Here is a 54855-nt window from a genome sequence, read left to right on the forward strand (position 1 = left end):
ACCAGAACCAACACCAGAACCAACACCAGAACCAACACCAGAACCAACACCAGAACCAACACCAGAACCAACACCAGAACCAACACCAGAACCAACACCAGAACCAACACCAGAACCAACACCAGAACCAACACCAGAAAATTCTACAACTGATCCATTTGATGGAATTAAGGATAATGATATTGCAACATATTCTGATCTATTTGACATCCCGCCACCTGAAAATGACAATGATGCAATCAAACTTGGAAATAAAATACGTGATTGGATAAAAAATGGAAGACCTAACCCTGGAGAATCTAAGAGTAAACAAGATGATGAGACTCAGACTGAAGATGAAGAAGAGATACAAAAACATGATAAAGAAGAAAAATCTAAAAAGAAAAGAGGTCTGTTTGGATTTTTTAAGAAATGAAACTAAAAACAAAAAATTTACTCACATTGGCGGAATTATCTCCAAAGGAATTTTTGGGATTAATTGACAATGCAATTAAACTCAAAAATGAATTAAAAAAAGAAGTAGCAAAACCAATTTTAAAAAATAAAACCTTGACAATGATTTTTCAAAAGCCATCAACTCGAACACGTGTGAGTTTTGAAATTGGAATGTATCAATTAGGAGGATATTCAATAAATCTCTCATCTAATGACATGCAATTATCTCGAGGTGAATCTATAGAAGATACTGCAAAAACTCTTTCTCGATATACGGATTGTATTATGGCACGAGTATATGACCATAAATTATTGGAAAAATTATCTCAGCATGCAAGTGTACCTGTGATAAATGGACTATCTGATTCATATCATCCATGTCAAATTCTTGCTGACTTTATGACAATTAAAGAAAAGAAGGGAAAACTCAAAGGATTAAAAATTGCTTGGATAGGTGATGGGAATAATGTTTGTAATTCTATGATTTACGGTGCTTCCTTATCTGGAATTAGTATGTCTATTGCAACTCCAAAAGGATTTGAACCTGACAAAAATGTTCTAAAGGAAGCAAAAAAATCCACAAAAATTGAATTGACTTCAGATCCTTTCATTGCTGTTAAAAATGCAGATGTTGTTGTCACTGATACATATTCCTCAATTCATAACAATGATCCAAAAAGAATTAAAAAATTTCTTCCAAAGTTTCAAGTTAATTCAAAACTAATGAAAGGTGCAAAGAAAAATGCGATCTTTATGCATTGTCTTCCTGCTAAAAGAGACCAAGAAGTAACATCATCAGTAATTGATGGACCTCAATCTGTAATTTGGGATGAGGCAGAAAACCGTCTTCATTCTCAGAAAGCTTTGCTAGTTGCTCTAATTCACGGTTAACGTATATAAGAGAAGGTTCAAACTCGATTTCTGTAGATGGCCTATTCAACAATATTAAGAAGACTAAGAGAAGAAAAGACCAATTATAAAAAACGTGGAACCATGCTTACTGGTAAGCGCGATTTTATTACTGTAAATATTACTAATGAAAATACCCAAGTCCAAATTCTAACACCTGGAATGACTGGAGATAAAGTCATTTCATTTGCTCATTCTAGATCTTTAATTGATAAAGGATGGAAAGGTTCTAGAAAAAGTATTCCAGCTGCATACCTGACAGGTTATTTGGCAGGAAAAAAAGCAATTGGAAAAGGTGCTAAAGATGCTATCTTGTATACTGGTACTAGAAAATATACTCAAAGAATGGCTGCAGCATTAAAAGGTGTAATTGATGCAGGTGTTAAAGTTCCAGCTTCAGAAGAAACATTTCCTCCAACTGAAAGAATCAACGGCGAACATCTTACTGTTAAAAATGATATTTCAAAAATTAAATCAACAATTGATAGTGAGGTCAAATAGTAATGAGTCAAACTACACAAGCTAAGGGTACTCAGAGACAATCAGGACAACGAGGTAGAGGTCCACCCGTTTATGGAAGTGGTCCACCTGGTGGTGTTAAGGGTGGTAATGATCGTCCTAGAAGACCAAGAAGAGAACCGGAAGAAGAAGTCTGGATCCCAAAAACTATTTTGGGAAAGAAAGTCGCTTCAGGAGAAATCTCATCTCTCGAAGAAATTATTGAATCTGGATTAAGGATTCAAGAATCTGGAATTATTAAAAAACTACTTCCTGATTTGAAGAGTGAAGTAGTAGACGTCGGAATTATTCAAAAAATGACATCCAATGGTCAATCAACTAGATTCAAAGCTATAGTTGCTGCAGGAAATGAAAATGGTTACTTGGGAATTGGTCAAGGCAAATCAAAACAAATGCGAATTGCAATTGAAAAGGCAACAAGTCAGGCATTTCTTAATGTTAATCCAATCAAATTAGGTTGTGGAAGTTGGGAATGTAGATGTGATCAAAAACATTCTATTCCTTTCAAAGTAAGAGGGAAAGGTGGAAGTGTTACTATAGAAATTATTCCTGCTCCTCGTGGATTAGGTTTAGTTGCAGGTGGTAAGATTAAACGATTATTGGAATTAGCTGGTCTTAAAGATGCATGGACTACTGCAAAAGGTTCAACTCCTACAATGAATTCAACTTCAAAAGCAATTCTGGACTGTCTTAGACAGACATTTAGTCAAGGTTGATTGAATATGGCAAATGCATATCTCGTTGTTAGAATTAAAGGTCAGGCTGATTGTCCATATTGGGCAACTCATACCATGAATTTATTAAAATTGGATAAAAAATATCGAGCAACAATTCTTCCAGCCAAAGACAACACTTTGGGAATGCTAAAAAAAGTACAACATTATGTTACATGGATTGAACTTGATTCATCTTTGGCAAAAGAACTAATTGATAAAAAAGCAAGAAAAGGTGGATATCAAAAAATTACTCCTGATGATCTTAAAGAATTGGGTTTTTCAAGTTCTGATGAATTAGGAACTGCATTAGCAGAAGGAAAAGCAACTTTGTCAAAATTAAAACCTCTCAAACCTTGGTTTGCTTTAGCACCTCCAAGATTGGGATTTAAACGAAGTACCAAGAGACTCTATGGACAAAAAGGTGTACTTGGACATAACAAAGAACTTGATGCAATTGTACGGAGAATGATATAGAATGGCAACTAGATTAAGAAAAACTAGACGACTAAGAGGCGGACGACATATGGGATGGGGACAAGTAGGTCAACATCGCGCAAGTGGTCATAAAGGCGGTCTTGGAGTTACTGGTATGATGAAGCATCATTGGAGTACTACATTAAAAGATGAGCCAGAACATTATGGCCATGATTCAACTAAACCACCTCACCCAAATATTACAAAAAAATGGACTAGCATCCGTGATCTTGATGACTTGTTCACAAAATTCGGAAAAGAAGAAGGAGGAAAAAAGATCGTAGACCTTGAAAGCGCAGGATACGAAAAACTCCTTGGTGGCGGAAAAATTGCAAATGCATATTCCGTCAAAGTAAAACAATTTACAGCATCCGCTGAAGAGAAACTAAAATCTGTTGGGGGAGAAGTGTTATCGGATAATGGCTGAAGGTAGTCTTACTACATACATTCGAAAAATTGTTTTCAAAGCAGAACCATATCTTCCTCAAGTTCCAAAACCTAAAAAGAAAATCCCCCTCCAAACTAGACTTCTCTGGTGTGGAGTTGCATTACTTATCTACATGGTTATGGGCCAAACACCATTATTTGGTGCAACTGCACCTCAATTTGATTTTCTAGCATTTGCTAGAGTTATTTTTGCATCCCAACAAGGAACCCTTGTTGAATTAGGGATTGGGCCGATTGTAACAGCTGGTCTCTTGATGCAATTGCTTAGGGGTTCGGACATTTTGAAATTTGACTTTAAAAAACCTGAAGAGAGAGGAATCTTTCAGACTGCAACTAAACTTGTAACGTATGTTGTAATTGTAGCTGAATCCATTGTATATGCAGGTGCAGTATATGGTCCTGGAGTTTCAGAGCCGCACTTTCTGTATGTGATGATAGGGCAGCTAATGGCCGCGTCTGTTATTATCATGTTCTTAGACGAATTAATCCAGAAAGGTTGGGGAATTGGAAGTGGAATTAGTCTGTTTATCATGGCAGGTGTTGCACAACAGATTCTATGGAGCTTGTTTAGTCCGTTACCTGCAGGAGATGGAGGGACAATTGGAATTATTCCTTACATTGGACAATCAATTATGGGTGGTGACTTGTCAAATGTATTTTTCCGCTCAAATCAACTTCCGAGCATCTTTGGGATATTCTTAACAGCTGGAATTTTGCTGATACTTGTGTTTACACAAGGAATGAAAATTGAGATTCCAATAGTATCCACCAAATACAGAGGATTCTCTGCAGTTTATCCTATCAAACTAATGTATGTCTCTAACATTCCTGTCATCTTAGCATCAGCACTGACTGCTAATGCTGTTTTCATCTTCCAAATGCTTTGGGCAAACATGAACCCGCGAAATAATAACTTCTTTATGAATTTTATAGCGCAATTTGATCCTACAAGCCCTTCAACTCCAATTGGTGGTCTAATTTACTACATTACACCTCCAAGAGGATTAGATGTTGCAGCTTTGGATCCAATGCGTGCTGTGGGATATGTTTTGTTTATGGTGGGAATAGTAGTTGTATTTGGTAGATTGTGGGTAGAGCTTGGTGGATTGTCTCCAAAGAGCGCAGCTCAAAATTTGCTTGATGCAGATGTACAAATCCCTGGATTTAGAAGATCAAATGCTCCAGTTGAAGCATTACTAAACAAGTACATTCCCTCTGTCACTATTATTGGCTCAATGATCTTGGGTCTATTAGCAGGTGTTTCAGATGTACTTGGTGTATTTGGTTCTGGAATTGGAATTTTGCTTATGGTTGATATCTTGATTAACTATTATACGCAACTAGTACGAGAACAAGTAGAGGTAGTCATGCCGCGATTGGGTGCATTGCTTGGCAGAAAATAAGAAAATAGTGATGATAGGAATTGCTGGTGTTGGAAAGACCACATTATTGTCAAAAATTGTTGAAATTCTAAAAAACAACAATAAAAGTGTCAAGGTGATTAGCTATGGTACATTGATGTTTGATGTTGCCAAAGAAAATGGATTGCAAGATAGGGATGAACTACGAAAATTACCAGTGTCTGAACAACAAAGTCTTCAAAAAATTGTTGCTGAAAAAATTGCTTCTCAAAATGAACAAATTGTAATTATTGATACTCATGCATTTATCAATTCTCCTGAAGGCTATTATCCTGGATTACCAGAACATGTTTTGAAAATTCTCAAGCCATCAAACTTTATTTCTGTTTCGGCAAAGCCTGAAGAAATTTACAACAGACGAATGAAAGATGATACTCGAAATAGAGATAAAATTACTATAGAAAATATCAAAAAAGAATTAGATGTTCAATCTGGAATGATTTCTGCATGTGCTGTAATTACTGGCTCTCCAGTCAAGCATATTCTAAATGGTGAGGGAAAGATTGATGAAGCAGCTGCTAAACTAATAAAATCAATAGGACTGTAAAAAATGGATTTTAACTTTATTCTACTCTTTATTGATTCAATTTCTCTTCAATTTGATTTTCTTGGTGGAGAATCAAGACATCTTGGAAGCGATGATCCTATTGTACAAGGGTTAATACTCTCAATGTTTGCAGTATCTGGATTTGGAATTATTCTTAATGTGTTTAATGCAGCAGTTAGAAAAAAGATGGTTGATCAGACCAAACTGAAAAGAATTATGAAAGAAACAAGAGCTTGGCAAAAAGAAAGAATGGCTGCAATGAGATCAAAAGACCAGGCAAAAATTAACGAGTTGAGCAAAAAATCATCTTACATGAACAAAATGTCCATGGAGATGATGCAGATGAATATGAGACCTATGATGATTACCTTTGTTCCTTTGATTTTGATATTTTATCTAGTATTGCCGCAATTATTCTCATACACTGTTGCATTATCTCCTATTCCTCTAAATGTAATTCCTGGTGATTTCTTCCAATTAACATGCACTGCAGAACAAGCAGCTAATTTAGAAGATATTTGTCCTAAAGAAAATGCACTATATCTCTGGGCGTGGTATTTTCTATCATCCATTGCATTTAGTGGCATTATTATGAAACTAACTAAAACATCAATGGATCTCAGTTGAAAAAATCCATTGTAATTTCTGGCCCTCCAGCAGTAGGAAAAACCACTGTTGCCAAAGGTCTAGCAGAAGAATTTCACTTACAATATCTTAGTGGTGGAGATGTTCTAAAAGAGATGGCAAAAGAGCAAGGATTTGATTCCGATGGAGATGATTGGTGGGATACTGAAGATGGTATGAAATTTCTAAAGCAGAGAGAAGAGAACTCTGAATTTGATAAAAAATTAGATGATAAACTCATTGCATTGTTTAATCAAGGTGGGATGGTAATCACCAGTTATACTCTACCTTGGCTAGTAGATAATGGAATTAAAATTTGGTTGCAGGGTTCACATGCAAGCAGTACAAAGAGAATGCAAACACGTGATAACATGAGCTCTGAGGAAGCTTATGAAATTACAAAAAAACGATTTGATAGAAACAAAGCACTCTACAAGAAACTATACAATTTTAATTTTGGTGATGATACATCTGTTTTTGATTTAATAATTAACACTGATCATCTCACTGCCCAACAAGTCATAGATGTAACAAAAGAAACTGTAAGGAAATTGCAATGACTCTAAAACAATTAGAAAATTTAATTGAAATTGATCAAGATATAACTGATGATGTATACGGTACCTATTATGATAAAAGAACTATAGAGCAACTACTAAACTATGGAATTATCATTTTAGACAAACCTCCTGGTCCTACAAGTCATGAAGCAGTTGCATGGGCAAAACGAATTTTAAAATTACCTAAAATTGGACACAGTGGAACACTTGATCCTCAAGTATCTGGAGTTTTACCATTGGGATTGGGTGAGGCAACAAAAGCACTTGGTGTTTTATTATTTGGACCAAAGGAATACCATGCCCTGGGAAGGGTTCATTCTCTTCCATCAAAAGAAAAACTACATGAAGTAATTGATATGTTTAGAGGTGAGATTTTCCAAAAACCTCCACAACGCTCAGCAGTAGTTAGACAAACTAGGAGCAGAATTATCTATGAATTGGAAGTATTGGAGCAAAAAGAAAGACTGCTCTTAATGAGAGTGTTATGTGAGGCTGGAACATACATTCGAAAATTATACTATGATATTGGAGAAATTTTGGGGCCTGGTGCTACCATGATTGAGCTAAGGCGAACCAGAGTTGATCAATTTTATGAAACAGACGGATTAGTTACTTTGCATGAATTGGCAGATGCATATGCTCTCTGGGAGGAGAAAAAAGATGACACAAAACTCATGAAGATGATAAAACCTGTTGAATATGCACTAAGTGAATTAAAATCAGTTGTAATTCGTGATTCTGCAATTGATGCAATGTGTCATGGTGCACAACTTGCCATTCCTGGAATACTCAAGATATCTCCTAATCTGAAAAAGGGTGATTTTGTTGCAGTTTATACTCAGAAAGGAGAAGCAGTGGCACTTGCAGAAGCTACAATGACTGAAGAAGAGATACGAGATGCAACAAAGGGATATGCATTTGAAACTAGACGAATCATTATGGCTCCTAACACATATCCAAAAAAATGGAGAAGCAAGCCAACTCCAAAGGATTAAAAAATCATGGTAATCTTTTAGAAGAAATTGTTAGCAAAAAGTTTAGTAGTTTTTATTACAATCGGTGTTATTTCAGGACTTGGACTAGGTGTTTATTTGATTGATTTGAAAAATACTAGTCAACTTGAATTCGTTGATGGTCCGTCAATTTCAGTAGTTACTGAAAAGACTGATTTTAAGCGGGGAGAAGAAATCATAATTAGAATAGTTAATTCTGGTACAACTCCTTTGATATTTTCTGATTCATCCTATGGATTGAGAATTACTGGTCTGTCTGGAATCTTAATGTATTCTCCATGGGTTTCTGCAGAAGAAATAAATCCAATTTTGGAACCACGTAGTGAAATAGAATTTTCATGGAATCAAATAAAAAACGATGGCGATTCAGTTCTTGAAGGTCTATACAAAATATCTGCAAAAGGTATGGATTCTCAAGGAAACAAAATTGAGAAATCAACTACTGTGACAATCTGGAAGTAATTTTGAATTTTTCAAAGTACATAATATATAATCAAATTTGTTCAATTCATTTGTCGCAAGACTTGTGCCGGGGTCGCCTAGCCTGGTAGGGCGCGCGCCTGGAAATAATTAACCATAAAGCGCGTTCTCGCAAGGGAACGGGAGTTCAAATCTCCCTCCCGGCGCCATAATTTCTGATAATCTATCGACATGTTGTTTTTAAGGATTTGAAGTTCTTGTATTGTTGATATGTTACTATGCATGAGTGAACCTCCTCGTTTTTGAATGCATGTCTAATTTTAAAAGGCCTAATGTGAAAAGTTTTTTTATATTATTTAGTATTTTCTGAAAATCAAATTTTTAATTTTCCAGATTCTAGACCCTCTTTAATAATTATAATTAATTCTTCAACTGTGCATTCTCTTAATGACTTGGGCAAAGAATCGATTTCAAATGATTCTAACTTATGCAATTTTTTTCTAACAAGCATTTTTACAATGCCTGGAACATCCTTTTCTATTTTTAAACCTAGATGATTTAAGATTTCATCAGTTTCTTTTTGATTCATTATTTAATTCCTTTTTGGTAAAAATGGAATTAATGCTCTCACAAACTCCATAATGTTTTTTGTTTGAATGTAAACTGTTCCTGGACCTATGATTTCTATAACAAGTGCTTCTCCACCAAACAAAGTGTTCTTGAAATTGCCATGTTTTGTTACTCTGTAATCTGCAGTGACACTTAGTGCAACAAGTTGATAGTTATCTAAAATCATTTTTTCTCCTGGTTCAAGTTTTTTCTTTATAATTCCACCCCATCCGTTGACAAATATTTTTCCTGTTCCTATTGTCCTTAACATGAAAAGATTACTTCCAAAGATTCCTTTAGTAAATCCCTGCCACTGTGTATCTAGTGTTAAATCAGTAGTTGAACCAACAAAGGCCCCTGACTGAACAATAAATTCTTCATTAACTTCAAGTACTTCTATATCTCCTAGCATATTTCCTGTAATTCCTAACTTACAATTGTCTTCTTGTGCGATGAACTCATTTACAAAAAAAGATTCTCCACCTAATGCTGCAGCTTTGAATGATTTGAAGAATCCTCCTTTCCTCATCCGTGTTTCAGTCAGGATGTTGCCCTTGATGAAAACCATTGCTGCAGCTTCAGCTGTAATTTTCTCCCCTCTGTTTAATGTAAATTCAATTAGTCCCATTGGGTTTTTTACTATTTCATATTCCATGATAAATCCCTCTTTTAGAAATTTATAAAATGATCAATGATTTTTCCAAAAAACCCTATTGATTAACTTATTTATCAAATTAAATACTCTAAAATAGCATGCCACAAATCAGCGGGCATTAACATATAATTCACAATCCAACCTATACCATGCAAATAATACAATACAAATTTGATAAATCAAGCCAATCCCTAATTGATAGTGAGGCCAAAAACCCTCTCTTAGTTACCGCAGCCGACATGATTGGATTGTCTTGGATCTTCAAAGACCAAGACGTACTTGAGGAATTCAATTAGAATACTTGATCAATAAGAACGGAAATAATCATGAATGTTGTAGTTCAATCATAGTGTTTCAGAACTTGATGTTTGATTAACAACTGTTCAAAAACGAACAATACATGATATCCAACTATTTTCTGTTGTGTTATCTGATGGAAAAATAATCTATACATCAGTAATAATGTTGGAAATGTAATGAGTTGCAGTATTTTTCAAATTTTTAACCAATTCCTTAATATTTCATAAAAAATCACTCTTCATTTGAGTGCACATATGAATACAATCACTACAAATGATAAGGAATATTCAGGATATGGAGAATTTTCAATCTCTGATAAATTAGAATTAAGATTACCTAGAACTGAAATTTATATTGAAAAAAAGCCTGATAATCGATTTTCATATTACAGAAAAAATTCTCAAAATCAAGAAATTAGAAAATCAATTCCAAAATCAAATGGAAATATCAAAATTGAGATGTGTCCAATTCTCCCTCTTAATCTTCCTGCAAAAAAAACTAATGACTTGATTTTTCTTCGATTGGCAGAATCCATTTTTGTAGAAAAACACTCCACGATAAACTTTCTAATTCAATTTCCGATAGAAATTGGAATATACATAATCAATCAAAGTGATGGAACAAAAGATCTCTTTGATTGTTTCACGTGTGAGCCTATGCACTCAAGATTTGCCTTGTATGGTACGCCTGAAAAGGGAAATCTTTGCATGTACTCCAAAGTAAAACTATTAGAAAAAGATGAATTCTATCCATATACATTTGCCAAAATGAGGGTGTTTATTACTAATGAACTAAATTCTGGAATTTTAATAGGGAAATTAGTTTTTCCTATTACTGATTTTAACATCTATTATTTGAATGGCTCTTCTGAGGTTCATATTGATGATGTAACTGGAAATGTAAAACACATCTCAGGAGAAGATGTAATTGATATATCTAGAAATGAATTTGACAAAAAAAATGGTGATTGGAAGCTTGTTTCGTATTCTTCTAAAGAAAAAGTCAACTTTGTAATGGATAGGGGGTTTGACTAATGGCTTTTGAAATTCTAGATATGCAACTTATGGAAGGAGTTACAGTTTGGAGTTTGTTAATTACTGGACTTTTAATGGTGGTTGGAGTAATTGTTGCAAGAATAATCCGAATGATCTTTAACAAAAAATTTGCACCAAGTATGCCTATTCACACAGTAAAAACACTCAACAAATTAATCTACTATGGAATTATCATCGCATTTCTTTTAGCTGCCACTGCAAGTCAAGGAATTGATTTAGGTGGTTTGGTAGTAGGTGCTGGATTTATGGGAATTGTAATTGGATTTGCAGCCCAATCTGTAGTATCTAACATGATCTCAGGTGTCTTTTTACTAATTGAAAAACCCGTTAGACAAGGAGATAATGTTGAAATTGTTGATTCAGGTGTAACTGGAAAATTAATTGATATTAGTACATTCTCATCAAAGATACAACAATTTGATGGAACAGTAGTTAGAATTCCAAATGAAAAGATGTTTACATCAAATCTCCGCTCCTTTATACTCTCTGAGGTTAGAAGAAGTGATGTTTCAGTAGGAATTGGATATGGAGAGGACATTGATAAGGCAATCAAAGTTATTAAAACTGCAATAGAGAACAACGTTGAATTTGCTTTAATGGAGCCAGCTCCTCAATTTTGGATTTCAGAACTTGCAGATAACAGTGTAAATATCTTGGTTAGAGTTTGGCATCCACGTGATGATTTAATTGAAGTCGTACCAAATTTACTCAAAGTAATTAAAAATGCCCTAGATGCTGAAGGTATTGAAATCCCATTCCCTCAAAGAGTTGTATGGCAAGGAAAAGCTGAAAATAATGCATGACTTTGAACAAAGAAATTACATCTAGATCGATACTAATTTCAACTTACATCTTAATGCCCTAGAGCAATAATTTGCATTATTGGATTGTAAAAAAGGATTTGTTCACAATTTTGCCTATTTTTTAATCTTAGATAAGAGAAAATGCATCAATTGTGGAATGGATGAACCTATCTGACTGAAATTTTTTCAATAATGTCTGAAAATTTCCATGGTCCACACTGTGCATCTGACTCATCATATTCTAAAAACCCTAATTCTCTTAGGTGATTGACAATGTGGGCTGAAAATGGTAATGCTCCAGTAGCTCCTGGAGAATTGTAATTTAGAATGTGAAAAGAGTTTTCACTATCCATTAATATTACATCTGGAACAAATTTTCCATTTTCATCAATTACTGAGGATCTAATGCCTGCAGTTCCTTTTTCGGTAATCTTATCTGCATTAATTTTTGGCAAAAATCTTTTTACCCTGTCAATCATTACAGACTTTGACATTGAAGACTGTATTTCACTGAATGCTAATTCCTGAAATTGCTTATCAAATATTGCTTTTCTTGCGCCAGAGCCTAACATCTCTAACATTTTTGGAATAAACTCCTTGATGTTTTCTACTTTATTGTATCCATATGGACTAAAAACAGGAACTGCATTAGGTCCAATCTCGCATTTACCATCAACTCGAATAATCCAATGAGGGTCCAAAAATGGATAGTCTTGATATTCGGGAACTGAATATACGCTTGTTTTAGTTAAGTGGTGATATTCTTGTGGTGCTTTCCAGTACTCTCCTCTAAAATGAACATCTGTTAATTTTTGTGCAACATTCAAAGTATGAGCAATATCCATTGCTTCTCCTCCTGCTGCATTAATCAAAAAATTTGAATTTATTTTATGTTCATCATTTAATATAATTGTCCACTTGTCCTTTTCTTTTTTAATTTTGGTTACTTTGTTATCTAAAAGAAATTTAATTCCATTCTCTTTACTATCTTTCATTACTGCTTTGGTGTATTCTGAATAATCTGCAGAGCCATCTCTGTGAACATTTAGTGCTGCCTCGCATTTTATTTCTGGTTCTATTTTTTTTAACTCTTCTTTGCTTAACAATTCAATGTCTTTCTCTTCTAATCCATTTTGTTTTCCCCATTTGAGATATTTTTCAAGAACTTTGATTCCTTTACTATCAAGTGCCACTTCTAAAACTCCATCCTTTTTAAATGGCAATTTTTGTAATTTTGCATATTCTTCCCACATACCATATCCATGAAAAGCAGCTTTTGCAAACAATTTCTTCTTCTCAGGATTGTATAGGTAAGGTGCATGGATTTTTCCAGTATTTCTTCCACTGGTATGAAACGCAACATTATGTGCTTGCTCGATTACTGCAATCTTTTTTGATTTATTTAGAAATGATAGGAAATATGAAATAGATGTCCCAAGTATTCCTCCACCAATAATTACAATATCGAAATTATGAGTCATTTGTTATACTTGACTTTGGTTGATATTAAATTGAATATGTAACAATCAAGATTAATATCTAATGTGACTTGAATTTCTGTAATGCTGCCTGATCAGTGCTCTGTAATGGAAGATGGTAAACAATGTGTTAATCCTCCAGAGTTTATAGTTTCAATTGTAGCAGACAAGGATGAATATATGGTAGGTGTTACTTGTGAAAAACATAAGCAAATAGTCTCAGGAAAAATTGGTATTCTTCAAAATGAGGGAAAAATTCATGAAGGAAAAATCAGTTTTTCACCTGTAAAAGCAGTTGGAACTGATTGTATTCATGGTGATGCTGATGATTTTGTCCAAATAGACATGAATAGATCTAAAAATTGAAATAATTTTGTATTTACTACTAGTTATTGCTTTTAGAATTGTTATCTGATCTAGTAAAAATTCCTGATATTTTGTTTATTGTCAAAAATCAGGGAGCGACAAGTGAGGTCAGAAGTCCTCTTAGTATTAAACAGAAAGAAAAATGGATTACTATTGGAGATAATGATGGACCTGCACACATGCATGTTGATACTGAATTAATAAGATCTGCAGAGTTTGTCGAAGAAGAAAAACCAGAACGCACTAGCTTTAGTGTACGATTTTTCAATGAAAAAAATGAAAGGGTTTTAGCTGCATTTTTTACAAAAATGTATGATGAGAATAAAACTCTAATTTCACAAAGAAAAAATATTTACGATAAATTGAATGAAAAATTTTCTTCTGCAATTAAATTTTAAAAAAAACCTTGTCTGAAAAAGACAAGGAGAAAAAATGTTATTGTTGTAATTCTTTCTTCTTCTTTTCTTTTTCAGATTGTACTTTAGCTAATTCTAATTCTTCATTTGTATGTTTGAATTTTTTCAATCTAATTTTAGATTATGATTTAGATATAAAAACTGCACATTTTTTGTGGCACCAAGTTATGCGTGAAAATCAATATCCTACCGAATAGATCGGTTTTTTCCCCTTTATTCCTAAATTTAGATTTCTTACAGTAATTTCTGCCATTTTTGCTCTTGTCTCTTTAGTGGAGCTGCCAATATGAGGTGCAAGAATAACATTGTCTAATTTCACTAGTGGGTGATTCTTTCCAATTGGTTCAGATTCAAACACATCTATTCCAGCTCCTGCAATAATTTTTTTCTTCAAGGCAGTAACCAAATCTTTCTCATTGATTACTTTACCTCTTGATGTGTTGATTATGAATGATAATTTTTTCATTTTTTTAAAAATTCTCAGATTGAACATCTGCTCAGTTTCAGGAGTATGTGGAACATGAATTGAAATAATGTCGCTTTGAGAAATCAACTTTTCAAATGAGACATATTTTACTCCCAAAGATTTTTCTTTTGATTTGGAAATTTTATCTCTGTTATGATAAATTACATTGATCCCAAATGCTTTGGCTCTTTTTGCTAGAGTTGAGCCAATTCTTCCTAATCCTAAAATTCCCAAAGTCTTATCCTGTAAATCAACTCCGACATAATCGTATGCGCCATAAATCTCTCTCCATTTCCCTTTTCTGATTATTCTGTCTCCTTCTGAAACTCTTCTTAGAAGATCAATTAGTAGAGCAAAAGCCAAGTCAGCAGTTGCATCTGTTAACACCTCTGGAGTATATCCTATTCTGATCTTTTTCTTTTTTGCATAAATCCAATCAATATGATCAAAACCTACACTGTATGTACTAATCACTTTTAGATTCTTTGCCAAATCTATGATCTCTCTATTGATTTTGTCATAAGGAAAACAGATCAGTCCCTCAACATCCTTGATTTTAGAACAAAGTTTTGCTTTTGGAATGGGTATTTTACCTGAATGAACTTCAATTTGATATTTTTTCTTTAATTCCTCTAATGCAAATTTATGTAGTCTTCTAGTTAGAAAGACTTTCTTTTTCATCACTCTGAGAATTATCTCAAACCATTTATACGATTTCCTTGTTAAACTAATATGTCTTCTAATGTTAATGAGGAAGAAGAATTTGCTATTTGTGTAGAGTGTGGAAATTCAATTGAAAAATGTGTATGTGTATGTCCTTATTGTGGTGAACGTGATAAATGTGAATGTGCATTGTTTGATGCCGCTACAGGTGGTTAGAGTAATTCTTTGTCCTAATCGAATTCTTGGTGATGATAAACTATGAGTTCTACTGATTTTACATGGTTAATTGGAGGTCCACAAGGAAGTGGTGTAGAATCTGGCGCAAATGTATTCTCAAAAGTTTGTGCAGAAATGGGATATCAAATCTTTGGAAAAAGAGAATTTTACTCAAATATCAAAGGTGAGCATAGTTACTTTGCAGTTAGAGTCTCTGATGAAAAAATCCATTCTAATCTTAATGAAGTTACATTAATGGCCTCCTTTGATGCTGAAACAATATTTCGTCATTTTGATGAGGTCTCATCAAATGGAGGAATTATTTATGATTCTGAACTAGACGATGTTGATACAGATAGAGTACATACATTAGATCTACCATTCAAAGAAAGATTGCATGAATTTCTAGAATCAAAAAACAAACCATTTACTATTGCTGGTGTTCTTGAAATTGCAAAAGAGAAAGGCGTAAAACTTTATCCAGTCTCTTTCAAATCTATTCTTGAAAAACTTTCTGAAGAAACAAACAATCCAAAATTGCGTGGGTTAGTTAGGATGTATAATGTAATTGGTGTATCCTTGTCTTTGGGACTAATTGATATGCCACCTGATTCATTACTCAAATCTATTGATTCTATCTTTTCAAAAAAACCTCTGATTGCAGAGATTAACAAACAGGCAGCAAATTTTTCTTACAAATATGCCACTGAAAAATTTGAAAATTTTGAACATAGTTTACCTGGAATTTCAAAACAACCAAACACAATTTTGGTGCAAGGACATTTTGGAACATCTATTGGAAAAATGGTTTGTGGTTGTAGATTTCAATCGTACTATCCAATTACTCCTGCATCTGATGAAAGTGTCTATTTGGAATCAAATGAAATCCTGCAAGTTCAAAATGAAAGACCAGGTTCTACAATAGTGATTCAAACAGAGGATGAAATTTCTGCAATCGGTATGATGATTGGCGCTGCATTGACTGGCGTTCGTTCATCAACTTCTACTTCTGGTCCTGGGTTTGCATTAATGGCTGAGGCATTAGGTTGGGCAGGAATTAATGAAGTTCCTGTTGTTATTACATTGTATCAAAGGAGTGGTCCTTCTACTGGCCTTCCAACTCGACACGGACAAGACGATTTACTTTTTTCAATATTTGCAGGACATGGAGATTTTCCAAAAATAGTTTATGCTTCAGGTGACATTGAAGAAAGCTTCTATGATACGGGAAGGTGTTTTAATTATGCAGATGTTTATCAAATGCCTGTGATTCACATGATGGACAAATTTCTTTCTAGCTCAGTAGTAACATGCCAAAAATTTGATCCCAACAAAGTATCCATTAATAGGGGAAAATTACTCGATAAAATCGAAGGTGAATACAAGAGATTTGCATTTACTGATGATGGAATTTCTCCACGCTCAAAACTTGGAATGGATAATGGTGTATTTTGGAATACTGGAGATGAATCCGATGAATATGGCCATATTTCTGAAGATCCACAAATCCGAATAAGGATGATGGATAAAAGAATGTCAAAATTAGATCTTGCTTTGGAAAAAATTCCTGATGATGAACAAGCTGTTTCCTTTGGCATTCATGATTATACTATAATTTCATGGGGATCAACTAAGGGTCCTATTATTGATGCTCAAAAAATGCTAAAAAAAGAAGGAATTGACATTGGATTTTTACAAATCAAACTTCTTCATCCATTCCCTGCAGCATATGTGACATCTTTACTAAAAGATGCAAAAACACTCATTGATGTTGAAGCAAATTATTCTGGACAGTTAGGAAAAGTATTCAAGCAAAACATATCAAGAGAAATTGATTACTATATTTTGAAATACACTGGACGTGGCATGACAAGCACTGAAATCTATGATTCTTTGAAAAAAATCATTGAAAACAAAGCTGAAAAGCGGGAGATTCTAAGTCATGGCGCTTAAACTTGCAGATTACAAAACAGATGTTCATAATGATTGGTGTCCTGGATGTGGTGATTTTGGAATTGTCAATGCACTACAAATGGCTCTAGCTGAGATGGGAATTGAGAGAGACAAGGCAACAATTTTTTCAGGAATTGGGTGTTCTGGAAAAACATCCCATTTTATTAACACATATGGTGTTCACACTCTTCATGGAAGAGTCCTTACTTTTGCTCAGGGTGGGAAATTAGCAAATCCTGACATGACTGTAGTTGCAGTTGGAGGTGACGGTGATGGCTTGGGAATTGGAGCTGGTCATTTTGTAGCAGCTGGGAGAAGAAATGTGGATATGACTTACATAATTTTTGACAATGGTGTTTATGGGTTAACCAAAGGTCAGGCCTCACCTACTCTCAAATTAGGTGAGAAAACAAAATCTCTTCCATCCCCAAATACAAATTACAATGTTAATCCAATAGGATTAGCAGTTGCAAGTGGCTTTACATTTGTTGCAAGAGGTTATTCATATGATGTAAGACACCTTAAGGATTTGATAATTAAAGCAGTAAAACACAAGGGCCTTTCATTTCTTGATGTATTACAACCATGTCCTACATATAATGATCTTAACACACGAGATTGGTATGCTGGTGTAGATTTAGCAAAAGAATCCATAGAGAGACATTCTAGAATCTACAAGTTAGAAGATACTCATTTTGAACCCAGGGTTCACTATGATGAGGAGGCCGAAGTCAATGAAAAACTCTCTCAGGCCTTGATAAAATCATTGGAGTGGGGAGACAAAATCCCAATTGGTGTATTTTATCAAAATGAACTTATATCTCCTTATGAAATTCGTCTAAAAGATAAGATTCCAAACTATTTGGAAAATCCACCTGCGTCTCAAATCATTTCTAAAGATGGTTTGCCTACAACAGACGTTTCAGAAATTCTTGATTCTTTAGAAGTTTAGCGTATTACCTAACAAGTTATAGACTAGTTATTTGATTATTCTCCTGTTGAACATAACTGATGCAAATAGAATATTTCGAAAATCCATTATCAAAGGATTCTTTGAGCCTGAACTGGTTAATTTAGATTTTAAAAAATCATCTGTTAAACACCCTACAATAAATTATGATGGTCTTATGCAGTCTGACCTCCTTCACATATTCTTTGATGTTGAGACAGGTTCTGATTATCCTGATGGTGATGAGTGGTTTATTGTTGATATGCTATTTCCTCATGATGTTAAATTACCTGATAATCTGATTGGAACTGATTATTTTACAACTCTATCAGTTGAGGATGGTAAAACTTTCTGGCATCATAGAGAGTTAATCCGTTACAAATATGGCAAATCTAAAAAACTAGACGATGCTCTGGAGTTCTTAGAATCAAAATACAAAGAACTTCATGAATCACTAGAACCACTTCAAAAAGATCTCAAGTAATTTCTTTCCAAGTGTCTCCTCTGAAAGTATATTTCTTATTTTCAGATAAAGCAGTATTTAGTCTCCATCTAACTGATTCTGAATCAAACTTGTAAATTATCTCATTAATGTCTGATGGTAATTTTGTAGGATCTAAGTGATATGGTAATAATTCTAAAACAAAATCCATCTTTTCTATTGCATTATCAAACCATATCTTATCTTCTATATCGATTGTAAAAACAATTTTTGGATTGCCAATAAAGTTGATTTGAATTCTTAGCGCATTTCCAGTTCCTCTTCTCCTCTTCATTTCTTTGAAAACTGATTTTACTTTTTCCCACCTTTTGTAATCAAACCACTGAAAAAATTCTTGATTAAATGCAAGAGGAATATCCATATCTAAAGAACTGACAAAATTCTCATCATTTGCCTCAATTTCGTCTTGAATTATTGTAAAATGAGAATTGAGAAAACCATAGAGAACTTCAATTTCCCAAGGAGAAATTCCGTAATATCGTAATGTTGTTTTCAAATTTTCAGACAATGCATTAAAACTAGCCAAAATTGTAATTAAAGCTTAAATTGCTCGCAAATAGGACTAATTTGACCTTAAAATTAAAATTATGTGGATAGTACAAGTAATGTTAGAAATGAAGAAAGAATTTGTAGTTAGAAGTATTGATTCTGCACCTGATGGGGCACCTTATGTGATTGTCTCATTATCTTCCTTAAAAGATCTAAAGGAAGGAACTCAAACTCCGCAATCCCCTTTTGGAAGTCCAAAAGTTATGGGATTCACAAACATGAATGACATGATGAAGGATCTTAACAAGATGCTTGGTGGCATGGGAGGAATGGGGATGCAAGCAGGTGGTGTAACTCAATTAAAACTTGAAATGCATGAATACAAAGAAATGGGTCTCTCAGTTGGAGACAAAGTGTTCTTGGAATTAAGTAAAGAAGAGTCTCTTGGTGTTTAATCTACCATATCGTGTTGAAATACTTCCAACCATAAAATGCAGCAATCGTACCAATAACAAATAACATTGGTTTCCATGCAAAAACTGGAATGCTTGGAGTAGCTAGTTTTACCTTGTAATTATCTACAATTGCATGAATGTTTTTCTTTATTTTATCATGCCAAATACTATACTCTATTTGATATTTTTTTAGAATTTCTTCTACTTCATAGACAACAGGTGTTCTTTGGGAGAAGAGATGCTGTAGATAATCTCTTGATACTTCTACTTCGGCATGAATTCCTATCAACCCTTTTTTCAAATCAACCATACGAACGTGCATCTCCCATGGTTTTTTTAATTTTAAATTCAAACCATTACCAATCTGTCCTGGTTGTTTGTGTTCAAATTTTACTTTAGTAAATCCTTCACTTGTAAAAATTCTCATCAGTTCTTCAAAACTCTTCTTGACAACAATGTGTAATTGCTCTACTCCTTTATTATCAATGTCAATTCTATGTTTTAATCCGTCAAGAAATGAAACTGTCTTTGGGTATGTTGTCAGATATTCCATTATTCTGTCCACTAAAAAACCTCTATTTAAAGGCGAACCCAAAAATTGTTGTTTCTATGGTGGATTTGATAATCCTCTTACATACACACATTGATCTGGTGCTATTGCCATTTCAGTCGGATTTATTTTTCGGTTAGTAAGTCTTGAATCTGAATTTCTAATAATGGCAATAGGTTTTGATTCTCCACCCTCGCCCATTTTGTGATTTGCAATTGTAGCTAGATTATCCACAACTGCTTGAAATGTCACCTTTAGTGGATTTCCATCCAGATCCTTTTTTGCCCTCATATCTAAAACTGGTTCAATACCTGCACATGCAATTGCAACTCCAGATGTACCAATTCTAGCAGGCATTAATCTACTATCTACCAGAATAATTCCTACATGAATTAACATCTTTAAGAAAACCTTTCTACGTAACTGCTCTGCTATGAGATACGGATTTGTTGGATATAGTATCACTTTGCCTTTTTTTGCATTTGATTTATCTATTCCAGCATTTGGTGCCATGATGTTGTCTGATGAAGTTATAACAAAACCTCCTATTCCTCCAAAAATTTTATCAGATTCTCTAATGATTACTTCTGCAATTTCAGGTTTTAGGAGAAATTTTTTAGAAAGTACATTTCCTTCTGCTGATGGTTTAATTTTATGAAGATCTATTATTCTTCCTTGGGAGTTTGAGATATATTTTGTTGAAATAACTATGACGTCTCCTTCTTGTAATTTTTCATTGTTGTTTTCTAATATCTGTATTAATTCTTCAAAAATATCAAAAATTCCCTCCTTTCTGTTTGCCAAAAGTGGTAAAACAGTTAATTGCACATTTTTTGTTAAATTCTTTTCTTTTTTATTGTTATGAAATCATGGTGATTAAAAGAAATTCTAAATCAGAACATCAAAATCTCTGTGATTTTGGGATTTTTTAAGACCATGGTCTGAACAATTTTTTACTTTATCCTTCTATCCCCATCTGAAAGCTTTTAATCTGTATTACAAGCTTTTTTGATCATGAATATAGTAGAGAAGATTCTAGCAAAGAATTCTGGAAAATCCCAAGTTTTCCCTGATGATGTAATATTTGCTAATGTGGATAAAGTAATGGTTCATGATGTTTCTGGACCTGGAGTAATCAAGGTCTTTGATAAGTTAAAGAAACAAGGAATTTCAGTTGATAAATTATGGGACCCTACTAAAGTTTGGGTGGCTGAAGATCATTTTGTTCCTTCAGCTGAAAAGGTGTCTGCTGAAAATATCGTAAAATTGTCAAACTTTACAAAAAATTATGGAATTGAGAAACATTTCAAATATGGAATGGGTCAATATGGAATTTGCCATACATTATCTCATGAGGAGGCAATGGTTAGACCTGGTGATGTTTATGTTGGCGGTGATTCTCACACAAATACAACAGGTGCCATAGGAGCCTTTGCATGTGGATTAGGTCATACTGATATTGCTTATGTTTTATTAAATGGAAAAATTTGGTTTAAGGTTCCTGAGACTTTTTACTTTAAACTAAATGGAAAACTTCCAGAACATGTAATGGCCAAAGATCTTATTCTAAAAATTATTGGAGATATTGGTACTGATGGTGGTGCATATAGAACAATGCAGTTTGGAGGATCTGGAATTGATGAAATGTCCGTTGAGAGTAGACTGACATTATGTAATATGACTACTGAGGCAGGAGCAAAAAATGGAATTGTCGAACCTGATCAAAAAGTTGTAGACTATCTTACAAGTCGAGGTGCTACAAATCTAAATTTGATAAAGGGTGATGATGATGCAGAGTATGCAAAAATATTTGAATATGAAGGATCTGAAATGGAACCAATTGTTGCCAAACCATTCTCTCCAGAAAATATCTCAATTGTAAGGGAAGCTCCTTCAGTTGAATTAGATAAGGCGTACATTGGTTCTTGTACTGGTGCAAAATACGAAGATTTGGAATCTGTTGCAAAAATACTCAAAGGTAGAAAAGTAAAGATTAGAACTGAAATTTTACCTGCTGCCATTTCCATTTATCAACGTGCAATGGAAAATGGATTGTTGAAAATTTTCTTAGATGCTGGTGTTACCGTTGGCCCACCAACATGTGGTGCATGCTGTGGTGCGCATATGGGGGTGTTGGCAAAAGATGAAATCTGTATTAGTACTACAAATCGTAACTTCCCAGGAAGAATGGGACACGTGGAATCTCAAACATACCTTGCTTCTCCACTAGTTGCCGCAGCTTCAGCAGTTACTGGTAAAATCACTGATCCGAGGGATCTGAAATGAAGGGAAATGTAATAAAATATGCACAGGATAACATCGATACAGATGTAATCATTCCCGGCCAGTATCTTAAAGTTCATGATTATGCAGAACTTGCAACTCATGCAATGGAAGGTCTTGATCCTGATTTTCACTCAAAAGTAAAAGAAGGTGATTTTATTTTATCTGGGAAAAATTTTGGATGTGGTTCTTCACGTGAGCATGCTCCTATTGCATTATCTCATTCTGGTGTAAAGGCAGTACTTGCATTATCCTTTGCAAGAATTTTTTATCGCAATGCAGTAGATGGTGCTTTCTTGTTGCCAATTGAAATAGATGAAGATGCATATCATGGAATTTCAGAAGGTGATGAAATTGACATTGATGTTTCAAAAAATGAAATTAAAAATCTCACCAAAAATCAAACATACAAAATGAAACCCTTTTCTGATATTATTGGAAAGATAATTGCAGCTGGAGGTCTATTCAAATACAAACCAGACCAGGATTAAAATGGGAAAAACTCTTTTTGAAAAAATTTGGGATTCACACACTGTTGTTGAAAATAATAGTGGTCCATCACTAATTTATGTTGACCGACATTTAGTACATGAAGTAACATCTCCTCAAGCTTTTGATGGATTACGAATGAATAATCGTAAAGTTAGAAGACCTGATTTAACTATTGCAACAATGGATCATAACGTTCCAACCAATGACAGATCACTTCCAATATTAGATCAAACATCTGCAATTCAAATTCAGACCTTGGAAAAAAATTGTAATGATTTTGGGATTACTCTATTTGGAATTAATAGTCCAAATCAAGGAATAGTTCATGTTATTGGTCCTCAATTAGGAATTACTCTTCCTGGCAGTACCATTGTTTGTGGTGATAGTCATACTTCCACTCATGGAGCTTTTGGGGCACTTGCATTTGGAATTGGAACAAGTGATGTAGAACATGTTTTGGCATCTCAAACAATTTGGCTTGAAAAGCCAAAACCCTTTGAAATAAGAATTGAAGGAAAAAGAAAGAATCCTCATGCTGTTACTGCAAAAGATATCATTCTATCTATTATCAAAAATATTGGAACTGGAGGCGGCACAGGTACGGTTGTAGAGTATCGTGGTCAGGGAATTACAGATCTTTCAATGGAGCAAAGAATGACTATTTGTAATATGTCAATAGAGGCAGGAGCAAGAGCAGGATTGATTGCCCCTGATGAAAAAACCTTTGAGTATCTTAGAGGTAGAAAATACACTCCAAAAAATTATGAATCTTTAGTTGATTATTGGAGAGATGAGCTAAAAACTGACAATGACGCAAAATTTGAAAAACAATTCATTTTGCATATTGATGATATTGCACCTCAAGTAAGTTGGGGAACAAATCCTGGAATGACATGTGATGTAACTGAATCAATTCCTACTCCTGAAGAATTCTCAAAAGGAGATCCTAATCAACAAAAGGGCGCAGAAAAAGCCCTTGATTATATGGATCTTAAAGCTGGTACTCCTATTGAAGAAATTAAAATCGATAGAGTTTTCATTGGTTCATGTACTAATGCAAGATTAGAGGATCTTATTGAAGCATCCAAAGTAATCAAAGGGCAAAAAATTTCTCCACATGTTAGAGCAATGGTTGTTCCAGGATCACAAATGGTAAAAAAACAAGCTGAAGATATGGGTCTTGATAAAATTTTCATTGATGCAAATTTTGAATGGCGGGAGGCTGGATGCAGCATGTGTCTTGGTATGAATCCTGACATTTTATCTCCTGGTGAACGATGTGCAAGTACATCAAACAGAAATTTTGAGGGACGACAAGGAACTGGAGGTAGGACCCATTTGGTTAGTCCTGTAATGGCAGCTGCTGCGGCAATTCATGGTCATTTTGTAGATGTTAGAAACATGGATTTGAATTAGAATGGATTCTTTTAAAAAAGTAACAAGTATTGTAACTCCACTTGATAAGGTAAATGTTGATACCGATCAAATTGTCCCAAAACAATTCTTAAAACTAGTTCAAAAATCTGGGTTTGGAAAATTTTTGTTTTATAATTGGAGATATGATGAAAATGAAAACCAAAAACCTGATTTTATTTTAAATGATTCAAAATACAATAATTCTAAAATTCTTGTAACTGGTGATAATTTTGGTTGTGGTTCTAGTAGAGAACATGCTGTTTGGGCATTACTTGATTATGGGTTTTCAGTAGTTATTGCCCCTTCTTTTGCAGATATTTTCCTTAGTAATTGCTTCAAAAATGGGGTTTTGCCAATATCCTTAGATGAAAAGATAGTTGAAAGACTCAAACAAGAAACTAATCCCGTTGAGGTTGATCTAGAAAATCAAACCATCAGAACTTCATCTGATGAAATTCATTTTGAGATTGATCCTCACAAGAAAAAAATTCTTCTAGAGGGATTAGATGATATTGCACAAACTTATCAATATGAAGACAAAATAACTGAATTTGAAAAGAATTCTAAAGTCCCATCTGTTTTATGATTTTTCGTACTGTTTTTTCGTTTCTTTCTAAAACCATTGGAGATTCTGCATCAATCCATTCTCTATCTTCAATGTCAAATGCACTGATTTTACCTTCTTTTGATAATTTCTGTAAAATATCAAATGATAAATTGATCTCTTTCTGCTTTGTTTTTTTAATTCTTTTAATTATTTGACTATCTAGCATATAGATTCCTAGACATTCTGATAGTTGCAACTTCATTACTGGTTTTTCTTTGAATTCTTTTACTATGCCATTTTCTACTACTGCAAACCCTGTCTCCTCTCTTCTTTTTGTTCGTGTTGCAATGCATGCCAAACTTTTTTTATCTTTGAATAACTCTTTCATCTTTTTTAGATCAATGGCACATAGGTTATCTACAAACCATAATAGAAATTCTGATTCTCCTTTGAGATTTTTTTCAATGTGGAGAATATCTCCTCCAGTTCCACTTTGTGAATCCTGAACAAATGTAATCCCCTTTTGTTTTTCATAATAGTTTTTAATCTGTCCTCCCAATCCATTAAAATCTGATATTATGATTATCTCTTTTACAAAACTAAATGATTTTAGATATTTTACTATGTAATCTATTACTGGCTTACCATTAATTGGCGACATTGCCTTTGGAAAGAATTCGGTGTATGGTTTGCCTCTGGTCCCCTTGCCGCCTGCTAAAATTACAGCCTTCACAGCCTAACGGTAAGATTTTTGTTTTCTTCTTCGAGCGCCAGGTCCGCCAAATTTCTTTGGCTCTTTTTGTCTGGCATCTCCACTAATCAGATATTTATCAAATTCTGAGATGCGCTTTCTAAGATCTTCTCTAGTTGATTTTGGGAATGGATGATCTTTTGGCTCTTTCTTTGATTTGGTCCATCCAATTAATGCTCTTGAAATTCCTGTTGCAACAGCACTTGCTTGCCCCATAAATCCCCCTCCTCTTACTCTAACTGATATGTCGATTTTATCTCTTAATTCTCCGGTGATTTCCAGTGGTGCTAAAATTACTTCTCTTGCAGTTTCCTGTGGGATCATTTCAACTGGTACATTGTTGATTCTAACTTTGCCTTGTCCTTTTGTGATATAGACATGTGCACTAGATGTTTTTCTAGTTGCAAAATAAATTTCAGTTTTTGGAGTTGTCATTCAGTCCACCCTACTATTCTGCCTAATTCTCCCATTGTTGTATAGTTTGATGGGGATCTTTTAATTTTAGCTTTTTCAAATTGAATCTTTTCAAATGATTTTAATTCTTTTGGGGAACCAATGTATGTTCTAAGTCTTTGATGTGATGATTTTCCTGATGGCTTGCTATCATAAGGTAACATTCCACGAATCATTTTTGCAATGATTGTATCTGGTCTTCTTGGATGTACAGGTCCATGTTTTGGATTAATTACACTGTTGATTTCTAAAAATTCCCTGTACTCTTTAATGTGGTTGCCTCTTGTTCCACTCATCATTATTTTTTCACAGTTTACAACTGAAACTCTATTTCCTTTTATCAATAATTTTGCAACTTGCGATGATAGTCTTCCTGCAATGTGATTAGAACCATCTACTACAATTGGTCTGTCTGTTCTAACAACTGTTTCTTGATCAGCCAAGTAGTACGACTCCTTTTCCTGTTGGGTTTTGTTCAATTAAATCTGAATAGTTGATCAATTTTCCACCATTTTCAATGATTTTGTTAGCTGCTGAATTTGAAATTGAAAATGAGCATAATGTAATTTTGTGAGGGATAATTCCTGTGCCGAGCACTTTTCCTGGAAAGACTACTGTGTCGTTTTCTTTTGTTAGTTGAGCAATTCTCTTCAAATTGATATCTCTTCGTGCAACTGATGGTTTTAATGCATACTCTGCTAGTTTTGCCCAAATTGGGGCATCATTTTTAGTTGATGCCTTTTTTAGATCTCTGGCCATGCGTATAACGACTTGGTTAGTCATGTGAATAATGCGGTTTAAAACCCAAATATAATGTCTATGCTTAGATTATTCTTCTATTTGGCTTATCATTTCTTTGAATTCTGATAATCTGTTACTTACCTCATCTACTCCTGAAATTATAATTTGTTCAGGATTGAGTGCTCCTGTTGATTCTACTGTTAGAATTCTTTCATCTTCTTTATCTGTCTCTGTAAGTACTGATACGTTTGCAGAATTCCATTTTGCGTGTTCCGTTCCTCTTCCTAGTCTAGCATAACATTCAACTTTGATTCTTTGACCTGGTGCTAGTTGTACTATTGGAATTTTATCTGATGTTGGCTTTATTGAATCATCTTCGGAGGATAGTTCATTTGATAGAACACTTCTTGTCACATCTGAATCTCCCGAATCTAACACTAACATTACTTTGCAGTTCGAGCATCCAGTTTCACTTTGACATTCGCATTTTGATGGTTCATTAAATCTTGCCAAATCTGTTTTTAATGGAATTAATCCTAATCTGTGTGCCAACCCCTCATCAGGCAATACTGATGAATTTTCTATAATGTCTACTGTATCAATTGCAAATACTGGAACTCCATTTAGGCAAACTCGTCTAAGTGCATTTGCATACTGTAACGGTACTCCCTTTAGCTTTACAGCTATTTTTTGATTATCTTTGCTAATTACTTCTAAGGATGACAAATCTTGAAGAAAATCTTCAAAGTCCACATAAAAATCTAGCTAGTTTTGGACTTGGTATTATTTCTCCCTTTATCATAAATTCGATTTTTACTATAACCAGGCCTTTTAGCCTTAATGTTTCCTAGTTCATGATCTTATGATTTGTAATATGCTTGGATGTGATGCTGAGGCCTTTACACAAGTTATGTTGTACCACTTTGAGGATGGAAATCAAAAACCCTACTGCAAACAAATTATGAGGTTTTGTGTAATTTATGCTAAACTAATCTCAAGAGATGAAAGTACAATTAGGATTCAGGTGCTAAATTGAGAAAAGTAGAGATTGATGTAAAGGAACAGGACTATCTTGATTTCTTATCAGTTTGTATCGAAGAGAAAATATCAGTTGAGGAGAAACTCAAAAACATAATTAGATATCATCTTATTACTTATCGAAATCGAAGAAAGGCCGAAAACAGTAAACTATTTTCATATGCTAAGGATTGTAATTGATTTGAACATGGTATACTTAGTACAGATAAATAGCAAATCCACATACATCTTTTAGAAATGGCCGATGTTACAGTGGTAAGATACTCCTATGAAGGAGAAAAATTTGAGATTATGGTAAAGCCTGATCCTGCATTGGATTACAAGCTTGGAAAGAAAAAAGATATATCATCTGTTTTGGTTTCAGATGAAATTTACACTGATTCAGGAAAAGGCACAAGACCCTCAAGTGAAAAATTACTAAAAGCATTCAAAACTGAAGATCAGACAGAAATTGCTGAAATCATTCTTCAAAAGGGCGAACTAAATCTTACCACTGATCAAAGACGAAAAATGATAGAAGACAAAAGAAAACAAATTGTAACATTTATTGCAAAAACATACGTTGATCCTAGAACTCATTTACCTCATCCTCCATTAAGAGTGGAGCAAGCAATGAAAGATGCACGAATTTCAATTGATCCACACAAAAGTGTAGATGATCAAGTCAAAGAGATAGTTGAAAAATTACGTTCTATTATTGCTCTAAAATCTGAGAATCTGAATTTGGAAATAATAATTCCTGCACAATATGCATCTCAATCATATGCTGTTTTAAAATCAGTAGGTTCTTTGAAAAAAGAAGAATGGCAAAATAATGGTTCTCTAAAAGCAATACTTGAAATACCCGCTGCAGCAAGGCCAAACGTGATAGACAGATTAGGCTCTATAACTAAAGGCTCTGCCACAGTTGAGGTAATGAAATAATGGATAATAAAAGAAAATACGTAATCCCTGGTGATGTTGTAACCACAGGACCTTTCAGACCTGAGCAAAATGTTATTCTTGAAGGAAACAAGATAATTTCTACAACTATTGGAATTTCTGAAATTTATGATGATTCAGTTAAGGTAATCCCATTAACTGGAAAATATATACCTAAAATCAATGATCTGGTAATTGGTAAAGTAATTTCCCACACCTCTTTGTCTTGGGAATTAGATATCAATTCCTGCTATGTGGGATTTTTGCCAGCACAAGATGTTTTTGGACGAGATTTTTCTGCTCATGCTGATGAGCTTACATCAAAACTAAAATCTGGAGATCTTGTAGCAGCAAGAATTGCAAATTTTGATAGAACAAGAGACCCACTTGTAACAATATCTGATAGAGATTTAGGTAAAATAGACTCTGGAGACTTGGTAAAAATCTCTCCAAGCAAAGTTCCACGTTTAATTGGTAAAAGGGGTACTATGATTCAAACTATAGAAATGGCAACCAATGCTGCAATTACTATTGGCCAAAATGGGTGGGTAGTAGTTGCATGTGAAACGCCCGAGGGATTATTAAAGGCTAAAAAGGCAATCCAAATGGTCGATGAGAAAGCACATGTTGCAAATTTGACTGATCAAGTGAAAGAAATGTTAGAATCAAAAGGTGAATCATAATGGGCGGAAGAGACGCAACAATGGTCCTATTGGACGAGAATGGTATTCGTTGTGACGGAAGAAAAGTTGATGAACCACGACGAATAATGATCAGAGCAGGCGGATTAAAGAATGCTGATGGCTCTGCCTATATTGAATTTGGAGACAATAAAATTTTAGTTGGTGTGTTTGGACCAAGAGATGTTCATCCAAAACACATGTCAAATACTGATACAGGAATTTTAAGAGTAAGATATCACATGGAGCCATTCTCTGTTGGTGAGAGAAAAAATCCTGCTCCCTCCAGAAGAGAAATTGAAATTTCCAAAGTAATCAAAGAAGCATTAGAACCTGCAGTAATGTTAGATAAATTCCCAAGAACTGCAGTTGATGTCTTTATTGAAGTATTACAAGCTGATGGTGGAACAAGATGTGCAGCACTTACAGCAGCCTCTGTTGCACTAGCTGATGCTGGAATCCCAATGAGGGATATGGTTGCAGCAATAGCTGCAGGCAAAGTAGCAGATACTGTAATCCTTGATGTTAATAATGAAGAAGATCAAGCAGGTCAAGCAGATATGCCTATTGGCTATATGCCAAATCTTGAAAAAATTACTCTATTGCAACTAGACGGTGTTTTAACTCCAGAAGAATACAAGAAATGTGTTGAAGTTGGAGTTGAAGGATGTAAGCTAGTTTATGATTTACAAAAGAAAGCACTACAAGAAAAATACTTTGGAAATGGAGGAGGCTAAGAAATGACATCCACTTCTGTTATTGATGAGCTAAAAAAAACACAAATTCTTGAATTACTTGAACAAGGAAAAAGAGTTGATGGGAGATCTCTGGATGAGCCAAGGGAACTTCATGTTGAAATTAATGCCATTCCAAAAGCAAATGGGTCTGCTCGAGTTAGATTGGGTGAGACCGAAGTTATCTGTGGTGTAAAAATTCAACCAGATAGACCATTTCCAGATATGGGTGACAAAGGTATTTTCATTTGTACTGCAGAATTATTGCCTCTTTCACATCCTACTGTTGAAACAGGTCCTCCAGGACCAGATGTAATTGAATTGGCAAGAGTTGTCGATAGAGGAATTAGAGAAAGTCACATGATAGATGTATCACAATTAGTAATAGAGAAAAACAAATCAGTTGTTGGTGTATTTGCAGATAATGTGGTAGTTGATTATGATGGTAATCTCTTTGATGCATGCTCTTATGCTGCAACTGCTGCTTTACTATCTTCAAAATCTCCTAAATGGAATATGGTAGATGATGTTCCAACATTAGTTGAAGGTGAAGAACAACCTGTTCCAATATCCACCATTCCAGTATCTGTTACGATGGGTAAAATTGGAAATCATATTGTAGTTGATCCAAATGGTGATGAATGGGATAGCATGGATTCTAGAGTTACAATTACTACTGATTCTGATGGAAATATCTGTGCCTTGCAAAAGGGTGGAAGTGACGGATTCACACTAGACGAAATTGTCAAATGTGGTGAAACTTCTGTTCGTGTAGGTGCAAAAATAAGAGAAAAATTAAAAGAAGCATCAAAGGCAGGTCAATAAAATGGCAAAAGCAAAAAAATCACTCAAAGGCTTAGGTGCAAGATATGGAATTAAACTTAGAAAACAATATACCAAAATTCACTTACAACTAAAAGAAAAAAGAACTTGTCCTGAATGTGGCTCTAAAACCTTTGGTAGAGATGCTGTGGGAATTTGGTCTTGCAAAAAATGCAGCTTTAAGGTAGCTGGAACTGCATATGACATTAAACTTTAGTGCAAAAATTACAATAGATGCTAAAGAAAAGACTAGAGCAATTTATGATTCTGTAAATACTGATAATGATTTTTATCCAGAAAATCCAGTAAAGACAAAAATTGATTTCAGTGATAAAATTGAAATTTTAGTAGAATCTGAACATTTACCTCATTTGAGAGCAAATCTTAATTCTACTCTTAGGCTAGTTCAAGCAAGCTATGATTCTATTGAATCGGTAAAGATATAATGAAATAAATTTTCTGTGTAAACATGTCATCTCCCCAAATGCCTCCATGGCTTCAAGAACAACTAATAAAACTACAACAATCCCAACAAAATCTTCAATCCATCATGACACAAAAACAACATTTGGAGATGGAAAAAGCTGAAACTCAAAAAGCACTTGAAGAATTAAAAAAAGTTGCAGATGGTGATAATGTATTCAAACAAGCAGGAACTGTTTTGATAAAATCCACAAAACAAGAGTTAATTGATGAATTAGAAGAAAAATTTGAGATGGCAAAAACACGTGGTACTGTTTTAGAGAAACAAGAAATACGTGTCAAAGAAGCTCTAAAGGAACAAGAAACAAAAATTACTGAAATGATGAAGTCCGGAGCACAAAGTCCTCCTACAGAAGATAACCCTAGAAAGTAACTGATTATCTAATTTCAAATAAGATATTAACAATTCTTTACATCTATTATTTGTGAAATTAGAGCATCTTAGAATAGTTGTTGATGAGCGAGAAAAAAAAAGTGGTATTCCTGAACTCTTAAAGTCTGTTGGATTAAACATTGAAATGAAAACACTTCCAATTGGAGACTATATTGTTGCGCCTGAAACCGTAGTTGAGAGAAAAAGCATTCGTGATCTTATGGCCTCTGTTTTTGATGGACGTCTTTTTGATCAATGCTCTAGACTAAAGGAGCATTTTGAAAATCCAATTGTTCTAATGGAAGGAAATGTTGATGAGATTGAAGAAATTACCGATAATCCTCTGATTTTTTATGGTGCAATCTCTACAGTAGTTCTTGATTTTAAAATACCAGTTATTCCTACTCCTAGTGCCACACATACTGCAAAACTACTCGTATCGATGTGTTCTAGAAAAGATTCACCAAAGGGACCTTATCTGAAAAAAATTAAAAAATCTTCAGATCTAGAACGGCAACAACTATCATCTCTTTGCAGTCTGCCTGGAATTGGAGAAAAATTTGCAGTTCGAATGCTTGAAAAATTTGGAACGCCACTAAAGGTTTTCACTGCAACAACTGCAGAACTAGGAAAAGTTGAAGGGTTAGGTGAAGCAAGAGCAAAGAAAATCAAAAAAATGCTTGATACTACTAGTAAACACCTCAAAGAATCAAATCAAACAACATTATCTGATACATGATATGATTAATTAAATTGATAAAAATGGTTTTTCTATGTTAGTAACAGTTGATTGGCTCAAAGAAAACATTGATGATCCTAATCTTGTGTTATTAGACACACGTCCAAAAACAATGTATCTTTATGGCCATATCCCAAAAGCACAATCTCTGTCCATTGAGAATGTTATTCAATTTGATCAATTTGGTTCTAATCTAGTTGCAGAAGATGATAAAATAATTTCATTATTTAGTGGTTTGGGAATTGATAAAACCAAAACTGTAGTGTTGATTGGTGATTCAATGGATCCATCCACTGCAAGAATTGCATGGACTCTGATGTATTTTGGACATGAAAAAACATTCTTACTTGATGTCAATTCTTCTGATTTACAAAAATATGGTTTTGAACTAACAAAACAGAATATTCCTGCAACACCTACTACTTTTAAAATTAAAAAAAATTCAAAACTTCGCGTTGAAGCAGACTTTTTAAAAGATAATTTGAATACTTTTGAAATTTTAGATGCTAGGAGTCCTCAAGAATTTATGGGAGGTCATCTGCCAAATGCAAAACTAATTCCATTTACAGAAGGAATTGGATATGACGGAAAACTTTTTCGTGACAAAGAATCCCTCAAAGAACTGTTCTCTCAAAACAATGTTTCATATGATAAAGAGGTAGTTTGTTACTGTATGCATGGTCATCGTGCCTCCAGCTTATTATTACAATTAAAAATTGCTGGCTTTGAAAATGTAAGACTTTTTGATGGATCATTCGTTGAGTGGGACGGAAAGAGATTTCCCCTTGAGTAATTTTCTTTTTAAAATAGTTCCACACATTGGGCATTCTTTTCCTTTAGAATGATTGGTTCTACACCCTGGGCAGTAATGCACCCATACCCCTACATCTTCAATCCCGTTAGTCATTATTGATGATATTTTTAAGCCTAAATTTCTACCCACATTTGAAATTGCAAAATCATCGCTAATTATCTCACCGCTTGTTTCAATACATAATGCAATTATTGAAATATCTTGTTTTGATAACTGCTGAAAATCTCCAGTATCTTTTGCAGCTTTTATTGCAGCATCGGTGGCTTCTTTGCTTGGTTCTCTGATTTTTAATCTGTTGGTCTCAAGTAAAGTTCCTAAAGCATCCTGATTTTTCTTAATGTGTTTAATTTCATCATATACTAGTGATGTTGTATAGCAATCACTATCTGATCCAAATGGAACTCCTGCATAAAATGCACTGGCATCTAAAATTCTAAAATCCAAGTTTGCTCATCTGTCTTAGTCCTCGTTTCTTCAATCTAACAAAGACTGCTGGTTTATTATATTTTTTAATTATTATCGGTTCTTCAAATCCAGCCGTCTTTACAACTTGTGCATCCATTACAATGTTGCAATCGTGTGAAGAAATGATCTCTATTTTTTCATCTGGAACAACAATTGATTCTAATCTGTATACAGGTGCAACTGGGGTGATGATTAGCACATCTAAACTCTCATGCAATATTGGACCACCAAGCGAAAATGAGTGTCCTGTTGATCCGCTAGGTGTTGCAATAATTACTCCATCCATTTTCTGCTTTACCGTATCATTTTGAAATTTAATCACGATTTCAGCTGTTTTAGTTAAATTTGCTCTGCTAATGTAAATTTCATTTAACGCTGGTGGGAATTCCTTTCCTCCGCAAGTTGCAGTGACCCTTGTTCTCTTGTCTAAGAAAAATTTGCCCTTTTCAATTTGGTTTAAAGCATCATCAATTTCTTCAAATGTTATCTCAGATAGTATGCCTCTGTTTCCACCAACATTTATTGTTAGAATTGGTGTTTCATTTTGGAGATTTCTAAATACTCGAAGTGTAGTACCATCCCCACCTAGTGTGATGACTAGATCCAACTTAATTTTTTTCAAATCTTCTAGCGTCTCCATCTGTTTTGTACCTTCAACTTCAATTGGTGAAATTGTGTACACTGTTGCTTTTTTAGCCAATAATTTTTTTGAAACTTCTCTAGCGGCCTTCTCTGAATCCTTAGATCCTACCTTACTTACCACTGCAACTTTCTGAAGTTTCAAGCAGTTCTTCTGAATCCTATTTACATAAAAATGATATTTTTAATGTGGTTTGGAAAAACAATTAAGTATGAAAGCATATTCGTAAAAAACATGACTTACGCACATCCTGAAGTTCTAGTCGATACAGAATGGGTTTCAAAAAATCCTCCTGATGCAAAAAGAAAGTTAGTTGAAGTAGATTATGATCCTGTAAACGGTTATCAAAAAGGTCACATTAATGGTGCCACATTAATTTGGTGGAAACGCGATATCAATGATCCTGTAACTCGAGATATCATTGGTAAAAAACAGTTTGAAGCATTAATGTCAAAAAATGGAATCACTGCTGACTCTGAAGTAATACTATATGGTGACTTTAACAATTGGTTTGCCGCATTTGTTTTTTGGGTTTTCAAATATTATGGACATGAAAATATCAAAATAATGAATGGTGGTAGAAAAAAATGGGAATTAGAAAATAGAGATTACACCACTGATGAACCACAAGTAACTCCAACAACATATGTTGCACAACCTCCAGATGAGGGACTACGTGCATATCTATTTGATGTTAGTAGAGCATTAGGAAAAGAAGATACAGTTATGGTAGATGTAAGATCTCCTGCAGAATTTTCTGGACAAATTACTGCTCCTCCCGAATATCCTATGGAGCATGCGCAACGTGGTGGACATATTCCCCATGCAAATAACATTCCATGGGCAACTGCTGTTAATGATGCTGATGGAACATTCAAAGCAGTTGAAGAACTAAGACAAAATTATGAACCAAAAGGTGTGACTCCTGACAAAGATGTGATTTGTTATTGTAGGATTGGAGAAAGATCTTCTCATAGTTGGTTTGTTCTAAAATATTTGCTTGGATACCCAAAGGTTCGAAACTATGATGGTTCATGGACTGAATGGGGAAATATGATAGGAAATCCAGTGGAAAAATAAATTGCTATTAGACCTTCCTGTCTTAGAGAAAGGATCTTTTTATTTTGTAAAAGATGGAAAAGATGATCTAATTTTAGAAGACAAAACAAAACGTGGTCTTGAAATCAAAGAAACATCTGCTGATGAGAAACTCAACGTAATGGCAGATAAAGGAATGATTCACGATATGGATGGAATTGGACATTGGGTAGTAATTCGTTGGTATTTTCCAAAATCGTCTTTTGATCTATCTAAAGTGATGGTTCATGCCAAAGCTATGGAAAAAAAGTATACTGAGCTTCGGGAACTTACATGTCCTGACGATGATGACTGATAACCTTTTTAAATAAAATCAATTCATTAAAATCAAATGTCCTTACTTCTAAAAGATCGAGTTTGGTCAATGGAGGCTCCAACAGCTAAACGTGGTGTTTATCCATTACATGGTTTCAAACTTGGACTTTACCGATTACCAATCAAATTAGAAGATCCTGTTGAACTAAAATCTGTTCATGATGGACTCAAAAAGGCATTTGAAATGGACATGTATGCAGATAGAATTTTTGCTACATACCGCTGGAAAGAACAAAACATGGATGATCCTGATGCAAAGGGGTACGAAGAAGTTGAATTGTCAGTTACTGTTGAAATTGTTTCCGGTGAAGTCGTAGATATTATTTATCAAATATTTCCTATTGAGAAATTTGGAGATCCAAATTGGGTTAAAGATTATAGAAAAAAGGCAGATCATTTTGCAAAAATGGTTATTGATACAATACTTCGAAACACTATCTTAGCAGATAAGATGATTTCTTATTTTGTAAAATCTGAGAAAATCTCAGAAGTTGCAGCTATTCAAAAACTTGAAGAATTAACACCACTTGCAAAAATTGTTCTTGGTGCAAAACCAAAACCAGTTGAAGCAAATGAAGATGAGATTGAAGAAGATGATGGAGAAATTGAAATTCCAGATGGTGCAAAACCTGGACCAATTGACGTTGAATTCAAATCAAAAATGAAACCCTCATCACCATATGAAGCACCTGAGCACACAATCAAAACTTGGGGCCGAAGAGGAACTGGCAATGCTATCCTTGGTGTATGGGGAGAATTTGTCTCAGTTGATTATGATATTTGTGTTGCAGATGGTGGATGCATTGAAGCATGTCCTGTTGGTGTGTATGAATGGTTTGACACACCGGGAAATCCCGCATCTGAGAAGAAACCCTTGATGTCTAAAGAGCCTGATTGTATATTTTGTCTTGCATGTGAAGGTGTATGTCCTCCTCAGGCAATCAAGATCTTTGAGCAAAAATAAATTGAAATTTTTGCAAGTATAAATAGCGATTAGTAATTCAGTGAGACTAGGGATATGGCAATCAACCCTTTCACACAACTAGTCTTTGATTTATTCATTTTATCAGCTATAATTATCACAGCATATACTTGCAATTTTTACTATCTTGCATTTCTATCAAGAAAAAGAAAAGATGTTTTATCCCCCACTGATTGGGGAACTCCCTCTATTACAATTCAACTTCCGATATATAATGAAAAATATGTTGCAAAAAGGCTAGTAGACTCTGTTTGTCATCTGGATTATCCTCAAAACAAAATGAGAATTATGGTTTTAGATGATTCAGATGATGATACTGTGGAATTACTTGGAGAAGTAGTTAATGATTACAAGAAAAAAGGGTTTCATATAGAGCATGTACGACGCGGTACAAGAAAAGGGTACAAAGCGGGTGCTCTAAAATATGCAATGCAAAGCACAGATACTGAGCTTGTTGCAATTTTTGATGCTGATTTTATCCCCCCAACTTGGTTTCTGAAAAGAGCAATTCCGCATTTTTCAAAACCCACTATTGGACTTGTGCAATGTAGGTGGGGTCATGTAAATGAAAACTATTCTGCAATTACTCAAGCACAAGCACTATCTCTTGATTTCCACTTTCTTATAGAACAAAAGGCCAAAAGCAACTCTCATTTGTTTATGAATTTTAATGGAACTGCTGGAATTTGGAAGCGTAGTTGTATTGAGGATGCAGGAGGTTGGCACACTGCAACACTTGTAGAAGATTTGGATCTTAGCTATAGAGCACAAATGAAGGGATGGAAGTGTGTCTTTCTGCCTGACATTGTAGTTGATGCTGAATTACCCGTTCAGATGAATGCTGCAAAAAGACAACAGTTTCGTTGGGCTAAAGGCTCAATTCAATGTGCAATCAAATTGCTTACTGATATTGCACTAAAACGTAAAGTTGCAATTGAAGCAAAAATTCAAGCATTTATCCAATTAACTAGACATATAGTATACCCGTTAATGCTAATACAATTTTTGGCATTGCCAATTTTGTTAGCAGGAAACGTTAATCTCTATGTGATTAGTTTTCTTCCAGCACTAACTATTGCAACATATCTTGCAATGGGCCCTGGTGCGTACATTATGATAATCCAAAGTATGTATCACAAATCCTGGAAATCAAAAGCAAAGATTCTTCCTGCGTTGCTAATCTATAATGCTGGAATGTCAGTAAACAATACAGTAGCAGTGTTTGATGCAGTTTTGGGAAAAAAGAACGAATTTCTTAGAACCCCAAAGTATGGTGTATTAAAAACAAAAGATGACTGGAAAGATAATGCATACAATTTACCCTTCTCGCAAGTAACGCTTCTTGAGATTTTTTTTGGTGTTTATGGTATATTGGGTATTTTTATTTCAATTTTTTCAAATAATCCTATATTTGCGCCAATTATTGGTCTTCAAACCATTGGATTTTTCTATATTGCCTACATGAGCCTCTCTCATACACGATTTAAAAGAAATAAATCAAGTAATACTGTACCAAAAACTAAGAAGGAAAAAATGGCACATACTGTTTACAAACTCTCCATGATTGGGATTGTTGCAATAATTATTTTTGGAGGATTTATGGCAATAAATGGATACAATACTGATATCTATCCTCTTGATAGAATTCGTGGCCATCTTGATGGAATAGTTGGTTCTTCGGATCCCACTGCAATCCGTAATCATCTCTTAGCAATTCAAACTGATTTGGCAATAGTCATGGAAAAAGTCCCTGAGGTAACTGATGCTAATGGCGAAATAATATCTAAAAACCCCGTCTGGATATTTGCTACTGAATCTACAAATTTACTTAGAATACAAAATGATGTAAACACAATGATTGCAAGTATTGATAAGATTTCAACTGTGCCAAAGGATAGTTCGGCATATCATACAGGAATGCTTGATCTTAATGATAGAGCCTTGTTGTTGAGAACCAATATTATGGATGCAACTCCATACATGTATGTCAGTGTTGCAAACATTATGTTTGGAACCATTTGGATTGCAGGAATATTGGGAATATTTGCAGCTCTTAAGAGAAAGAAAGAGCAACTAAAACTTGCAGATGAAACTGGTGTTTAAGAAATATTCAAGTCTTTTCTAATTTCATCTACTGCTCTAATGCCGTAGATATCTCGAATTTGCTGAATTCTTACAGCCTCTTTTAGCATGTCTCTGCCAATTGCATTTGTTAATATTGAATATACATCACTAAATCTAATCTCCCACTTGTCTGCACAATCTAATATTTTTCCAACTGCCCATTGTCTTACTTCATGTGGTAAGGGAATTTTTTCGCCTGACTCTATTGAAATTCTATCAAACAAATTAACAATATCTGAAGTCTGGGATGCCATCTTTACTAGATCTTTTGTATCTCCATATTTTGATTCTGCATTCATTCTGATGTTTGATTGATATTCTGATAGTTTTAACAGAGCCATCATCTCTTTTGATGAATCACTTGATGACTTGTTTGTAAAATTCTTGACTGACTGTATCTCTTCAAATAATTTCTCAGATTTTTTATGGAATTCCGCAGTTGATGCATCTTGTCTTTTTAGAACATCTGAAACTGAGGCTATTTTCTGTTCAATACTGTTAGTTTTATCAAAAACATTTGCTTTGAAACTGGAGAAATCCTCTTGAACTGATTTTAGACCCTCCCCAACAAATGCTGTTGAATCGGCTCTTTTAGCCAATGAACCTATCTCAGTTTCAATTTTATCTATTTTTCCTCCTAATTCCTTAATTGATTCTAAACTAAGATTGTCAATGGAATTTGCTTTTGCTGATACTGTTTCAAATTGTTGCTTTAGACCATCAATTACTCCTCCAAGAGAATCCATCTTTGAGGCTTTGGCAGATATTGAATCAATGGTTGCTTTGATTGCCTCAAGCTCTGCATTAAGATTTGATGTGGACATTACTCCTTCTGTGATCTTTTCAAATTCTTGTTTGAGACTTTCAATAATTTGATTTCCTGTATCTAACTGTGCTGTTTTTCCTGAAATATCTTCGATACTGTTTTTTAGTTTCTCCATTTCAGAACCAATTTCTTTAAATGAGTCTGTTTTCCCAGAAACTTTTCTGAGATCATCTCGCACTTCATCTATTCTTTGTGCAATTTTGATTATCATCTGGGAATTGTTCTTTATTGAATTCATACTCTCTTCAACTTTTTCTGATAATTCTTGGGATTTTGATGATTTTTGTAATTCAGAAATTCTGTTGATCTCTTCTTGTAGTTTTGTAGTTTGATCATTGATTTTAGTAACTATGTTGGTTTGGTTTCTTACTTGATTAAGACCTGCATAGAGCTTTTGAGTGTCATCTTCTATTATGTTGATCTGCTTTGATTGTTTTTGAATGTGTTCAAGTGTTGATGCTAAAGTATCAATCATACCTTTCATGGATACGAGAACTTTTTGATTGTCTGAAAAAATTTTAGTCATTACCTTGATTTCTTTTTGTAATGCTTTGTTAGAGTCTGATACTGATGCTACTTTTTTAAGAATGGCTGAGGGGGTTGGTTCTTTCTTTGGAGTTTTAGTTGAAGTTTTTTTCTGAGTTTTTGTAGCCATGTACGTTCAATTATAAAATTGATGATAAAAAAGTTAGGTCTAAAATAAAAAATGTAAAGAGTTACTTGTTTACAACTTCAGGTGCATGAAGTAACTCATGAAAGGTCTTCTCAGCTAATCCATTAGCCGTCTCGATAAACCCTTGTGTACAATATTCACATTGAATCATATAGTACGGTATGGTACCGTACTATTAATACTCAGGTAATTACATCGTTACCAGTTATGCAGTCAGATACCCCAGGTCATATCTCTACATTTTATTCAGTTGACCTAATCATCATTCTACACAAACAATATGTTATCTGGGCATAAAGACGTTAAAGATTATTGAAAATATTGAGCCTGTGTTCTTTAAAATTTCGATTTTAGATTTTATTTTTTAATAATCATTTTTAAAGAAATTTGTTAAACGATAACATGCAAAACATTCCTCTTCAAATAGATTCAGGCAATATTCATAATTCTCTTAACAATACTGTAACTAGTTTAATTGAGCAAATCACTCCTGAGCTTCCTCACACTAGCTTTGTAACTGATTTAGCATTTATCATGATTATTGGTGCAGTAGTGACTCTTGCATTTTTTAAAATAAAACAACCCTTGATTATTGGCTATCTTTTTGCAGGAATGCTGATTGGACCTTTGTCCCCCCTATGGTCATGGATCTTACCCGAAGGCGGCCCTTCTAGTGATGTGTTGGAAGGAGTTGGAATTTTATCTGATATCTCTGCATTGAATCTTTTTTCAGAGATTGGTGTGATACTGCTTCTTTTTGTAATAGGAATTGAATTTCCTTATGCAAAAATTCGAAATATTGGTAGAGTTGCAATAGGTGTTGGAACAATTGGATTGTTTTCCTCATTGGCAGTTATTTTTTATACCGCAGTTGCCCTTGGATTAAATTTTATGGATTCATTATTTATTGCAGCAGCATTATCTATTTCAAGTACTGCAATAATTGTTAAAATTTTAGAAGAGATGGGAAGAATTAGAAAAGAATCTTCCATTCTTGTTTTAGGCATCTTAATTGTTGAAGACGTAATTGCTGTAATTTTGATATCGTCATTACAATCTATTGCTCTAGTTGGAACAGTATCTGTTGAATCCATTGTTGTTGTTGTATTGGTAGCAACAGGTCTAATTGTTGGAACATTTACTATTGGTACCCGTATTATTCCCCCCCTTATTGATAGAGTAGCTGCTGCTGAGCATAGAGAAATTTTACTTTTAAGCGTTCTAGGTGTATGTTTTGGATATGCTCTATTCGCTAACATTGTTGGATTGTCTGTTGCAATTGGTGCATTTTTAGCTGGGGTATTAGTTGCTGAATCAAAATCAGCTGAAGTTGCAAAACTTCTCTCTAGTCCCATTAAAGACATGTTTGTAGCAATTTTTTTCATCTCAGTTGGTGCCTTGATGGATGTATCCCACATTGGAGATTATATTGTAATAGCCATAATTTTGATAGCTGTTGCAACTGGAATGAAATTTGGAGGAAACATGATTGGAAATATAATATTTAGGCAGAAAAGAGTAAAATCTGTTCGCTCTGCATTTGCATTAGCTGCACCCAGAGGCGAATTCTCAATTGTAATTGTAAAAGCTGGTGTGGATATTGGTGCTGTTAGTTCATTCTTGTTCCCATTAATAGGAATTATTTCAATTATTACTGCATTTATCTCTCCATTTTTGATAAAGGCTGGAGATAAAATAGTACCACTAGTGGAAGATAAAAAAAATGTCTGATGAATTAAAGAGATTGCTTGAGCAAGTTCATGATGGCATTACTACTTTTGATTTTGACGGAAAAGAAATTCCATGTATTGTTATTGAAGAAAACAAGTATGATCAAATGCTATCAAAAGTTGCTGGTCAATCACTTGCAATTAATACTGATTTGAACATTTTACAGAATGGGTTGGGAAATGTTTTTGTTGAGATTGTTTTGACATTTTCAACTGGAAATATCGTTGAAAAGTATCTAGTTAATGCAAATAAAGATCTTGAATTTTTTAAAACACTTGCAAATACTTCCATGCTTGCATTGTCTTCTCCAAAATCTCAATATGGCAAAGACAATGTCTTTATGATTCAATTACCTCGTCCAGAAAAAGCAATTGATGCCTTGGAAATAATTCAAAAGGCTTTGATTCCTAAAAATTAATGATAAATGGTGCAGTTACCGGGATTTGAACCCGGGTCACGAACTTGGCAAGCTCGAATATTAACCAAACTGTACTATAACTGCAACAATCCTACAGGCTGAATTTGGATATTAAACTGTTTTTAACTAATTCAAAGAAGATATGATATGGATGAAATTCTTTTTAAAAAAATTGAACAAAAAATTCATGATACCATTTCAAATAAAGATGAGATTGTACAACTGATCAAATTTCTATCTGATATTGATGATTCCAAATCATTTGCCATGGGAATAATTGTTGGGCGATTATACAACTCGTTTTACTATCAAACCAAAAGAATTCTAAATCGAGAACCAACAAAAGAAGAGTTTGAAGAATTTTTAATTTTTATTAAAAATAAGAAACCTGATTTAGAAAATTTATGGTGATTCTTTATTCCAATCAATGACTTTGATTGTTGGAGTCCCTGGTAATTTCACACATGAACTCTTTAGTGCTTTTTTTGCAGCCTCTAGGTGTGCATCACCATTTACATATAATTCCATAATGCATTGTCCTTGTTTTACTCTTGCACCCAAACTGACAGCTTTGCCCCATGATCTTCTCATTCCTTCTGAAACTCTATCTGCACCTGCAGTTGCAATCTGTTTGTTTTCTCTTAGTAGGTTATGTGGGTAAATTCTTAGTCTTGAATAATAGCCTGATTCACCTGTTGTTTGTTCTAGTGTTTTGTTTGCTGCCAATCTGGCTGATTCAATTGCCATGTGTCTAATTTGGATCTTTTCATTTAGAAGTAACTGAACACAATATTGGTAAGTTCCTCTTTTTCCACCTTGAAATTTTGCAATTTTAATTTGGGGTTTACCCTTGATGTACTCTTTTCTTGTAAACACTTGACCTGTTGCAGTTCTGTAATTGGCACCATGCATGATAACCTCAAACCAAAATGCCCATATTTTAACGGTTAGACAAGATTCCTTCGTATTCTCCAATGCTTATATGGAAATCCTTTGATTTTCTCATCAATATGGAAGACACTCCTTTGGTTGTTGGTGAATTGATTTCAGATCAAGTTTGCATATCTGATAAGAACATGATTCATGAATTAGAACAAAAAGGGTATGGTGAAATTGAAAAAGAGAAAATGTACTTGAAACAATTCGAGTCTCTTTACTTACTTTATGCAAATAGACTTAATCTAAAGAAAGGCAAAAAAGAAATTGATTTTGATTCTTTTATGAGTATTTGTCAGAAAACCGATTTTGACATTCTAACAAAATTTCTGATTTATCGTGATTTACGTAATCGTGGATATGTTGTAAAAGATGGATTTGGATTTGGTTCTGATTTTCGTGTCTATGAAAGGGGGCACTTTGGTGAAAAAGGAGCTAAATTTCTAATCTTTGGACTAAATGAGGGCCAACAAGAAAAGATAGGGTTGCTTCAAAAAAAGATTGAAGAGATAACTCAAATGGGTAAAGAACCTATTATTGCAGTTATTGAAAGACGTGGTGAGGTAATCTATTATAAGATTAACCGAATGAACTTCCCTGAAAACAAAGCTCAATTCGAAGAGTCCTTTCAGCTTTAATCTTGCATTATCCATTCTGATGAATATTTTAAAAGATTGTTCTCTTCTGCAAACATAAAATCATAGACTTCAACATACTTTGTCTTGTTTTGCCATAATTCTTCGAAATCTTTCATCTTTCTTTCTACGCGTGAACTATCATTCCAAGATGTAAATACATCTACTGATTCAAAGTCCCTTGTTTGTGTGGAAAATGATTCCCTTGACGTTCCAGTAAAAGCTACTGCTTGATCATACTCATCTCTAAAAATTCCTATTCTTTCTGAGAATGAATTTGCAACTTGCTCGGAATTGGGAATTGCAATCTTTAGTTCTATTTGACCATTATTTACAATGTCTTGAAGTTTTTGTATTTTTGTATTTTTGATAAATGTCCCTTCAAATGACTTTGTGTATTTTTCTGAAAATAGTTTTGTAAATAGATTCAAATCTTCTGTTCTGAATCTATGCCCTGTGATCATTCTTATTTTTGCCTTGCCTACAGCAAAATTGTCAAAAGCCATTGCAATAGTGGCTAGTGTCTGAATCGATAAAAAATCCACACACCTATCATATTCAATGCAGTTACTCAAACAAGGAAAGAAAAATTCTGTAACAATATCATCTCTGTCAGAACGATATTCTTCCTTGAGCTCAATCTCTCTTAATCCCAACAATGACTGTTCTGGATTTTCTTATTTAAAGAAACAATTTTGATTATTTGAAATGTTGAGGTATGACCAACTATCTCTCTTTAAACCTTCTACCTAGTACAAAAGTAAAAGGTCTTAATCGAAAAATTTTTCTTCTGTCATTAACTATTTACGGTTTTAATTCTGACTGCAATAATGCATCAGGGTATGTGTTTTTGAGGTAAAATTACAGTAAATGTTGTAGGGTTGTTTGTTACTTCTATTTTACCACCATGTGCCTCTACAATTTGTTTACAACTAACTAGACCTAAACCAGTACCTGTTTGTTTAGTAGTAAACAAAGGATCAAATATTTTTGAGATTATTTTCTCAGGTATACTAGGTCCAGAATTTTCAAAAGAGATTAGGACATTCTCCATGTCTCGAGTTATTTTGATGTCTATTTTTCCAAAATTGTTCATTGCTTGTATTGCGTTAAGAATAATATTTACAAAAAGAATCCGTATTGATTCAAAATCACAATAAAGAGAAACGTTATTTTGGGATTTATTTACAGATATTTTTTCAGGAATAGATATTCCTGTAAGAGAGGAATCCAAAATTTCAGATATGTTGTTTAAATTAAAATTTAGTTTCTTTGAAGCCACAAATCCCAACACATCATCTATTTGATGTTCAATTCTATTTATTGCAGATTTTATCATATCGAATTTGATAGTTTCTTTTTTTGCTATATCGGGATATTTTGATTTTAAAACATCCACGGATGTTTGTATAATGGTTAAAGGATTTCTAATGTCGTGCGCAAATCGAGAAGAAAGTTCCCCAACCACTTTTAATTTCTCCTCTTTGGTAATTTTATCTGTCTTTATTTCGTCAATTGGAAATATTTTATCGCATTTTGTGTTAAATTTTATATGATGTTTTTCTATAGACTCTATGTTGGGAGCAGAACAAATACAATGCAAGATATCTTCCTTTTCATTAAACATCATTTGATGTACTGTGACCCCAAATTCATCTGCTTCATCTTCTAATCCAATAATTAATTGCTCTTTAGTGTAATCTCCCAATTTGTGCATGTCTAGAAAAATAGGCATCAATCACCAGAGGAAATTGGTATTAAAAATGATATGGGTTTGAAAAAGGCTCAAATAAGCAATTTGTGTATGTGCCCCCAAATACGAGGTACTGCCATAGGGATTTGTTAAATTGGTTAAGCACTCCCCACTTTTGATTATATGTAAAATCATTTTTTTGTGAATTTGTCAAAGTCAAAATTCAATCTTGTTACTAAATGATGGAAAAAGCTCTAACAAAAATTTTCATGGTTGGTTCAAATCTCTAATTCTTTAAATGATTTAATATGAATTTGAAAATTATGTCTTTATCTCCTAAGGAATTCGTACCTATCTTTTTTGATAATACATCTCAAACTTATGACAAGGTAGCATATTGGTCAACATTTGGCAAAGACAACCTTTGGAAAAATGAGATAATAAAAAAAATTCAAAATGCAGATTCCATACTGGACTTAGCGTGTGGAACAGGAATATTAACAAGAAGACTGGCAACCTGTTTTCCTCGAAGTAAGATAGTTGCAGTTGATATAACAAAAAACTATTTGGAAATTGCAGAAAAAAACTCTACATCGTTTTCAAATGTGTCTTTTGTACATCAAGATGCAGAAAAACTTGCACTTGATAAAAAATTTGATTGTATTTGTTCATCATATATACCAAAATACTGCGACCCAGAAATTCTTGTCAAAAACTGTATGAATCACCTAAATCCAGCAGGACAGATAATATTGCATGATTTTACATACCCAAAAAATTATCTTATACAAAAAATATGGAATCTTTACTTTATATTGTTGAATTTTATTGGAATATTTATACCATCTTGGAAAGAGGCATTTTTTAATCTTCCAAAATTAATTAAAACAAGCAACTGGTTTGATTCTTACAAAAAAGAATTTGAGAAAAACAATTTTGATGTTGTATTGCAGAATCTAACTTGGCATACTTCTGCGATTTTAGTTGCAACTAAAACTAATTGTAATTAAATCACAACTTTAACTATAAAGAAACTAATTGTGCTCAAAACAACTCCAACTGTTATTAATTTCAGAATTATTTCCTTTCTTTTTATTGCTTGAATATCCCCATCATTTCGTTTGAGCAATTTGTATTGTCTAGATGTTGTAATAAGAAAGTATGTTACCATTGCTGTTATTGCAGCAATGACTATCGTTTCAATTGAGATAGAATTTGACTGGATAACTGAGCCTGCAAAAACGGGAAGAACCCCCCACGAAAATATTGTAGATGTATTATTGTGAAATCTTCCTCCAAACAACTCTAGATTGTATGCAAAAAGAAAGAATCCTTCAATGATTCCTATTGGAAAAAGCCATGGAGAATCTAAAAATGCAAAATAGATACCAACTGTAAATGCAACACCTAATGCACTTAGTGCAATAGTCCAAATCTTTCTTTTAGGCAAGTCTCCCCATGGTTTTGTCTTGCCTCCAACTGCATCAAGTAAATGAGCGCCAACTCCTAACGCTAAAACGTAAATCAAACAAATAGCTGCAATTCTTTCTAGCTGAAATGGTTCGGAGATTGAGCCTAATGCCGCAAAACAAGTAACAATGCTTGTGTAAGGTAAAAACAAAATTCCAACACTAATTCGAAATCTTCTGGAACCAAATTTTGGTACAAACCATTCTGAAGTCCTATCAACTTGCAATAATCTTATTTGGTCTTTGTAGAATATATGATGTATAGATAACTGATATAATTGATCAAATGGCTTTATGATTTATGAACAAATATCAAGATTTTATCAAAAAAGGAGTGATTGAACCACTAGAAGAAGTTCCATTTCATGGTAAAGCACCAATTAAACGATTCTTGATGTTAGAAAAATCTCTAATTCCTCAATCTGATACCCACATTGCAGTTCACTTTGTTGATGCTTCAAAAGATCTACCAAAATACAGCAAGCCCCACAAACATGACTGCGATGAAATCAATCTAATATTATCTGGGGATTCTGAATTGACATATGAGATTCAGCTAGATGATGAAATCTACAAGGTATCTTCTCCATCTACAATATTTATTCCAAAAGGACTAAGACACAGTGCACAAGCAATTTCAGGAAATGGGATCTTTGTGTGCATTATACTATCAAATGATCATTCCTCTGAATGAAATTATGAACAATAAAGAAAGAAGTGTATTTTGGTATGTCTTACCTCTAATCTTTAGTATTATTGGTGCAGTGGTTGCGTATTTTATTTTAAGAAAAGATGATCCTGACAAAGCAAAAAATTGTCTATGGATTGGAATATGTTTGGTGATATTTTATGTGGGATATTATGTCGTATTCCATGTGATGCTTGAAACATTCGAATTTTCATAAAGATCCAGTCTCGATTAGGAACTTGGTTGATTTATCTATAATCTAATTGGTTAAAATCCTGGTGCTCCCATCGGGATTTGAACCCGAGTCACTGCCTTGAGAGGGCAGTATGCTTAACCGGACTACACTATAGGAGCTTGTTGAAAACCAAATTAAATCTTAATTTAAAGGAAATGTTTTGACTTTGAATGAATTTGTAAAAATTTGTGAGTTGGTTCCTTTAAAGAAAATTCATTCTATCCAAATACATGGATTTCAAAAAATTAATTGCAGAACAAGGATTCTGTGATTTTCCTGTTGGTATTGGAGGCTGTAAAAATTCTGATATTAGTTTTGATGTATGTCCATTTGATGTTTGTGTATTTGATGGAAAAGATGAACCTGAAAAAATAATTCAATATGATGGAAAATATTTGGTTATTCACCATGTATCATTATCTGAAAACAAATCCAAGAACCTTCTAAAATTTGATAAACTCCAGATAATTCAAGATGAATCTTGGGAATTGAGAATGTTGTTATCAAAAATCAATGAAAAACGTTCTTCACTTTTTGCAGATTTTGCAAAGAATTGCCTGATCGAATCCCAATTTTGTTGTCAGAAAACTAGAGAAGCAATTGAATCCTCTAATGCATTTGCACCTTGTTGGCAAAAGTGTGCATCATACTATTTAGCTGATGCAATCTCTGCAATTAATCATTTACAATCAAGACCCTCGCACATGCTGGAATCTCTTAGAAAATTAACTAAAAATAATATCAATGAACACCTCTCTGTTGTTACACAGACAGTTGGAATAGAAAGGGCAACTCCATCTTTGCTTAAGCGCATGCTAAAATCCACCATTGGATTCTCTGATTTGGTTGAAAAAAATGGTCATTCTCAAATTATTCAGTCAAAGCATGATTATTTTATTAAAAATTCTATGCTATCTGATTGCTATTTTTATTTGGGTTACATTAACAAGGAAAATTTTGTTAAAGTAAAAGATACTCTGAATAGAGAGCCTGATCTTATCTATATTCTAAAGATAGCCTTTGATGTGGAGGCTGATTCTAATCTGTTATTGCAACAGGCAAATCTTGTTCAAAAATCATCGAATGAGATACTTGAGATAATTTCAAAAATTTAGCGTTCTTGGATTCTGTACTAACCTTTTAAAACAAGTAATATGCAAGGTTTAACATGGTAGATCAAGCATGTGGATGCGAAGCAGAAAGCGGCGATCCAGATTACTCATGTGATTGTGCTATGCAAGGTCATTGTATATGCAGTGCAGATTGCAAATGCTCAACCGACGTTTGTAAAGAAGCTGTCGGACAATTATAACTCGATAGTTACTTTCAATCTTATTTTTTCTTTTTATGATTAATCTTCTTCTTGTTCAAAGCCCCATGATTTTACTAATTCTTTTTGGAACTTGTCTGATTGTTTTTCATCTAGTGCGAATCCGCAATTTTTGTGGGTTGGAACTACTGTCATTCCATCTAGTTTGAATTCAACTTCAAAGAGGTGAACTTTTGAGCATTCGCACATTTCTGGAATAACTGAGAATTTTCCTCTATATTTGCTTATTTGAATTGAAAACTACTTGTAATTATCTTGTTTTTTGAATTTATGAATAACGTTTAACTATCCGTTTTGCTCATTTTTAATAGATTTGAAAGTAAGTTTATTCTTAATTCCAGTTATTGCAGCATTATTCTTTGGATCTTTGATCATCCCTTCAAGTTATGCACAGTATGAAGGCGGTGGAGTTAACAAAGAAGGAACATGGTATGCTGGTGAAGGTCTTCAACAAGGAGATTATTTTGAATATTCTATGTGTCATGTAGATTACAAAGAATGTGCCAAGTTTGAATTGGATATGTGGATTAAAGGTGACAAACAAGTTGGCTCTGAATCAAAGTGGTTAGCTGAAGTTGTAGTTTATGATGGAAATAAAATAATTAAAGGTGAAATGGAATTAGGAAAAATTGCTCCAGAACCAACTGGGGGTAGTTCTGAACTTGGAATTTACCGAGGTGCATTCAAATCATCCGTTGCTTGGCTGTCTGCTTTTGCAACAGCTGATGGAAGCTCAGGTGGCAAAGGACCAAAAGAATTCTCAGCTCAATCATGGGGTAAAATTGGAAACATTGGTGGCCAACAAGTAGCTCCAAGAGGACTAGAGACAATCACAGTTCCAGCTGGAACTTATGATACTGTCCAAGTAGGGTGGAAGACCGGTGGTGCTACAAGTAAAGTTTGGATTGTAGATGATTTTCCTTTTCCAATAAAAGCAAAAACATACACCCATGTTTCTGAAGGAATCCCTCCAACAGAATATGAGTTTGAACTATTAAAATACCAAAAAAATATACAGTCTAGTCCATTTGCTGGAATAATTTCTACTCAAACTGACATTAAGGCTGGCTGTGAAACAAACTTTGAAAAAGATGTTAGCATAAAGAAACCCACTAAAAACTTCAAGTATCAAATTCATGTATTTTATGGACCTGAAGATCCTGTTGAAGGTTGTGGGATGCAATGGTTAATCAAATTTATCAGTATTTACGATGATACAGAATTTTTGAACCAAGTTCAATTTGATTTCCTTGTAGTTGATAACAATCTGACTCCGCTAAGATCGATTGCACAGGATGAAGGTAGACAGTTTCTTTATTCTCCATCTGGTCAATACATTCTTGATATGGTTGTAAAAGAAAAACCTGGAACTGCTAATTATGTTATCTGGGTTTATGGACTAGCACCTGAAGGAATAGTTCCTTCTACTGCAACCGATTATCTACAAATCCCTGTTTTGATATATGGTGATAAGACTAGTACATCTCAAAATATCCCTACATGGATTAAAAATAATGCAGGATGGTGGGCAGATGGCTCCATTGATGATAACTCCTTTGTTCAAGGAATTCAATTCTTGATTAAAGAGGGAATTGTGAAGATTCCTCCTACCTCTCAAGGTTCATCTTCAACTAATCAAATCCCTGCATGGATTAAGAATACAGCAGGATGGTGGGCAGATGGTATTGTCTCTGATAATGAGTTCGTTCAAGGACTTCAATTCTTAATCAAAGAAGGAATCATGAAGATAGAACAATCTTCTGAAAAGAAAAAATCTAGTGGTTCTGAACCTGAATCCTGGTATTAATTAAACTTCAAAGTTCTACATTCAAATTACTAATCTCGTACTATTCATTATGGTGGTATTTTGGTAAGTCTCTTTAGATATCCTAAACGAAAATTGAAGAAACTACTCAAAGACGGTGAATATGATGAAGCAGTAAAGTTTGGAAAAAGCTTAGAGAAAGAATTCTCTGATGATGCTGATTTTATGTTTATCATGGGAAGTGTTTTCTTTATAGTTGAAGATGCAAAAAAGGCACTACCTTATTTTGAAAAAGCATTTACATTAAATCCAAATGATGTTGAGACCTTAACTCTCAAAACTAATGCCCACTTGGCTTTGGAGCAAAAAGATGAAGCAATTAATTGCTGCAAGAAAATTCTAGTACTTGATCCAAAAAATTCTGAAGCTCAAGATTTGCTAGATAAATTAGAAAGCATTTGATCTATTTTTTCATTTGATAAGCATTCTCTAATAACCAATCACAAAATGCAGTTACATTTTCAGTAAATTCAGTCCAGATGTGAATTGAGTGTGGCAATATGTCTATCTTCCAATTATCTGTAAATACTCTGACTCCTTCTTTATTCTCATACATGTAGGCATCTTCTGTTTTAACATCGCCTAACATCTCTACTGCTTTTTGTTTGATGATTTCTCTATCTATGGGAAATCTTGTTTTTTCATAATCTACAATTAAACTAAGATCTCTTTTTCCATACATATCATACTCTTCAATTCTTCCTTCTTTTGGAAAATTAACAATTAATTTGATGTTGTATTTTTTTCCAACCTCTTTTCCAATCTCAACAATTCTGCTATATCCAAGGGCTGGATTTTTTTTAAGAAGAAACACGATCTGTGCCAGTTCTTTTTTTAACTCTTTTTGCAAATCTCCAACAATTTCAGAAAATAACATGATTTTTCATGAGTAAATTCCTATTATAATCATTAATTTTTCCAAAGGTTGGTTTTTTTAGAACTCTAGGAAATTCTAGTTATGGCAATGCCAATGGACTATGACGGCTTGAGAACGGATGATGCCTCTGAGAGAACAAACAACGTAGATGAATATAAGAGAACTTGCATTGATTTTATCGAAGATATTTCTCACGATTATGAGGCCTGGGTGGATTATTACAAATTGCCTGAAGATGAGGATAAAAGAAGACGAGCTGGTATTCATGCCACCATTACTAGGACAAATGAATGGATTGCCAAAGTTGCACAAACAATCAAGGCAGTTGATGTTGTAATGAATGACGGGATTCAAAAGATGGCAGAATCTACTGCAGGAAAACCTCTTGAGATTGGTGTGTTTGTAAATCACAAGTCTGGTTACACTGAAGGCAAATCCTGTATTATTGATGTCAATGTAAAAGGGCATGGACGAGAAGGAAGAAAAATGAAACTTGGATTTCATTTTAAGGATGATCGATTTCGAATAGAGTCTACATGTGATGCATACTTGGATGAGAAAGATCTTCCAACGCAAGAATTTGAAATGCTTGATATTAATTTAAAACTTCATGCTGAAAAAGCAAAACCCCGAGATGTTATATCATTTACAGTTACACTATGTGAAATTGAAAATGATGTAGAGTTTGATAGAAGAGGAATCTCTACTATAGTTCACATTGTGTGACTATCTAACAATCTCTTCTTCTAAATAACCAATAAACTTTCCAGTATTCTCTAGTTTTATTGAATTGATTCCTTTCAAATTATCCATTTGATTCATCTTTAGGTAATCAGTAGATGCAGTATACAACACATCATCAATATAGAATGTTCTTGCATTACTCATTCCATAGTATCTGTTATCTTCTGCAGAGTGTGTGATTGTTCCTTTGAGACTAAATCCCTCTGAACTATTCAAATCATATACATAGAATCCATTCCAGCGATTGTACTCTGGTGCAATCATCTTTGAACCTGAAACATTCTTCAAACTCTTTGCATCAGAACTAATAGGGATTGATAGGGTTCCTGTTTTTGCATCAAAGAAGAATGCTTTGTGGTTGTATAGTGCTTCAGACTGTGTGGAACTATCACCAATGACTACCTCATCGGCAACCTTGGGGTTTTTGACATCTTTTACATTAAACAAGGCAATCTTGATGCCTAACTGTTGAACTCTGCCTTCGCCAATCTCTTTTGTGTCTCTTCCTACTCCAATGATGTACTCATCATCATATGGGTGTAGGTAGTTTGAAAATCCTGGAATTTTAAGTTCTCCTAGAATCTTTGGCTTGTCAGTTGATAAATCAATTACAAAGAATGGATCTATTTGCTGGAATGTTACCAAGTAAAGTCTGTCTCCAATGAATCTAGCTGAGAATATACTCTCATCTGGGGCAACATCTTCCAAGGCTCCCACTACATTTAATTCCTCATCTAAGACATAGACTGAATTTGCTCTGACCATTCCTTGGTACTGTGTATAGTATTCCGTTGTTGTAGCAACTCTAAATCTGTCTCCTTCTTGATCCATTGAGAATTGGTTTAGTAATCTTCCTGGAACAGAACCTTTTGCAACATATTCTAGTTTGTCTTTGTTAATTGCAATCTTGTGAATAATGGTTTTCGAGTTTTCTTCTTGAATCTTAGTGTCATATTCAATCAGTGCTTCACGTATTTTCTCAAACAACTTCTCTTTTTCTGCTTTATCCATTGTATTGTATGACTCTTGCATTACTTCTGAAATCTTTATCCATTGCTGTGATAAATTCAAAGAATCATCTTTTTGAATATCTGTGATTTTATTCTGGATGTTTTTTGGAAGTAGTGGAACTATGACATCAAAGAATCTGTCCTGTGAAGATTTTTCATAAAATCCAAATGGCATGTTCTGCTGGTATGTCAAGTAAAAATTATCTTCGGAGACATAAACTGAACCTGAGTATCCCATTAGGAATGTCTCAGAACTAATAGTATCTCCAAAAATATCAATTGCTGTCAATGTGTTGAAATTTGAAAACTGCTCTATATTATCAAAGTAAAATGCATCTGGAGTCATTATACGAATAGAATCCTCCATAATTATTGGAAGTCTAGGATACTGGTAATTGATATTGCTGTTAGTAACAAAGTATGCATAATCCCCTATCATTCGGGCATCAGTAAAGTATCCATCAATTGAATAGTCTTTGAGAATGGTTGGATTTTCTTTGTCTGACACATCTACAATTAGGGCATGTGTGACTGGACTGTAGGAGCGTTGTGGCACAAAGTCAAATTGCGGAATAATTTCCTCATCACTTTGTCCGTTATAGAAAATTACTAGTCTATCACCATTTAGGAACATGTTTTCAATGTGCTGTGATTCAATATCTAGAGCAATTTTAAGAATTAATCTTGCTGATTCTGCAGGATATGCATCAATAATTGATAATGTGTTTCTTGATACAATGTAAACATATTTTGCATCATTTTTTAGATAATCCGGCTCATCTACATTTTCAACTTGAACATTTGTTGTTGAATACTCTGTTCCTTCTACTGCTTTTTCTACAGC

General features: G+C 34.0%; 72 protein-coding genes, 3 tRNA genes and 1 pseudogene (1 of these 76 only partly in view). 52 read left to right on the forward strand and 24 right to left on the reverse strand.

All coding sequences use genetic code 11. The annotated features are described in order from the left end of the window. The 13 genes and pseudogenes from K5790_RS00005 to K5790_RS00065 form a co-directional block, all read left to right on the forward strand. Positions 1-415 (forward strand): annotated as a pseudogene (locus K5790_RS00005) (signal recognition particle-docking protein FtsY); the annotation flags it as partial. After that, positions 412-1326, forward strand: coding sequence for an ornithine carbamoyltransferase (gene argF, locus K5790_RS00010; RefSeq protein ID WP_297591670.1), 915 nt, complete (start codon positions 412-414; stop codon positions 1324-1326). The pseudogene K5790_RS00005 and the gene argF, both read left to right, overlap by 4 nt. Positions 1327-1362: 36 nt before the next feature. Further along, complete coding sequence (locus K5790_RS00015) at positions 1363-1845, forward strand: 50S ribosomal protein L18 (protein WP_297591671.1); 483 nt, start codon at positions 1363-1365, stop codon at positions 1843-1845. 2 nt (positions 1846-1847) lie between these two features. Then, on the forward strand, positions 1848-2579 hold the full coding sequence (locus tag K5790_RS00020) for a 30S ribosomal protein S5 (protein ID WP_297591672.1): 732 nt from the start codon (positions 1848-1850) through the stop codon (positions 2577-2579). Between the two features lie 6 nt (positions 2580-2585). After that, the gene (locus tag K5790_RS00025; protein WP_297591673.1) at positions 2586-3053 is read left to right on the forward strand and encodes a 50S ribosomal protein L30; all 468 of its coding nucleotides are present in this window, start codon (positions 2586-2588) and stop codon (positions 3051-3053) included. A gap of 1 nt (position 3054) precedes the next feature. Then, positions 3055-3480, forward strand: coding sequence for an uL15 family ribosomal protein (locus K5790_RS00030; protein WP_297591674.1), 426 nt, complete (start codon positions 3055-3057; stop codon positions 3478-3480). Further along, on the forward strand, positions 3473-4903 hold the full coding sequence (gene secY, locus K5790_RS00035; protein ID WP_297591675.1) for a preprotein translocase subunit SecY: 1431 nt from the start codon (positions 3473-3475) through the stop codon (positions 4901-4903). The genes K5790_RS00030 and secY overlap by 8 nt, the downstream gene beginning before the upstream one ends. Further along, the gene (locus tag K5790_RS00040) at positions 4881-5468 is read left to right on the forward strand and encodes an adenylate kinase (protein ID WP_297591676.1); all 588 of its coding nucleotides are present in this window, start codon (positions 4881-4883) and stop codon (positions 5466-5468) included. Before secY ends, K5790_RS00040 begins: the two co-directional genes overlap by 23 nt. Before the next feature lie 3 nt (positions 5469-5471). After that, positions 5472-6095: an EMC3/TMCO1 family protein gene (locus K5790_RS00045; protein WP_297591677.1), complete on the forward strand. Its 624-nt coding sequence runs from the start codon at positions 5472-5474 to the stop codon at positions 6093-6095. Next, positions 6092-6652: a cytidylate kinase family protein gene (locus K5790_RS00050; RefSeq protein WP_297591678.1), complete on the forward strand. Its 561-nt coding sequence runs from the start codon at positions 6092-6094 to the stop codon at positions 6650-6652. The genes K5790_RS00045 and K5790_RS00050 overlap by 4 nt, the downstream gene beginning before the upstream one ends. After that, positions 6649-7647 carry an RNA-guided pseudouridylation complex pseudouridine synthase subunit Cbf5 gene (locus K5790_RS00055; RefSeq protein ID WP_297591679.1) on the forward strand — a complete coding sequence of 333 codons (999 nt, stop codon included), beginning with the start codon at positions 6649-6651 and terminating at the stop codon, positions 7645-7647. The genes K5790_RS00050 and K5790_RS00055 overlap by 4 nt, the downstream gene beginning before the upstream one ends. Before the next feature lie 27 nt (positions 7648-7674). After that, positions 7675-8127, forward strand: a complete 453-nt coding sequence (locus tag K5790_RS00060) for a hypothetical protein (protein WP_297591680.1) — start codon at positions 7675-7677, stop codon at positions 8125-8127. Between the two features lie 66 nt (positions 8128-8193). Next, positions 8194-8294 (forward strand) — tRNA-Ser (locus K5790_RS00065). A gap of 164 nt (positions 8295-8458) precedes the next feature. Here K5790_RS00065 and K5790_RS00070 read toward each other — a convergent pair. After that, positions 8459-8674: a hypothetical protein gene (locus K5790_RS00070; protein WP_297591681.1), complete on the reverse strand. Its 216-nt coding sequence runs from the start codon at positions 8672-8674 to the stop codon at positions 8459-8461. 3 nt (positions 8675-8677) lie between these two features. Next, positions 8678-9349, reverse strand: coding sequence for a TIGR00266 family protein (locus tag K5790_RS00075; RefSeq protein WP_297591682.1), 672 nt, complete (start codon positions 9347-9349; stop codon positions 8678-8680). Between the two features lie 149 nt (positions 9350-9498). Between K5790_RS00075 and K5790_RS00080 the strand changes: the two genes are divergently transcribed. The 3 genes from K5790_RS00080 (at position 9499) to K5790_RS00090 (ending at position 11507) form a co-directional block, all read left to right on the forward strand. Further along, a complete protein-coding gene (locus tag K5790_RS00080) occupies positions 9499-9645 on the forward strand; it encodes a hypothetical protein (RefSeq protein WP_297591683.1) in 147 nt (48 codons plus the stop codon). A gap of 258 nt (positions 9646-9903) precedes the next feature. Then, positions 9904-10683: a DUF432 domain-containing protein gene (locus K5790_RS00085; RefSeq protein ID WP_297591684.1), complete on the forward strand. Its 780-nt coding sequence runs from the start codon at positions 9904-9906 to the stop codon at positions 10681-10683. Then, entirely contained in the window at positions 10683-11507 is an 825-nt protein-coding gene (locus K5790_RS00090; protein WP_297591685.1) for a mechanosensitive ion channel family protein, read from the forward strand. Before K5790_RS00085 ends, K5790_RS00090 begins: the two co-directional genes overlap by 1 nt. Positions 11508-11674: 167 nt before the next feature. Here the strand turns inward: K5790_RS00090 and K5790_RS00095 are convergent, their stop codons facing one another. After that, complete coding sequence (locus tag K5790_RS00095) at positions 11675-12988, reverse strand: NAD(P)/FAD-dependent oxidoreductase (RefSeq protein ID WP_297591686.1); 1314 nt, start codon at positions 12986-12988, stop codon at positions 11675-11677. Positions 12989-13069: 81 nt separating this feature from the next. On the opposite strand from K5790_RS00095, the gene K5790_RS00100 reads away from it, so the two are divergent. Together K5790_RS00100 and K5790_RS00105 are read left to right on the forward strand one after the other, a co-directional pair. Next, on the forward strand, positions 13070-13351 hold the full coding sequence (locus K5790_RS00100) for a hypothetical protein (RefSeq protein WP_297591687.1): 282 nt from the start codon (positions 13070-13072) through the stop codon (positions 13349-13351). A 26-nt stretch (positions 13352-13377) separates the two neighbouring features. After that, positions 13378-13749 (forward strand): ChuX/HutX family heme-like substrate-binding protein, encoded by a 372-nt coding sequence (locus K5790_RS00105; RefSeq protein ID WP_297591688.1) that lies wholly within the window; start codon positions 13378-13380, stop codon positions 13747-13749. A 196-nt stretch (positions 13750-13945) separates the two neighbouring features. Here the strand turns inward: K5790_RS00105 and K5790_RS00110 are convergent, their stop codons facing one another. Beyond that, complete coding sequence (locus K5790_RS00110; protein WP_297591689.1) at positions 13946-14914, reverse strand: D-glycerate dehydrogenase; 969 nt, start codon at positions 14912-14914, stop codon at positions 13946-13948. Positions 14915-14965: 51 nt separating this feature from the next. Here K5790_RS00110 and K5790_RS00115 point away from each other — a divergent pair, with 51 nt between their 5' ends. Genes K5790_RS00115 through K5790_RS00130 form a run of 4 tightly spaced genes read left to right on the forward strand, consistent with a single transcriptional unit; the run spans position 14966 to position 18498 of the window. Next, positions 14966-15112: a hypothetical protein gene (locus tag K5790_RS00115; protein WP_297591690.1), complete on the forward strand. Its 147-nt coding sequence runs from the start codon at positions 14966-14968 to the stop codon at positions 15110-15112. Between the two features lie 42 nt (positions 15113-15154). Further along, positions 15155-17065, forward strand: a complete 1911-nt coding sequence (locus tag K5790_RS00120) for a 2-oxoacid:ferredoxin oxidoreductase subunit alpha (RefSeq protein ID WP_297591691.1) — start codon at positions 15155-15157, stop codon at positions 17063-17065. Next, complete coding sequence (locus tag K5790_RS00125; protein WP_297591692.1) at positions 17055-18017, forward strand: 2-oxoacid:ferredoxin oxidoreductase subunit beta; 963 nt, start codon at positions 17055-17057, stop codon at positions 18015-18017. The genes K5790_RS00120 and K5790_RS00125 overlap by 11 nt, the downstream gene beginning before the upstream one ends. 46 nt (positions 18018-18063) lie before the next feature. Then, positions 18064-18498 carry a hypothetical protein gene (locus K5790_RS00130; RefSeq protein WP_297591693.1) on the forward strand — a complete coding sequence of 145 codons (435 nt, stop codon included), beginning with the start codon at positions 18064-18066 and terminating at the stop codon, positions 18496-18498. Here K5790_RS00130 and K5790_RS00135 read toward each other — a convergent pair. Next, positions 18491-19024, reverse strand: a complete 534-nt coding sequence (locus K5790_RS00135; protein ID WP_297591694.1) for a hypothetical protein — start codon at positions 19022-19024, stop codon at positions 18491-18493. The genes K5790_RS00130 and K5790_RS00135 overlap by 8 nt on opposite strands. A 106-nt stretch (positions 19025-19130) precedes the next feature. Here K5790_RS00135 and K5790_RS00140 point away from each other — a divergent pair, with 106 nt between their 5' ends. Further along, a complete protein-coding gene (locus tag K5790_RS00140; RefSeq protein WP_367182846.1) occupies positions 19131-19460 on the forward strand; it encodes a hypothetical protein in 330 nt (109 codons plus the stop codon). 1 nt (position 19461) lies between these two features. Here K5790_RS00140 and K5790_RS00145 read toward each other — a convergent pair whose 3' ends face one another. Then, positions 19462-20013: a hypothetical protein gene (locus tag K5790_RS00145; protein ID WP_367182847.1), complete on the reverse strand. Its 552-nt coding sequence runs from the start codon at positions 20011-20013 to the stop codon at positions 19462-19464. Positions 20014-20067: 54 nt separating this feature from the next. Next, positions 20068-20838 (reverse strand): coenzyme F420-0:L-glutamate ligase, encoded by a 771-nt coding sequence (locus tag K5790_RS00150; RefSeq protein ID WP_297591697.1) that lies wholly within the window; start codon positions 20836-20838, stop codon positions 20068-20070. A 186-nt stretch (positions 20839-21024) separates the two neighbouring features. Between K5790_RS00150 and K5790_RS00155 the strand changes: the two genes are divergently transcribed. From K5790_RS00155 to leuD (K5790_RS00170), 4 genes are read left to right on the forward strand one after another with little or no spacing between them, the layout of a single operon-like run. Then, the gene (locus K5790_RS00155; protein ID WP_297591698.1) at positions 21025-22296 is read left to right on the forward strand and encodes a 3-isopropylmalate dehydratase large subunit; all 1272 of its coding nucleotides are present in this window, start codon (positions 21025-21027) and stop codon (positions 22294-22296) included. Next, positions 22293-22784 (forward strand): 3-isopropylmalate dehydratase small subunit, encoded by a 492-nt coding sequence (leuD, locus tag K5790_RS00160; protein ID WP_297591699.1) that lies wholly within the window; start codon positions 22293-22295, stop codon positions 22782-22784. The genes K5790_RS00155 and leuD (K5790_RS00160) overlap by 4 nt, the downstream gene beginning before the upstream one ends. A 1-nt stretch (position 22785) precedes the next feature. Continuing rightward, positions 22786-24201, forward strand: a complete 1416-nt coding sequence (gene leuC, locus K5790_RS00165; protein ID WP_297591700.1) for a 3-isopropylmalate dehydratase large subunit — start codon at positions 22786-22788, stop codon at positions 24199-24201. A gap of 1 nt (position 24202) precedes the next feature. Next, complete coding sequence (gene leuD / locus K5790_RS00170; RefSeq protein ID WP_297591701.1) at positions 24203-24787, forward strand: 3-isopropylmalate dehydratase small subunit; 585 nt, start codon at positions 24203-24205, stop codon at positions 24785-24787. On the opposite strand, the gene K5790_RS00175 is transcribed toward leuD (K5790_RS00170), so the two are convergent. The 5 genes from K5790_RS00175 to K5790_RS00195 are packed head-to-tail and all read right to left on the reverse strand — an operon-like array spanning position 24765 to position 27446. Continuing rightward, on the reverse strand, positions 24765-25481 hold the full coding sequence (locus K5790_RS00175) for a nucleotidyltransferase family protein (RefSeq protein ID WP_297591702.1): 717 nt from the start codon (positions 25479-25481) through the stop codon (positions 24765-24767). The genes leuD (K5790_RS00170) and K5790_RS00175 overlap by 23 nt on opposite strands. Positions 25482-25484: 3 nt before the next feature. Beyond that, complete coding sequence (gene rpsI / locus K5790_RS00180) at positions 25485-25934, reverse strand: 30S ribosomal protein S9 (protein ID WP_297591703.1); 450 nt, start codon at positions 25932-25934, stop codon at positions 25485-25487. Continuing rightward, positions 25931-26395 carry a 50S ribosomal protein L13 gene (gene rplM, locus K5790_RS00185; RefSeq protein ID WP_297591704.1) on the reverse strand — a complete coding sequence of 155 codons (465 nt, stop codon included), beginning with the start codon at positions 26393-26395 and terminating at the stop codon, positions 25931-25933. Before rplM ends, rpsI begins: the two co-directional genes overlap by 4 nt. Further along, positions 26388-26735: a 50S ribosomal protein L18e gene (locus tag K5790_RS00190; protein ID WP_297591705.1), complete on the reverse strand. Its 348-nt coding sequence runs from the start codon at positions 26733-26735 to the stop codon at positions 26388-26390. The genes rplM and K5790_RS00190 overlap by 8 nt, the downstream gene beginning before the upstream one ends. A gap of 45 nt (positions 26736-26780) precedes the next feature. Then, entirely contained in the window at positions 26781-27446 is a 666-nt protein-coding gene (locus K5790_RS00195) for a DNA-directed RNA polymerase subunit D (RefSeq protein WP_367182816.1), read from the reverse strand. Positions 27447-27725: 279 nt separating this feature from the next. Between K5790_RS00195 and K5790_RS00200 the strand changes: the two genes are divergently transcribed. The 10 genes from K5790_RS00200 to K5790_RS00245 are packed head-to-tail and all read left to right on the forward strand — an operon-like array spanning position 27726 to position 33276. After that, complete coding sequence (locus tag K5790_RS00200) at positions 27726-27911, forward strand: hypothetical protein (RefSeq protein ID WP_297591707.1); 186 nt, start codon at positions 27726-27728, stop codon at positions 27909-27911. A 57-nt stretch (positions 27912-27968) separates the two neighbouring features. Then, positions 27969-28655, forward strand: a complete 687-nt coding sequence (locus K5790_RS00205; RefSeq protein WP_297591708.1) for a ribosome assembly factor SBDS — start codon at positions 27969-27971, stop codon at positions 28653-28655. Next, entirely contained in the window at positions 28655-29335 is a 681-nt protein-coding gene (gene rrp4, locus K5790_RS00210; protein ID WP_297591709.1) for an exosome complex RNA-binding protein Rrp4, read from the forward strand. Before K5790_RS00205 ends, rrp4 begins: the two co-directional genes overlap by 1 nt. Then, a complete protein-coding gene (gene rrp41, locus K5790_RS00215) occupies positions 29335-30069 on the forward strand; it encodes an exosome complex exonuclease Rrp41 (RefSeq protein ID WP_297591710.1) in 735 nt (244 codons plus the stop codon). Before rrp4 ends, rrp41 begins: the two co-directional genes overlap by 1 nt. Before the next feature lie 3 nt (positions 30070-30072). Beyond that, entirely contained in the window at positions 30073-30891 is an 819-nt protein-coding gene (gene rrp42 / locus K5790_RS00220; protein WP_297591711.1) for an exosome complex protein Rrp42, read from the forward strand. A 1-nt stretch (position 30892) separates the two neighbouring features. Beyond that, positions 30893-31105 carry a 50S ribosomal protein L37 gene (locus tag K5790_RS00225; RefSeq protein ID WP_297591712.1) on the forward strand — a complete coding sequence of 71 codons (213 nt, stop codon included), beginning with the start codon at positions 30893-30895 and terminating at the stop codon, positions 31103-31105. Then, complete coding sequence (locus tag K5790_RS00230) at positions 31089-31334, forward strand: KEOPS complex subunit Pcc1 (RefSeq protein WP_297591713.1); 246 nt, start codon at positions 31089-31091, stop codon at positions 31332-31334. Before K5790_RS00225 ends, K5790_RS00230 begins: the two co-directional genes overlap by 17 nt. A gap of 23 nt (positions 31335-31357) precedes the next feature. After that, positions 31358-31744 carry a prefoldin subunit beta gene (locus K5790_RS00235; RefSeq protein ID WP_297591714.1) on the forward strand — a complete coding sequence of 129 codons (387 nt, stop codon included), beginning with the start codon at positions 31358-31360 and terminating at the stop codon, positions 31742-31744. A gap of 52 nt (positions 31745-31796) precedes the next feature. Beyond that, a complete protein-coding gene (locus tag K5790_RS00240) occupies positions 31797-32483 on the forward strand; it encodes an ERCC4 domain-containing protein (RefSeq protein ID WP_297591715.1) in 687 nt (228 codons plus the stop codon). Positions 32484-32517: 34 nt separating this feature from the next. Further along, positions 32518-33276, forward strand: coding sequence for a sulfurtransferase (locus K5790_RS00245; RefSeq protein ID WP_297591716.1), 759 nt, complete (start codon positions 32518-32520; stop codon positions 33274-33276). Here the strand turns inward: K5790_RS00245 and K5790_RS00250 are convergent. Both K5790_RS00250 and K5790_RS00255 read right to left on the reverse strand, forming a co-directional pair. Beyond that, positions 33235-33741 (reverse strand): nucleotide-binding protein, encoded by a 507-nt coding sequence (locus tag K5790_RS00250; protein WP_297591717.1) that lies wholly within the window; start codon positions 33739-33741, stop codon positions 33235-33237. The two genes, K5790_RS00245 and K5790_RS00250, sit on opposite strands and share 42 nt — an antisense overlap. Continuing rightward, on the reverse strand, positions 33731-34546 hold the full coding sequence (locus tag K5790_RS00255; RefSeq protein ID WP_297591718.1) for an NAD(+)/NADH kinase: 816 nt from the start codon (positions 34544-34546) through the stop codon (positions 33731-33733). The genes K5790_RS00250 and K5790_RS00255 overlap by 11 nt, the downstream gene beginning before the upstream one ends. A gap of 90 nt (positions 34547-34636) precedes the next feature. On the opposite strand from K5790_RS00255, the gene K5790_RS00260 reads away from it, so the two are divergent. From K5790_RS00260 to K5790_RS00275, 4 genes are read left to right on the forward strand one after another with little or no spacing between them, the layout of a single operon-like run. After that, positions 34637-35482, forward strand: coding sequence for a sulfurtransferase (locus tag K5790_RS00260; protein ID WP_297591719.1), 846 nt, complete (start codon positions 34637-34639; stop codon positions 35480-35482). 1 nt (position 35483) lies between these two features. Beyond that, positions 35484-35795, forward strand: coding sequence for a hypothetical protein (locus tag K5790_RS00265; protein ID WP_297591720.1), 312 nt, complete (start codon positions 35484-35486; stop codon positions 35793-35795). Positions 35796-35831: 36 nt separating this feature from the next. Beyond that, positions 35832-36779, forward strand: coding sequence for a 4Fe-4S dicluster domain-containing protein (locus tag K5790_RS00270; RefSeq protein ID WP_297591721.1), 948 nt, complete (start codon positions 35832-35834; stop codon positions 36777-36779). 54 nt (positions 36780-36833) lie between these two features. Next, the gene (locus tag K5790_RS00275) at positions 36834-38900 is read left to right on the forward strand and encodes a cellulose synthase family protein (RefSeq protein WP_297591722.1); all 2067 of its coding nucleotides are present in this window, start codon (positions 36834-36836) and stop codon (positions 38898-38900) included. On the opposite strand, the gene K5790_RS00280 is transcribed toward K5790_RS00275, so the two are convergent. Continuing rightward, positions 38897-40402 (reverse strand): chemotaxis protein, encoded by a 1506-nt coding sequence (locus tag K5790_RS00280; protein ID WP_297591723.1) that lies wholly within the window; start codon positions 40400-40402, stop codon positions 38897-38899. The genes K5790_RS00275 and K5790_RS00280 overlap by 4 nt on opposite strands. 420 nt (positions 40403-40822) lie before the next feature. On the opposite strand from K5790_RS00280, the gene K5790_RS00285 reads away from it, so the two are divergent. Together K5790_RS00285 and K5790_RS00290 are read left to right on the forward strand one after the other, a co-directional pair. Beyond that, positions 40823-42151, forward strand: coding sequence for a cation:proton antiporter (locus K5790_RS00285; protein ID WP_297591724.1), 1329 nt, complete (start codon positions 40823-40825; stop codon positions 42149-42151). After that, positions 42144-42569 carry a hypothetical protein gene (locus tag K5790_RS00290; RefSeq protein ID WP_297591725.1) on the forward strand — a complete coding sequence of 142 codons (426 nt, stop codon included), beginning with the start codon at positions 42144-42146 and terminating at the stop codon, positions 42567-42569. The genes K5790_RS00285 and K5790_RS00290 overlap by 8 nt, the downstream gene beginning before the upstream one ends. A gap of 7 nt (positions 42570-42576) precedes the next feature. On the opposite strand, the gene K5790_RS00295 is transcribed toward K5790_RS00290, so the two are convergent. Next, positions 42577-42653 (reverse strand) — tRNA-Gly (locus K5790_RS00295). A 63-nt stretch (positions 42654-42716) separates the two neighbouring features. Between K5790_RS00295 and K5790_RS00300 the strand changes: the two genes are divergently transcribed. Then, positions 42717-42980: a hypothetical protein gene (locus tag K5790_RS00300; protein WP_297591726.1), complete on the forward strand. Its 264-nt coding sequence runs from the start codon at positions 42717-42719 to the stop codon at positions 42978-42980. Here K5790_RS00300 and K5790_RS00305 read toward each other — a convergent pair. Next, complete coding sequence (locus K5790_RS00305; protein WP_297591727.1) at positions 42972-43481, reverse strand: 50S ribosomal protein L16; 510 nt, start codon at positions 43479-43481, stop codon at positions 42972-42974. The genes K5790_RS00300 and K5790_RS00305 overlap by 9 nt on opposite strands. Before the next feature lie 98 nt (positions 43482-43579). Between K5790_RS00305 and endA the strand changes: the two genes are divergently transcribed. After that, complete coding sequence (gene endA, locus K5790_RS00310) at positions 43580-44143, forward strand: tRNA-intron lyase (RefSeq protein WP_297591728.1); 564 nt, start codon at positions 43580-43582, stop codon at positions 44141-44143. Here the strand turns inward: endA and K5790_RS00315 are convergent. After that, entirely contained in the window at positions 44140-44796 is a 657-nt protein-coding gene (locus K5790_RS00315; RefSeq protein ID WP_297591729.1) for a DNA repair helicase, read from the reverse strand. The two genes, endA and K5790_RS00315, sit on opposite strands and share 4 nt — an antisense overlap. Before the next feature lie 179 nt (positions 44797-44975). Next, on the reverse strand, positions 44976-45875 hold the full coding sequence (locus K5790_RS00320) for an ATP-binding protein (RefSeq protein WP_297591730.1): 900 nt from the start codon (positions 45873-45875) through the stop codon (positions 44976-44978). Between the two features lie 281 nt (positions 45876-46156). Between K5790_RS00320 and K5790_RS00325 the strand changes: the two genes are divergently transcribed. Beyond that, entirely contained in the window at positions 46157-46843 is a 687-nt protein-coding gene (locus tag K5790_RS00325) for a class I SAM-dependent methyltransferase (protein ID WP_297591731.1), read from the forward strand. Here the strand turns inward: K5790_RS00325 and K5790_RS00330 are convergent. Continuing rightward, positions 46840-47529 (reverse strand): hypothetical protein, encoded by a 690-nt coding sequence (locus K5790_RS00330; RefSeq protein WP_297591732.1) that lies wholly within the window; start codon positions 47527-47529, stop codon positions 46840-46842. The two genes, K5790_RS00325 and K5790_RS00330, sit on opposite strands and share 4 nt — an antisense overlap. Before the next feature lie 74 nt (positions 47530-47603). Here K5790_RS00330 and K5790_RS00335 point away from each other — a divergent pair, with 74 nt between their 5' ends. Both K5790_RS00335 and K5790_RS00340 read left to right on the forward strand, forming a co-directional pair. After that, positions 47604-47996, forward strand: a complete 393-nt coding sequence (locus tag K5790_RS00335) for a 2-isopropylmalate synthase (protein WP_297591733.1) — start codon at positions 47604-47606, stop codon at positions 47994-47996. Between the two features lie 4 nt (positions 47997-48000). Beyond that, positions 48001-48207: a hypothetical protein gene (locus K5790_RS00340; protein WP_297591734.1), complete on the forward strand. Its 207-nt coding sequence runs from the start codon at positions 48001-48003 to the stop codon at positions 48205-48207. Between the two features lie 59 nt (positions 48208-48266). Here K5790_RS00340 and K5790_RS00345 read toward each other — a convergent pair. Further along, a tRNA-Glu gene (locus K5790_RS00345) sits at positions 48267-48344 on the reverse strand. Between the two features lie 111 nt (positions 48345-48455). Between K5790_RS00345 and K5790_RS00350 the strand changes: the two genes are divergently transcribed. After that, the gene (locus tag K5790_RS00350) at positions 48456-49340 is read left to right on the forward strand and encodes a hypothetical protein (RefSeq protein ID WP_297591735.1); all 885 of its coding nucleotides are present in this window, start codon (positions 48456-48458) and stop codon (positions 49338-49340) included. 236 nt (positions 49341-49576) lie between these two features. Here the strand turns inward: K5790_RS00350 and K5790_RS00355 are convergent, their stop codons facing one another. Then, positions 49577-49744, reverse strand: a complete 168-nt coding sequence (locus K5790_RS00355; protein ID WP_297591736.1) for a hypothetical protein — start codon at positions 49742-49744, stop codon at positions 49577-49579. Positions 49745-49868: 124 nt separating this feature from the next. Between K5790_RS00355 and K5790_RS00360 the strand changes: the two genes are divergently transcribed. After that, positions 49869-51362, forward strand: coding sequence for a peptidase (locus K5790_RS00360; protein ID WP_297591737.1), 1494 nt, complete (start codon positions 49869-49871; stop codon positions 51360-51362). Between the two features lie 60 nt (positions 51363-51422). After that, on the forward strand, positions 51423-51782 hold the full coding sequence (locus tag K5790_RS00365; RefSeq protein ID WP_297591738.1) for a tetratricopeptide repeat protein: 360 nt from the start codon (positions 51423-51425) through the stop codon (positions 51780-51782). Between the two features lies 1 nt (position 51783). Here the strand turns inward: K5790_RS00365 and K5790_RS00370 are convergent, their stop codons facing one another. Continuing rightward, entirely contained in the window at positions 51784-52257 is a 474-nt protein-coding gene (locus tag K5790_RS00370) for a hypothetical protein (protein WP_297591739.1), read from the reverse strand. A gap of 81 nt (positions 52258-52338) precedes the next feature. Here K5790_RS00370 and K5790_RS00375 point away from each other — a divergent pair, with 81 nt between their 5' ends. Then, positions 52339-52983, forward strand: a complete 645-nt coding sequence (locus K5790_RS00375) for a hypothetical protein (RefSeq protein ID WP_297591740.1) — start codon at positions 52339-52341, stop codon at positions 52981-52983. Here the strand turns inward: K5790_RS00375 and K5790_RS00380 are convergent, their stop codons facing one another. Then, positions 52984-54855: the 3' portion of a beta-propeller domain-containing protein gene (locus K5790_RS00380; protein WP_297591741.1), read on the reverse strand. It continues 351 nt past the right edge of the window; 1872 of the gene's 2223 nt are visible here — the last part of the coding sequence; its start codon lies off the right edge, out of view; it ends in the stop codon at positions 52984-52986.

The sequence above is a fragment of the Nitrosopumilus sp. genome, from assembly GCF_025698945.1.
Classification (GTDB): domain Archaea; phylum Thermoproteota; class Nitrososphaeria; order Nitrososphaerales; family Nitrosopumilaceae; genus Nitrosopumilus.

What these genes read in the sequence shown, in the direction of transcription:
- K5790_RS00300 (WP_297591726.1), top strand. Translation starts at nt 42,717, where the DNA reads ATGGATGAAATTCTTTTTAAAAAAATTGAACAAAAAATTCATGATACC.
- secY (WP_297591675.1), top strand. Translation starts at nt 3,473, where the DNA reads ATGGCTGAAGGTAGTCTTACTACATACATTCGAAAAATTGTTTTCAAA.
- argF (WP_297591670.1), top strand. Translation starts at nt 412, where the DNA reads ATGAAACTAAAAACAAAAAATTTACTCACATTGGCGGAATTATCTCCA.
- leuD (WP_297591699.1), top strand. Translation starts at nt 22,293, where the DNA reads ATGAAGGGAAATGTAATAAAATATGCACAGGATAACATCGATACAGAT.
- K5790_RS00080 (WP_297591683.1), top strand. Translation starts at nt 9,499, where the DNA reads ATGCAAATAATACAATACAAATTTGATAAATCAAGCCAATCCCTAATT.
- K5790_RS00350 (WP_297591735.1), top strand. Translation starts at nt 48,456, where the DNA reads ATGGATTTCAAAAAATTAATTGCAGAACAAGGATTCTGTGATTTTCCT.
- leuD (WP_297591701.1), top strand. Translation starts at nt 24,203, where the DNA reads ATGGATTCTTTTAAAAAAGTAACAAGTATTGTAACTCCACTTGATAAG.
- K5790_RS00055 (WP_297591679.1), top strand. Translation starts at nt 6,649, where the DNA reads ATGACTCTAAAACAATTAGAAAATTTAATTGAAATTGATCAAGATATA.
- K5790_RS00115 (WP_297591690.1), top strand. Translation starts at nt 14,966, where the DNA reads ATGTCTTCTAATGTTAATGAGGAAGAAGAATTTGCTATTTGTGTAGAG.
- K5790_RS00090 (WP_297591685.1), top strand. Translation starts at nt 10,683, where the DNA reads ATGGCTTTTGAAATTCTAGATATGCAACTTATGGAAGGAGTTACAGTT.
- K5790_RS00320 (WP_297591730.1), bottom strand. Translation starts at nt 45,875, where the DNA reads ATGCCTATTTTTCTAGACATGCACAAATTGGGAGATTACACTAAAGAG.
- leuC (WP_297591700.1), top strand. Translation starts at nt 22,786, where the DNA reads ATGGGAAAAACTCTTTTTGAAAAAATTTGGGATTCACACACTGTTGTT.
- K5790_RS00100 (WP_297591687.1), top strand. Translation starts at nt 13,070, where the DNA reads ATGCTGCCTGATCAGTGCTCTGTAATGGAAGATGGTAAACAATGTGTT.
- K5790_RS00205 (WP_297591708.1), top strand. Translation starts at nt 27,969, where the DNA reads ATGGCCGATGTTACAGTGGTAAGATACTCCTATGAAGGAGAAAAATTT.
- K5790_RS00340 (WP_297591734.1), top strand. Translation starts at nt 48,001, where the DNA reads ATGAACAATAAAGAAAGAAGTGTATTTTGGTATGTCTTACCTCTAATC.
- K5790_RS00045 (WP_297591677.1), top strand. Translation starts at nt 5,472, where the DNA reads ATGGATTTTAACTTTATTCTACTCTTTATTGATTCAATTTCTCTTCAA.
- K5790_RS00280 (WP_297591723.1), bottom strand. Translation starts at nt 40,402, where the DNA reads ATGGCTACAAAAACTCAGAAAAAAACTTCAACTAAAACTCCAAAGAAA.
- K5790_RS00015 (WP_297591671.1), top strand. Translation starts at nt 1,363, where the DNA reads ATGGCCTATTCAACAATATTAAGAAGACTAAGAGAAGAAAAGACCAAT.
- K5790_RS00125 (WP_297591692.1), top strand. Translation starts at nt 17,055, where the DNA reads ATGGCGCTTAAACTTGCAGATTACAAAACAGATGTTCATAATGATTGG.
- K5790_RS00120 (WP_297591691.1), top strand. Translation starts at nt 15,155, where the DNA reads ATGAGTTCTACTGATTTTACATGGTTAATTGGAGGTCCACAAGGAAGT.
- K5790_RS00030 (WP_297591674.1), top strand. Translation starts at nt 3,055, where the DNA reads ATGGCAACTAGATTAAGAAAAACTAGACGACTAAGAGGCGGACGACAT.
- K5790_RS00075 (WP_297591682.1), bottom strand. Translation starts at nt 9,349, where the DNA reads ATGGAATATGAAATAGTAAAAAACCCAATGGGACTAATTGAATTTACA.
- K5790_RS00235 (WP_297591714.1), top strand. Translation starts at nt 31,358, where the DNA reads ATGTCATCTCCCCAAATGCCTCCATGGCTTCAAGAACAACTAATAAAA.
- K5790_RS00140 (WP_367182846.1), top strand. Translation starts at nt 19,131, where the DNA reads ATGAAGAAAGAATTTGTAGTTAGAAGTATTGATTCTGCACCTGATGGG.
- K5790_RS00270 (WP_297591721.1), top strand. Translation starts at nt 35,832, where the DNA reads ATGTCCTTACTTCTAAAAGATCGAGTTTGGTCAATGGAGGCTCCAACA.
- K5790_RS00155 (WP_297591698.1), top strand. Translation starts at nt 21,025, where the DNA reads ATGAATATAGTAGAGAAGATTCTAGCAAAGAATTCTGGAAAATCCCAA.
- K5790_RS00020 (WP_297591672.1), top strand. Translation starts at nt 1,848, where the DNA reads ATGAGTCAAACTACACAAGCTAAGGGTACTCAGAGACAATCAGGACAA.
- endA (WP_297591728.1), top strand. Translation starts at nt 43,580, where the DNA reads ATGGAAGACACTCCTTTGGTTGTTGGTGAATTGATTTCAGATCAAGTT.
- K5790_RS00375 (WP_297591740.1), top strand. Translation starts at nt 52,339, where the DNA reads ATGGCAATGCCAATGGACTATGACGGCTTGAGAACGGATGATGCCTCT.
- rpsI (WP_297591703.1), bottom strand. Translation starts at nt 25,934, where the DNA reads ATGACAACTCCAAAAACTGAAATTTATTTTGCAACTAGAAAAACATCT.
- rrp41 (WP_297591710.1), top strand. Translation starts at nt 29,335, where the DNA reads ATGGGCGGAAGAGACGCAACAATGGTCCTATTGGACGAGAATGGTATT.
- K5790_RS00190 (WP_297591705.1), bottom strand. Translation starts at nt 26,735, where the DNA reads ATGACTAACCAAGTCGTTATACGCATGGCCAGAGATCTAAAAAAGGCA.
- rrp42 (WP_297591711.1), top strand. Translation starts at nt 30,073, where the DNA reads ATGACATCCACTTCTGTTATTGATGAGCTAAAAAAAACACAAATTCTT.
- K5790_RS00095 (WP_297591686.1), bottom strand. Translation starts at nt 12,988, where the DNA reads ATGACTCATAATTTCGATATTGTAATTATTGGTGGAGGAATACTTGGG.
- K5790_RS00145 (WP_367182847.1), bottom strand. Translation starts at nt 20,013, where the DNA reads ATGGAATATCTGACAACATACCCAAAGACAGTTTCATTTCTTGACGGA.
- K5790_RS00070 (WP_297591681.1), bottom strand. Translation starts at nt 8,674, where the DNA reads ATGAATCAAAAAGAAACTGATGAAATCTTAAATCATCTAGGTTTAAAA.
- K5790_RS00085 (WP_297591684.1), top strand. Translation starts at nt 9,904, where the DNA reads ATGAATACAATCACTACAAATGATAAGGAATATTCAGGATATGGAGAA.
- K5790_RS00110 (WP_297591689.1), bottom strand. Translation starts at nt 14,914, where the DNA reads ATGAAAAAGAAAGTCTTTCTAACTAGAAGACTACATAAATTTGCATTA.
- K5790_RS00290 (WP_297591725.1), top strand. Translation starts at nt 42,144, where the DNA reads ATGTCTGATGAATTAAAGAGATTGCTTGAGCAAGTTCATGATGGCATT.
- K5790_RS00260 (WP_297591719.1), top strand. Translation starts at nt 34,637, where the DNA reads ATGACTTACGCACATCCTGAAGTTCTAGTCGATACAGAATGGGTTTCA.
- K5790_RS00370 (WP_297591739.1), bottom strand. Translation starts at nt 52,257, where the DNA reads ATGTTATTTTCTGAAATTGTTGGAGATTTGCAAAAAGAGTTAAAAAAA.
- K5790_RS00025 (WP_297591673.1), top strand. Translation starts at nt 2,586, where the DNA reads ATGGCAAATGCATATCTCGTTGTTAGAATTAAAGGTCAGGCTGATTGT.
- rrp4 (WP_297591709.1), top strand. Translation starts at nt 28,655, where the DNA reads ATGGATAATAAAAGAAAATACGTAATCCCTGGTGATGTTGTAACCACA.
- K5790_RS00285 (WP_297591724.1), top strand. Translation starts at nt 40,823, where the DNA reads ATGCAAAACATTCCTCTTCAAATAGATTCAGGCAATATTCATAATTCT.
- K5790_RS00245 (WP_297591716.1), top strand. Translation starts at nt 32,518, where the DNA reads ATGTTAGTAACAGTTGATTGGCTCAAAGAAAACATTGATGATCCTAAT.
- K5790_RS00335 (WP_297591733.1), top strand. Translation starts at nt 47,604, where the DNA reads ATGAACAAATATCAAGATTTTATCAAAAAAGGAGTGATTGAACCACTA.
- K5790_RS00305 (WP_297591727.1), bottom strand. Translation starts at nt 43,481, where the DNA reads ATGCATGGTGCCAATTACAGAACTGCAACAGGTCAAGTGTTTACAAGA.
- K5790_RS00325 (WP_297591731.1), top strand. Translation starts at nt 46,157, where the DNA reads ATGTCTTTATCTCCTAAGGAATTCGTACCTATCTTTTTTGATAATACA.
- K5790_RS00230 (WP_297591713.1), top strand. Translation starts at nt 31,089, where the DNA reads ATGACATTAAACTTTAGTGCAAAAATTACAATAGATGCTAAAGAAAAG.
- K5790_RS00275 (WP_297591722.1), top strand. Translation starts at nt 36,834, where the DNA reads ATGGCAATCAACCCTTTCACACAACTAGTCTTTGATTTATTCATTTTA.
- K5790_RS00355 (WP_297591736.1), bottom strand. Translation starts at nt 49,744, where the DNA reads ATGTGCGAATGCTCAAAAGTTCACCTCTTTGAAGTTGAATTCAAACTA.
- K5790_RS00225 (WP_297591712.1), top strand. Translation starts at nt 30,893, where the DNA reads ATGGCAAAAGCAAAAAAATCACTCAAAGGCTTAGGTGCAAGATATGGA.